General features: G+C 64.0%; 43 protein-coding genes and 1 pseudogene (1 of these 44 running past the window's edge). 34 read left to right on the top strand and 10 right to left on the bottom strand.

The genetic code is table 11. From position 1 onward, the window contains the following. The 17 genes from PHAMO_RS07770 to PHAMO_RS07690 all read left to right on the top strand — a co-directional run. Positions 1–886: the 3' portion of an HlyD family secretion protein gene (locus tag PHAMO_RS07770; protein WP_002728108.1), read on the top strand. The gene continues 212 nt to the left of window position 1, outside the view; the window shows 886 of its 1,098 coding nt (coding positions 213–1,098); its start codon lies off the left edge, out of view; it ends in the stop codon at positions 884–886. Continuing rightward, complete coding sequence (locus PHAMO_RS07765) at positions 883–2,394, top strand: MDR family MFS transporter (protein WP_002728107.1); 1,512 nt, start codon at positions 883–885, stop codon at positions 2,392–2,394. The genes PHAMO_RS07770 and PHAMO_RS07765 overlap by 4 nt, the downstream gene beginning before the upstream one ends. A 1-nt stretch (position 2,395) precedes the next feature. Continuing rightward, entirely contained in the window at positions 2,396–3,880 is a 1,485-nt protein-coding gene (locus tag PHAMO_RS07760; protein ID WP_002728106.1) for an efflux transporter outer membrane subunit, read from the top strand. A gap of 97 nt (positions 3,881–3,977) precedes the next feature. Continuing rightward, positions 3,978–9,497, top strand: coding sequence for a non-ribosomal peptide synthetase (locus tag PHAMO_RS07755; RefSeq protein WP_002728105.1), 5,520 nt, complete (start codon positions 3,978–3,980; stop codon positions 9,495–9,497). Continuing rightward, the gene (locus PHAMO_RS07750; RefSeq protein WP_002728104.1) at positions 9,494–11,248 is read left to right on the top strand and encodes an ABC transporter ATP-binding protein; all 1,755 of its coding nucleotides are present in this window, start codon (positions 9,494–9,496) and stop codon (positions 11,246–11,248) included. Before PHAMO_RS07755 ends, PHAMO_RS07750 begins: the two co-directional genes overlap by 4 nt. Beyond that, positions 11,248–13,029, top strand: a complete 1,782-nt coding sequence (locus tag PHAMO_RS07745; protein ID WP_040566450.1) for an ABC transporter ATP-binding protein — start codon at positions 11,248–11,250, stop codon at positions 13,027–13,029. Before PHAMO_RS07750 ends, PHAMO_RS07745 begins: the two co-directional genes overlap by 1 nt. After that, complete coding sequence (locus tag PHAMO_RS07740; RefSeq protein ID WP_002728102.1) at positions 13,026–14,126, top strand: saccharopine dehydrogenase NADP-binding domain-containing protein; 1,101 nt, start codon at positions 13,026–13,028, stop codon at positions 14,124–14,126. Before PHAMO_RS07745 ends, PHAMO_RS07740 begins: the two co-directional genes overlap by 4 nt. Further along, positions 14,123–15,265 carry a class I SAM-dependent methyltransferase gene (locus PHAMO_RS07735; RefSeq protein ID WP_051002402.1) on the top strand — a complete coding sequence of 381 codons (1,143 nt, stop codon included), beginning with the start codon at positions 14,123–14,125 and terminating at the stop codon, positions 15,263–15,265. Before PHAMO_RS07740 ends, PHAMO_RS07735 begins: the two co-directional genes overlap by 4 nt. After that, a complete protein-coding gene (locus tag PHAMO_RS18470; RefSeq protein ID WP_051002401.1) occupies positions 15,262–17,109 on the top strand; it encodes a class I SAM-dependent methyltransferase in 1,848 nt (615 codons plus the stop codon). Before PHAMO_RS07735 ends, PHAMO_RS18470 begins: the two co-directional genes overlap by 4 nt. After that, a complete protein-coding gene (locus PHAMO_RS07725; protein WP_002728098.1) occupies positions 17,106–18,209 on the top strand; it encodes a Gfo/Idh/MocA family oxidoreductase in 1,104 nt (367 codons plus the stop codon). The genes PHAMO_RS18470 and PHAMO_RS07725 overlap by 4 nt, the downstream gene beginning before the upstream one ends. Positions 18,210–18,249: 40 nt before the next feature. Next, a complete protein-coding gene (locus PHAMO_RS07720; RefSeq protein ID WP_002728096.1) occupies positions 18,250–18,975 on the top strand; it encodes a VOC family protein in 726 nt (241 codons plus the stop codon). A gap of 77 nt (positions 18,976–19,052) precedes the next feature. Further along, on the top strand, positions 19,053–19,964 hold the full coding sequence (locus tag PHAMO_RS07715; RefSeq protein WP_051002400.1) for a helix-turn-helix transcriptional regulator: 912 nt from the start codon (positions 19,053–19,055) through the stop codon (positions 19,962–19,964). Between the two features lie 256 nt (positions 19,965–20,220). After that, positions 20,221–23,205 carry a salicylate synthase gene (locus tag PHAMO_RS20300; protein WP_002728092.1) on the top strand — a complete coding sequence of 995 codons (2,985 nt, stop codon included), beginning with the start codon at positions 20,221–20,223 and terminating at the stop codon, positions 23,203–23,205. Continuing rightward, positions 23,202–29,795: a non-ribosomal peptide synthetase gene (locus PHAMO_RS07705; RefSeq protein ID WP_002728090.1), complete on the top strand. Its 6,594-nt coding sequence runs from the start codon at positions 23,202–23,204 to the stop codon at positions 29,793–29,795. The genes PHAMO_RS20300 and PHAMO_RS07705 overlap by 4 nt, the downstream gene beginning before the upstream one ends. Positions 29,796–29,911: 116 nt before the next feature. After that, positions 29,912–32,023 (top strand): TonB-dependent receptor, encoded by a 2,112-nt coding sequence (locus PHAMO_RS07700; RefSeq protein ID WP_155801611.1) that lies wholly within the window; start codon positions 29,912–29,914, stop codon positions 32,021–32,023. A gap of 11 nt (positions 32,024–32,034) precedes the next feature. Further along, positions 32,035–33,285 carry an MFS transporter gene (locus PHAMO_RS07695; RefSeq protein WP_002728086.1) on the top strand — a complete coding sequence of 417 codons (1,251 nt, stop codon included), beginning with the start codon at positions 32,035–32,037 and terminating at the stop codon, positions 33,283–33,285. Beyond that, entirely contained in the window at positions 33,282–34,040 is a 759-nt protein-coding gene (locus PHAMO_RS07690; protein WP_002728084.1) for a thioesterase II family protein, read from the top strand. The genes PHAMO_RS07695 and PHAMO_RS07690 overlap by 4 nt, the downstream gene beginning before the upstream one ends. A gap of 175 nt (positions 34,041–34,215) precedes the next feature. Here the strand turns inward: PHAMO_RS07690 and PHAMO_RS18465 are convergent, their stop codons facing one another. Continuing rightward, positions 34,216–35,145: an OmpA family protein gene (locus PHAMO_RS18465; protein WP_002728082.1), complete on the bottom strand. Its 930-nt coding sequence runs from the start codon at positions 35,143–35,145 to the stop codon at positions 34,216–34,218. A 704-nt stretch (positions 35,146–35,849) separates the two neighbouring features. Then, a complete protein-coding gene (locus tag PHAMO_RS19380) occupies positions 35,850–35,999 on the bottom strand; it encodes a hypothetical protein (protein WP_155801610.1) in 150 nt (49 codons plus the stop codon). Positions 36,000–36,119: 120 nt separating this feature from the next. On the opposite strand from PHAMO_RS19380, the gene PHAMO_RS07680 reads away from it, so the two are divergent. From PHAMO_RS07680 to PHAMO_RS07660, 5 genes are all read left to right on the top strand, one after another. Continuing rightward, on the top strand, positions 36,120–36,485 hold the full coding sequence (locus PHAMO_RS07680) for a hypothetical protein (RefSeq protein ID WP_002728076.1): 366 nt from the start codon (positions 36,120–36,122) through the stop codon (positions 36,483–36,485). 2 nt (positions 36,486–36,487) lie between these two features. After that, entirely contained in the window at positions 36,488–36,856 is a 369-nt protein-coding gene (locus tag PHAMO_RS07675) for a hypothetical protein (RefSeq protein WP_002728074.1), read from the top strand. 62 nt (positions 36,857–36,918) lie between these two features. Then, the gene (locus PHAMO_RS07670) at positions 36,919–38,478 is read left to right on the top strand and encodes a DUF4384 domain-containing protein (RefSeq protein WP_002728072.1); all 1,560 of its coding nucleotides are present in this window, start codon (positions 36,919–36,921) and stop codon (positions 38,476–38,478) included. Positions 38,479–38,687: 209 nt separating this feature from the next. Continuing rightward, positions 38,688–39,095, top strand: a complete 408-nt coding sequence (locus PHAMO_RS07665; RefSeq protein WP_155801609.1) for a hypothetical protein — start codon at positions 38,688–38,690, stop codon at positions 39,093–39,095. A gap of 45 nt (positions 39,096–39,140) precedes the next feature. Continuing rightward, a complete protein-coding gene (locus PHAMO_RS07660) occupies positions 39,141–39,773 on the top strand; it encodes a hypothetical protein (protein ID WP_002728068.1) in 633 nt (210 codons plus the stop codon). A 515-nt stretch (positions 39,774–40,288) separates the two neighbouring features. Here the strand turns inward: PHAMO_RS07660 and PHAMO_RS07655 are convergent. Then, on the bottom strand, positions 40,289–40,723 hold the full coding sequence (locus tag PHAMO_RS07655; protein ID WP_051002407.1) for a hypothetical protein: 435 nt from the start codon (positions 40,721–40,723) through the stop codon (positions 40,289–40,291). 644 nt (positions 40,724–41,367) lie between these two features. Between PHAMO_RS07655 and PHAMO_RS07650 the strand changes: the two genes are divergently transcribed. The 7 genes from PHAMO_RS07650 to PHAMO_RS07620 all read left to right on the top strand — a co-directional run bounded on the left by PHAMO_RS07650 (position 41,368) and on the right by PHAMO_RS07620 (position 47,405). Beyond that, positions 41,368–41,538, top strand: a complete 171-nt coding sequence (locus tag PHAMO_RS07650; protein WP_002728064.1) for a CsbD family protein — start codon at positions 41,368–41,370, stop codon at positions 41,536–41,538. Between the two features lie 270 nt (positions 41,539–41,808). After that, positions 41,809–42,828: a lipid A deacylase LpxR family protein gene (locus tag PHAMO_RS07645; RefSeq protein WP_002728060.1), complete on the top strand. Its 1,020-nt coding sequence runs from the start codon at positions 41,809–41,811 to the stop codon at positions 42,826–42,828. Positions 42,829–43,122: 294 nt separating this feature from the next. After that, the gene (locus PHAMO_RS07640; protein ID WP_002728058.1) at positions 43,123–43,347 is read left to right on the top strand and encodes a hypothetical protein; all 225 of its coding nucleotides are present in this window, start codon (positions 43,123–43,125) and stop codon (positions 43,345–43,347) included. A gap of 32 nt (positions 43,348–43,379) precedes the next feature. Then, positions 43,380–43,973, top strand: coding sequence for a class I SAM-dependent methyltransferase (locus PHAMO_RS07635; RefSeq protein ID WP_002728056.1), 594 nt, complete (start codon positions 43,380–43,382; stop codon positions 43,971–43,973). A 329-nt stretch (positions 43,974–44,302) separates the two neighbouring features. Continuing rightward, the gene (locus PHAMO_RS07630) at positions 44,303–45,355 is read left to right on the top strand and encodes a type III polyketide synthase (RefSeq protein ID WP_040566448.1); all 1,053 of its coding nucleotides are present in this window, start codon (positions 44,303–44,305) and stop codon (positions 45,353–45,355) included. After that, on the top strand, positions 45,352–45,882 hold the full coding sequence (locus tag PHAMO_RS07625) for an isoprenylcysteine carboxyl methyltransferase family protein (RefSeq protein WP_002728052.1): 531 nt from the start codon (positions 45,352–45,354) through the stop codon (positions 45,880–45,882). The genes PHAMO_RS07630 and PHAMO_RS07625 overlap by 4 nt, the downstream gene beginning before the upstream one ends. Continuing rightward, positions 45,882–47,405: a DHA2 family efflux MFS transporter permease subunit gene (locus PHAMO_RS07620; RefSeq protein ID WP_002728050.1), complete on the top strand. Its 1,524-nt coding sequence runs from the start codon at positions 45,882–45,884 to the stop codon at positions 47,403–47,405. The genes PHAMO_RS07625 and PHAMO_RS07620 overlap by 1 nt, the downstream gene beginning before the upstream one ends. 19 nt (positions 47,406–47,424) lie before the next feature. Here the strand turns inward: PHAMO_RS07620 and PHAMO_RS19375 are convergent, their stop codons facing one another. Beyond that, entirely contained in the window at positions 47,425–47,742 is a 318-nt protein-coding gene (locus tag PHAMO_RS19375; RefSeq protein ID WP_155801608.1) for a hypothetical protein, read from the bottom strand. Positions 47,743–47,959: 217 nt separating this feature from the next. On the opposite strand from PHAMO_RS19375, the gene rfbB reads away from it, so the two are divergent. Genes rfbB through rfbA form a run of 3 tightly spaced genes read left to right on the top strand, consistent with a single transcriptional unit; the run spans position 47,960 to position 50,815 of the window. Next, positions 47,960–49,015 carry a dTDP-glucose 4,6-dehydratase gene (gene rfbB / locus PHAMO_RS07615; RefSeq protein WP_002728046.1) on the top strand — a complete coding sequence of 352 codons (1,056 nt, stop codon included), beginning with the start codon at positions 47,960–47,962 and terminating at the stop codon, positions 49,013–49,015. A 2-nt stretch (positions 49,016–49,017) separates the two neighbouring features. Next, the gene (gene rfbD, locus PHAMO_RS07610; protein ID WP_002728045.1) at positions 49,018–49,911 is read left to right on the top strand and encodes a dTDP-4-dehydrorhamnose reductase; all 894 of its coding nucleotides are present in this window, start codon (positions 49,018–49,020) and stop codon (positions 49,909–49,911) included. A gap of 16 nt (positions 49,912–49,927) precedes the next feature. Continuing rightward, the gene (gene rfbA / locus PHAMO_RS07605; RefSeq protein WP_002728042.1) at positions 49,928–50,815 is read left to right on the top strand and encodes a glucose-1-phosphate thymidylyltransferase RfbA; all 888 of its coding nucleotides are present in this window, start codon (positions 49,928–49,930) and stop codon (positions 50,813–50,815) included. A 573-nt stretch (positions 50,816–51,388) separates the two neighbouring features. Here rfbA and rfbC read toward each other — a convergent pair. Continuing rightward, complete coding sequence (gene rfbC, locus PHAMO_RS07600; RefSeq protein ID WP_235720812.1) at positions 51,389–51,961, bottom strand: dTDP-4-dehydrorhamnose 3,5-epimerase; 573 nt, start codon at positions 51,959–51,961, stop codon at positions 51,389–51,391. Between the two features lie 430 nt (positions 51,962–52,391). Between rfbC and PHAMO_RS20015 the strand changes: the two genes are divergently transcribed. Then, entirely contained in the window at positions 52,392–52,577 is a 186-nt protein-coding gene (locus PHAMO_RS20015; RefSeq protein ID WP_002728032.1) for a helix-turn-helix domain-containing protein, read from the top strand. A gap of 67 nt (positions 52,578–52,644) precedes the next feature. Here the strand turns inward: PHAMO_RS20015 and PHAMO_RS20390 are convergent. The 5 genes and pseudogenes from PHAMO_RS20390 to PHAMO_RS07575 all read right to left on the bottom strand — a co-directional run. After that, positions 52,645–52,788: pseudogene (locus PHAMO_RS20390) on the bottom strand (type II toxin-antitoxin system TacA family antitoxin); the annotation flags it as partial. 21 nt (positions 52,789–52,809) lie between these two features. Beyond that, a complete protein-coding gene (locus PHAMO_RS07590; RefSeq protein ID WP_155801607.1) occupies positions 52,810–53,010 on the bottom strand; it encodes a hypothetical protein in 201 nt (66 codons plus the stop codon). Between the two features lie 110 nt (positions 53,011–53,120). Further along, positions 53,121–54,197, bottom strand: coding sequence for a glycosyltransferase (locus tag PHAMO_RS07585; protein ID WP_002728027.1), 1,077 nt, complete (start codon positions 54,195–54,197; stop codon positions 53,121–53,123). A gap of 15 nt (positions 54,198–54,212) precedes the next feature. Further along, positions 54,213–55,091 (bottom strand): FecR family protein, encoded by an 879-nt coding sequence (locus tag PHAMO_RS07580; RefSeq protein ID WP_002728025.1) that lies wholly within the window; start codon positions 55,089–55,091, stop codon positions 54,213–54,215. 47 nt (positions 55,092–55,138) lie between these two features. Beyond that, a complete protein-coding gene (locus PHAMO_RS07575; protein WP_002728023.1) occupies positions 55,139–56,518 on the bottom strand; it encodes a tetratricopeptide repeat protein in 1,380 nt (459 codons plus the stop codon). 219 nt (positions 56,519–56,737) lie between these two features. Between PHAMO_RS07575 and PHAMO_RS07570 the strand changes: the two genes are divergently transcribed. Beyond that, on the top strand, positions 56,738–57,671 hold a 934-nt coding region (locus PHAMO_RS07570; RefSeq protein ID WP_040566445.1), incomplete at its 3' end, for a tetratricopeptide repeat protein.

Here is a 57,671-nt window from a genome sequence, read left to right as displayed (position 1 = left end):
CAACCAGGACGTCCAGTACGGTGACCCGCTGGTGCGGATCGACGCCCGCGACTACCGCGCCCAGGCAGCCCAGGCCGAAGCCGAGATCGGGATGGCCCGCGCCCAGGCCGATAGCACACGGGCTCAGATCCGCGAGCAGCAGGCGGCAATCGCCCAGGCCCGAGCACGGCTCGACGCGGCCCAGGAAAGCGCCCGCTTTGCCGAGGCCGAGGCGGTGCGCTACGAACCCCTGGTCGCCTCCGGGGCGGAAACCCGGCAGCAACTAGCGCGACTGCGCACCGAGGCGCGTCAGGCCAACGCCGAGTTGGCTGGCCACCACGCCGCGCTGGCCAGCGCCGAACGACGGGTAACCGCACTGGAGGCCGGTGTCGCTCAGGCCGAGGCCCAGGCCCGCGCCGCCGAGGCACGGCTGCGTGTGGCCACAATCAACGTCGAGGCCAGCCTTATTACCGCCAGCACTGATGGCCGAATCGGCAACCTCACCGTTCGCACCGGCCAATACGCCCAGACCGGCCAGCGGATGATGGCGGTGGTGCCGCTCGGCCGGTTGTATGTCGAGGCCAACTTCAAGGAAACCCAGGTCGGCCTGATGCGGATCGGCCAGCCGGTGCGGATCGAAGTCGATGCTCTACCCAACGTCGAGATCGTCGGCCGGGTGACCAGCATTTCTCCCGGCACCGGGGCACAATTCTCGCTGCTGCCACCCCAGAACGCGACCGGCAATTTCACCAAGATCGTCCAGCGGGTCCCGGTGCGGATAGCGATCGAGGCCGCAGCCTCGGTGCAGGCCCTGCTGGTGCCCGGACTGTCAGTCGAGGCCGAGGTCGATACCCGATCGGCCCGCGACGAACTAACCCGGCTGGCCCAGGCGGGCGGAGTGCGATGAACACCCCGGAGCGGGCCGCGCCCGGTGCCTGGCTGGCCGTAATCGCCGGCACGTTGGGAGCCTTCATGGCCACCCTCGATATCTCAATCGTCAACGCCGCCCTGCCGACGATCCAGGGCGAGATCGGTGCCAGCGCCACCGAGGGCACCTGGATCAGCACCGCCTATCTGGTCGCCGAGATCATCATCATCCCGCTCAGCGCCTGGCTGGTCCGCCTGCTCGGGCTGCGCACCTTCCTGCTGCTGGTGGCGGGGCTGTTCACCGCCTTCTCGATCCTGTGCGGTTTATCCACCTCGCTCGAAATGATGATCCTCGGCCGCAGCGGCCAGGGTCTCAGCGGCGGAGCGATGATCCCCACAGCAATGACCATCATCGCCACCCGCTTGCCGCGGCACCAGCAGATGATGGGCAATGCCCTGTTCGGTATGACCGCAATCCTCGGCCCGGTGCTGGGGCCTCTGGTCGGCGGTGCCTTGACCGAGGCGACCAGTTGGCGCCACGCCTTCTTCATCAATCTGCCGATCGGCCTCGCTCTGGGCGCGCTACTTCTAGCCGGGCTGCGGCACGAACGGGCCAATCCCAACCTGATCCGCGAGGCCGACTGGCTCGGCATCATCGGCATGACCCTCGGCCTCGGCTGCCTGACGGTTGTTCTGGAAGAGGGGCAGCGCGAGCAATGGTTTGATTCGCCCCTTATCCTCCGCCTCGCCCTGGCCTCCGGCCTCGGCTTTCTGCTGCTACTGGCCGGGCAGAAGCTGGCGGCCCGGCCGGTAATCCGGCTGAACCTGCTGCTCGATCGTCAGTTCGGCAGCGTGGTGATGATGGGCATCTTGCTCGGGATGGTGTTGTACGGAACCTCCTACCTGATCCCCCAGTTTCTGGCGGCCATTGCCGATTACAACGCCCTACAGGCAGGGCAGATCGTGCTACTGGGCGGGGTGCCCTCCTTGGTGCTGATGCCGCTGACACCGCTGCTGATGCGCAGGCTTGACGTCCGGCTGGCGGTCGGGTTCGGCCTGCTGACGATGGCGGTTAGTTGCTGGCTGGAAACCACCATGACGATCGATTCGGTCGGCTCTGATTTTGCGCTGTCGCAGTTGCTGCGCGGAGTCGGGCAGGTGCTGGCGATCCTGTTCCTTAATCAAGCGGCGATGAGTTCGGTCCCGCCCGAACAGGCCGGCGACGCTTCCGGCCTGTTCAATGCCGCCCGCAACATAGGGGGATCGGTCGCCCTTGCCGGTATCGCCACCCTCCAGGACCAGCGCTTCTGGCTACACAGCCGCCACATCGAGGAAATGGTGTCGGCCAATGCCGAGTCTACCGCCGCCGCCCTCGATCAGTGGGGACAGGGCGATCCCGTCTTAGGTCTGTTCTCTTTGGCCGGCCAAATCCACAAACAGGCATTGGTGATGACCTACAACGATCTGTTCTGGCTGCTGGGCAGCGGCGTCGCCGCCGTGGCCCTGCTGGCGCTGTTCCTGCGTCCCCTGCGCTCCGCGGCGGACTGAGATGACTGATCCACGTCGCCTCGTCTGGCTGGCTCTGGCACTGTGCCTGCCCGGCTGTCTGCTCGGGCCGGACTATGCCGGACCGCCCCCCGTTTTGACCACGGCCACCGGCTTCGCCCGCGCCACTCCGGCCGAGATGGTGCCGCCACCACCACTGACGCGCTGGTGGGAGCTGTTGGCTGACCCACAGCTCGACTCGCTGATGATGCGAGCGCTGGCCATCAACCCCGATCTGGCCGCGACAGTGGCGCGGACCCGTGCGGCACGGGCGGTTCTAGCCGCCCGCACCGCCGACCTGCGCCCAACGGTTGGCACCCAGGCGCTGTACCTGCATGGTCATACGTCCGGGGTCGATTTCGGCGCGATCCGCGACGGTGACAGCGACAAAGACGGGAAGAGCGATTTCGATTATTACAGCCTCGGCTTCAATGCCAATTGGGAGGTCGATTTGTTCGGCCGTCAGCGCCGGGGCGTCGAAGCCGCCACCGCGCAGATCGAGGCGACAGAGGCCAGCCTGGACGATGCCCGGCTGTCGTTATCGGCCGACCTGACGCGGACCTATGTCGCCCTGCGCGACCGTCAGCGGCGGCTGGCCCTGGCGCGGGAGAGCGAGGCCCTTCGCCGCCAAGGGTTCGACCTGCTGCGGCAACGCTACAATCAGGGCATCGCCAGCGAGGTGGAGATCGAGCGCCAGCGGATGCGGATCGAAGAACCACGCATTCGCGCCGCCCAGTTGGAAGCGGAAATAGCAGCACGGCTAGACGCGCTGGCGGTGCTGATAGGAGAAGCCCCAGGCGCACTTGATACCGAACTGGCTTCGCCCACCTCGCCGCCGCTACCTCCGACGACGGTGACGGTGGGAGACCCGGCCACGTTGCTGCGGCGGCGGCCGGATATCCGCGCCGCCGAACGGACGCTGGCGGCCGATACCGCCATGATCGGCATCGCAGCCGCCGCGCGCTTCCCCAAGCTCACCCTGCTCGGTACCCTCGGCGTCGGCGGCACCGACCTGTCCAGCCTGGGTCAACTCGACGATCCGATGCTCTTCGCCTTGCCGCGCATCGAATGGGCTCTATTCGATTTTGGCCGGGCTGAGGCCAAACAGGCCCAGGCCGAAGCTCTGCGCGACGAGACCGAAGCCCGCTATCGCGGCGTGGTGCTAGCCGCCCTGCGCGATGCCGAAGACGCCCTGGCTCTCTTCCAGGCCAGCCGCGAGCGGGTAGCCGGTCAGGCTCGTACCCTGGCGGCAGCCGAACGCGCGGTGAGCCTGCTCCGGCAGCGCGAACAGGGGGGCACCGCTAACACTCTCCAGCGTCTCGACGCCGAGGACCAGCGGGTGACGGCTGCCGCCGCCCTATCCGAAGCCGAGGCTGACCTGACCCGCGATTACGCCGCTTTGCAGACAGCCCTTGGGCTGGGGTGGACAGAGCCCGCTCCAAACAGCGACCATCCAGGAAGGAAAAATACCGATACGGTTAAAGACTAGCACCGTTTCGGCGAGAGAGCTGGACGGAACGGGCCTTATGCTCGCACAGAATTGATAATCAGTCTCGTTCGCACATTGTCGCGGGAGCCCTATCGTCATGAATGTCGCCAAGCTGGTCGGTGAACTGGAAACCTTGGGAGTGGATCTATGGGCCGAGGATGGGCGGCTCCAGTTCCGCGCCCCTAAGGGGCTGTTGACCGAAGAGCGCATGGCATTACTGCGCAGCCATAAGGGGCAAATTCTCGCCCTGCTATCGGCCGATCGCGACGTCACCGTAATCTCCGATCCAGCGGGACGGCACCAACCCTTCCCCCTGACCGAGGTGCAGACCGCCTATCTACTCGGCCGCCAGGATCCATTCGGTCATGGCGGCGTCGCCTGCCACGGCTATCTAGAGGCGATCTATTCCGCCGTCGCCCCCGAACGGCTCGAAGCAGCCTGGAACCAGTTGATCGCCCGCCACGATATGCTACGCGCGGTGATCGCGGCCGACGGTCATCAGCGGGTTCTGGCCGAGGTGCCGACCTATCGTCTCACCGTCAGCGACCAGCGTGGCGTCGCCGCCAGCGCTCTGGCCGGGGATCTGACAGCGACCCGTGCGGCGATGGATCATCGGCTCTATCCAACCGAGGTCTGGCCGCTGTTCGAGTTGCGGCTGACCCGCACCGACGATGGCGACATCCTGCATGTCTCGCTCGACGCGCTGATCGCCGACTGGGCCAGCGCAGGCATCCTGTTCACCGAGTTGACTCTAATTCTCGACGACCGGGGTGATGAATTGCCGCAGATCGAGATCGGCTTCCGCGATTATTTGCTGGCCGAACGACGGCTGCGCGACTCCACCCGCTTTCGCCGCGATCGCCGCTACTGGCTGGAGCGGCTGGACGACCTGCCCCCCGCGCCAGATCTGCCGCGCGCCACGCTCACCGTCCCCGGCCCCGCCCGCTTCGTCCGTCATCACGCTCGCCTGTCGGAGGCGACATGGAATTCGCTGCGCCAGCACGCTGCCGCGCGTGGGCTGACCGCCTCGATCCCGGTGCTGGCCGCCTATGCCGCCGTGCTGCAACGATGGAGCCGACGGCAACGCTTCAGCCTTAACCTGACCCTGCTCAACCGCTTCCCGCTCCATCCCCAAGTTAACGCCTTGGTCGGCGATTTCACCTCGGTAAGCCTGCTGGCCGTCGAAGCGACGGCAGGACGCCGCTTCGCCGAACAGGCGGCACGGCTTGGGGAACGGCTGTTCGACGATCTCGACCACCGCCTGTTTTCCGGGATCGAGGTGATGCGCGAGATGGCCCGTAGGCGCGGCCGCGAGGCAGCCCTGATGCCGGTGGTGTTCACCAGCGCGATCGGACTCGGCGCCCGGTCTGAAAGCGGGCCGCGCTTCGGCCACGGCCTGACCCAGACACCGCAGGTGGTACTCGATTGCCAGGTGCGCGACGACGCCGACGGTCTGGAAATCAATTGGGACGTCCGCCAGGGCGTGTTCCCGGCGGGCATGATCGAGGACATGTTCGCCGCCCTCGGCGATCTACTCGCCGCCTTGGCCGCCGGGGGTGAGGCGTGGGACGCAATCGAGCCGGTGTCGTTGCCGAGCTGGCAGGCAGCGGAACGAGTCCAGGTCAATGCCACCGCCGCACCGCTGCCGGATGGAATGCTGCATCACGGCGTGCTCGCCCAGGCCGTCCATTCCCCCGAGGCAACGGCGGTAATCGCCCCAGGCGGGGATCTGAGCTATGGCGCGCTGGTGCGGCGAGCCGCCGGAGTGGCGGAGGTGCTCCGCGCCAAGGGCTGTGTCCCCGGCAGGCCGGTAGCGATCGTGATGGCCAAAGGAGTCGAACAGGTGGTGGCGGCGGTCGGGGTTCTGTTGGCCGGAGCCGCCTATCTTCCGGTCGAGGCCAGCCAGCCGCGCCAGCGCCGCGACCGGATGCTCGCGAATGCCGGAGTCCAGTTGGTACTGACCCAATCCTGGCTCGATGTCGCCGAGACACTGCCGGCCGACATCGCGGCGGTGGCGGTCGATACGCTCGTTCCCGCCGCCGCCGCGCCACCCCCGGCCGATGCTGGCGATCCTGATCGGCTGGCCTACGTGATCTATACATCAGGTTCGACCGGGGAGCCGAAGGGGGTGATGGTCTCCCATCGAGCCGCACTCAACACCATCGCCGACGTCAATCGCCGCTTTGGCGTCACAGGGGCCGACCGGATGCTCGGACTGGCCCAGTTGAGCTTCGATCTATCGGTCTACGACCTTTTCGGCGTGTTGGGCCAGGGTGCAACCCTGGTGCTGCCCGATCCGGACCGGCGGGCCGATCCCTCGCATTGGGCCGAACTGATCGCCCGCCACGGGGTGACGCTGTGGAATTCGGTACCAGCGCAGATACAGATGCTGACCTCCTACCTGGAAAGCGAGCCGCTTTCCCTGCCCTCGCTGCGGTTGGCGCTGCTGTCGGGCGATTGGATTCCCGTCACCCTGCCCGACCAGATCCGCCGCCTCATCCCCGACCTGACCCTGATCGGACTGGGCGGCGCCACCGAAGCGGCGATCTGGTCGAACTATCACCCGATCACGACAGTCGATCCGACCTGGACCAGCGTTCCCTATGGCCTGCCGCTAGCCAACCAGGGCTTCCGGATTCTAGACGAAGCGCTGCGCGATGCCCCGGTCTGGGTAACGGGGTCACTGTGTATCAGCGGCCAAGGCCTCGCCAGCGGCTATTGGAACGATCCGGTGCTGACCGCCGAACGCTTCTTCCGCCACCCCGTCGATGGCCAGTTGCTGTACCGCACCGGCGATCTCGGCCGCTACCGGCCGGGCGGGGTGCTCGAATTTCTCGGCCGCGAGGACGGCCAGGTCAAGATCCGCGGACATCGGGTCGAGGTGGGCGAGGTCGAAGCCGCGCTTCTGACCCATCCCGCCGTAGCAGCGACAGCGGTTGTGGCAACTGGAGGAGGAAGCACCGAACGCAGCCTGCTTGGCTTCGTTGAGCCAGCGCGGCGACGGCCCGGCGAGGCCGAGGCGGAACGGCAGGACTGGCTGCGGCTCACTCCGGTGGTACGCCGCTTCGCCGAGGACCAGATGCGCGGGATCGAACCGGCCCGGCTGGCCGATTATTTCGCCGCCCTGCGGGAGGCAGCGCTGACCACCATGATGGCGGCCTTCATCGCACGCGGGCTGTTCTCTAGCCCCGATGCCAGCCATGACGTCGAGGAGATCCTGACCAGAACCGGCGTCGCCCCCCGCCATCATTGGCTGGCGCGGCGCTGGCTCGGCCTGCTGGCCGAGGCAGGATGGTTGACATGCGATCCAACGGACGGACGCCATATCCGCCGCCACGCCCCGGTTGACGCGGAAACAGTCGCTATAGCCTGGACACGGGTGGAACAGGTGGGCGAGAACAACGGGCTGTGTACTCCTGCCTTCGTCGCCTATCACCGCGCCCACGCCGAACGCCTGCACGCCTTGCTGTCCGGCGAGCAGACCCCGTTCGATCTGCTGTTCCCCGAAGGCCGTCAGGAAGTCGCCCTGGCGCTGTACCGCGACGATGTCATCTCGCGCCACGACAATCAGGCGGTGGCGGCGCTGGTCAACCGCATCGCGGCACGCCATCCGCGCGGCACCCCGCTACGCTTGCTTGAGTTCGGGGCTGGCACCGGCGCCACCACCCAAGCGGTGATCCCGGTGCTGGAAGGATATGACGCAGAGTACCTGTTCACCGATATCACCCCGTTCTTCCTGGCCGAGGCGCGTGACCAGTTCCGCACCCATCCCTGGGTGCGGTTCGGCCGGGTCGATCTCGACGGCGACCTGCCGACCCAGGGGATCGCCCCTCATTCGGCCGATATCGTTCTGTGCGCCGGGATGCTCAACAGCACCACCGACAGCGCTGCTGCGCTGCAACGGATCGCCACGACCATCGCCCCAGGCGGCTGGCTGATCCTGACCGAGCCAGTGGCCGACCTGCCGCACATCCTGCTGACCCAGGGCTTCATGATGGAACCGGCCGATGGCGACCACTCCCATGGCGGCACCAAGTTCCTCTCGCTCGAACAATGGCGGGAGCTGATCTCCGCTGCCGGGGGCGACCTGTTGCTGGCATTGCCCGAGGAGGAGTCTCCACTGGCTGCGTGCGGAATGCGGATGCTGGCGGCGCGCTTCAAGGTCGAGCGAGAGCGGATCAGCGGTACCGAACTGGCCTCGTCCCTGGCGGCGCGGCTGCCAGCGCACATGGTGCCAGCCCATTTCCAGCCACTCGACCGCCTACCGCTAACCGGCAACGGCAAGATCGACCGTGCCGCCCTTGCGGGCTGGAGTCCGGCGGCTGCGCTCGATCCAGGCACCGCCGAGGCCGAAGCTGGCAACGAGGACCCGCTCACCGCCAAGCTGTGCGCGTTGTGGGCCGAAGCGCTGGGCGGGGGGCGGCTGGAACCGGACGACAATATCTACGATCATGGAGCGGATTCGCTAATCCTTGCCCGTGTGGCCGGACGGCTGCGTGAAGAGGTGGCAGAGGCCCAGGGCTTCGCCTACGACACCCTGCTGCGCCAGATGCTGAACGAGCCGACCGTTGCCGCCCTGGCCCGAGCCTTGCGCTCACCCACTCCCGAGCAGCGGACCAAGGCGGCTGATCCGGCCGAAGCGGTTACGGCCGCGCCAGCGACAGTCGGAAGCAACGCGCTGCTGCTGCCGTTCGGCGGCGGCGAGGGTATCGCCCGAGTGATGTTCCATGCCGCGCTGGGGACGATGGATTACTTCCAGCATCTCGGCCGGAGCATGGCTGCGCAGGAAATCGGGCCGGTCATCGGGGTCGCCGTCGCCGATAGCGAACGCTATCTGGCGCACGCCCCAGCCGAATTAATTGAACGGGTGGCGGATGATTACGCCGCACGGCTGGTCGAGGCCGGTCATACCCGCTTCCAGTTGGTCGGCTATTGCCTGGGCGGTCTACTGGCGACCGAGGTAGGCCGCCGGCTGCTGGAGCGTGGGCTGGAGGTACGCGACCTGACCCTAGTCGATAGCATCCCGATGTTCATCGACACCGACGAAGAACTGGCGTTCGAAGCCATCTTCGTCCCCAACCTCAACCTTGACCCGGTCGCGGCGGTATTCGGCCCCGAGGTTGCCGCCGCCGACGTTTACCGCGCGATTGAGATACTGATGACCCGCCACAACCGGCGGATTCCGGCCGGGGCGATGGGCAGGCTCGACGGTGATCCTGGGCTGGCTGCGGTAGCGGCTGCGGCGCGGAGACAGGCGGCGCGGCCGCAGGACGAGCGCCTCGCCGCCTATGCCCAGGCGATGACCACTCAGGCCGGGGTGCCGGTCGGGCCGGAATTGGTGCCTGCGCTGTTCCGGGTGTGCAGGCACAGCATGCAGGCCGCCCGGTTCGAGCCACCACCCTATCTCGGCGACATGACCTATCTGCGTTGCGAGGAACAGCAATCCTTCGGCATCACCGCCGGGGTTGGACATCTGGCGGTGCCGTTCTGGGAGCGGGTCTGCGTCGGCGCTTTCCGGGTAATCGACGTGCCCGGCAACCATTTCAGCGTGGTCGAACCACCGCATGTCCGGGTGGTAACCGACCATCTCGCCGCCGCGCTGCGGGGAACGTCGTGAGCGGCGGGGCAGAGCATCCGCTGCGAGCGCTGCGGCAGCCGGTTCTGGGAACGATCCGGCTCGGCACCGGGCTAGGCGGGCTGGGGGCACTGACCAGTTTGGTGCCGTTCATCGGTATCGTCGAATTGGGTCGGGCGCTGCTGCGGCCGGAGCCAGCCGGGGCAACCGAACTGCTCACGATCGCCGCCGTGGTGGTGGCCGGGCTGGTCTTCGGCTGGACCTGTACCGGCGGCGGACTGTGGCTGACCCACATCGCCGACCACCGCCTCCAGGCGATCCTGCGACAGGCGCTGGTGCGCAAGCTGGGACAGGTTCCGCTCGGCTGGTATTCCGACCAGACATCGGGAGCGATCCGCAAGGCGGTGCAGAGCGATCTCGACGACCTGCATCATCTGGTGGCCCATCATTATGTCGAACTGGCTGGGGCAATCCTCCTCCCGGCGGGCGGGCTAGCCTACCTGCTGTGGCTCGACGCACGGCTGGCCCTGCTGGCGGTCGCTTCGCTGCCAGTCTACCTCGCCGCCTATGCCTGGATGATGCGCGACTTTGCCGACAAGATGAACCAACTCGACGCCAGCTTCGTCCGAGTCAGCGCGGCAATTGTCGAATTCGTCCACGGCATCGCGGTGGTTAAGGCATTCGGCCAAACCGGCCGAGCCCATCAGGGCTATCAACGCGCGGTCCAGGATTTCAGCGAACGCTATGCGGGCTGGGTGCAGCCATTGCTACGGGTGGAGGCGGTCAGTTCGATGGCGCTGTCGCCCCCGGTGATTCTGCTGGTCAGCCTGGGCGGCGGGGCGGCGATGATCGCCCAGGGCTGGATCGAGCCGATCGACCTGCTGGCCGAGGCGCTGGTGGCGGTAGCCCTGCCGCAGACGATCCTGGTGCTAAACCAAAGCCTGACTGCCGAACGCAAGGCGGCAGCGGCAGCGGCGCGGATCGCCGATCTGCTCGCCACCCCGGAACTGCCGCTCTGTTCCGCCCCACGCCAGCCGGACGGGGGCGAGATCCGGTTCGAATCGGTATCGTTCCGCTACGACGGATCGCGGGCGGTGCTGTCGGACGTCACCCTGCGCTGTCGGCCGGGCACTGTCACTGCCCTGGTCGGGCCGTCGGGTGCGGGCAAATCGACCCTGGCCAAGCTGGTGCCGCGCTTTTACGACGTGACGGAGGGCGCGGTACGGGTCGGCGGTGTCGATGTGCGCGAAATCGCCCCGGACCGCCTGTACCGCCAAGTCGGTTTCGTGTTGCAGGACGCGCAACTGGTGCATGGAACGGTGGCGGACAATCTCCGCCTCGGTCGGCCCGAGGCCAGCGACGCGGAGATGATTGCGGCGGCGCAGGCGGCTCGGATCCACGAGCGGATCCTCGCCCTGCCCCATGGCTATCAATCGATGGTGGGGGAGGAGGCAGTATTCTCCGGTGGCGAGGCCCAGCGCGTGTCGATCGCCCGCACCCTGCTGGCCGATACCCCGGTGCTGATCCTCGACGAGGCGACCGCCCACGCCGACCCGGAGTCCGAGGCGCGGATCCAAGACGCGCTATCGACGGTAGCGCGTGGCCGCACCGTGCTGGTGATTGCCCACCGGCTGGCCACCATCTGCGGGGCCGACCGGATCGTGGTGCTCGAAGCTGGCCGGATCGTCGAACAAGGCAACCATGCCGAACTGCTGGCGGCGGATGGGCTGTATGCCCGGATGTGGCGCTCGGGCGCCGAGGCTGACGCCACCGTGATCGGAGAGACGCCGTGATGCTGCGGGATCTGTCGAAAATTCTCGGACCAGAGCAGGCCGGAGCATTACGGCGCTATCTGATTTGGCTCGTTACCTACGCGGTGCTGGAAGGGGTAGCAATAGCCCTGCTGGTCCCGGTGTTGATGGCGCTGCTATCGCCCGATCCGGCGCGGGCGACGCCGTGGCTGCTGGGCTTGGCCGGGGCGACGGCAGTGTACTGCATCGCCCGCTACCAGCAGACAATGCAGGGCTTCGCCTTAGCGCTGGTGGTGCTGACCAGCCTGCACCGCCGACTGGGCGACCATGTTGCCACTCTGCCGCTCGGCTGGTTTTCCTCGGAGAAGGTCGGCCGGTTGGCTCAGAGCGCCACCGGCGGAACCATGATGGTCACCAACGTGTTCGCCCACCTGCTGACTCCGGTGGCGAGCGGGATACTGACACCAATGACGATCGCGCTGGCTATGCTGCTGTTCGACTGGCGACTGGGACTGGCCACCCTGGCCTGCGGGCCGGTAATCTTCATCGCCCACAGTTGGTCATCGCGCTGGATCGGCCGTACCGAGGAGACGGTCGATGCCGCCGCCGCCGAGGCTGGCAACCGCGTGGTCGAATTCGCCCGCACTCAGCACGTGCTGCGCGCCTTCGGCAGAGCCAGCGAGGGTTATCCCCCGCTCGACGCCGCGATCGCCGCCCAACAAGCGGCAGGCGGCTCGATGCTGCGCAACACCTTCCCGCGCCTGCTGGTCGGGGGGCTGTCGGTCCATCTCGCGTTCCTCGCATTGATCACGACCGGACTCGGGCTGGCGCTGGCCGGTGCGATCGACCCGATCGAACTGGTGGCACTGCTGGCGCTGGCGGCACGCTTCGCCGGGCCGCTGGCCGAGGTAGCGGGACGCAGCGGCCTGCTGCGGATGGCGGCGAACGACCTGCGCAGACTGGCCGAGATCTTCGATCAGCCGCCCCTGCCGCAGCCGACCGCACCGGTGGCAATCACCAGCCCCGGCACGATCACGTTCGAGCGGGTGACGTTTGGCTACCGCCCGGAAGAACCGGTGCTACGCGACCTGTCCTTCACGGTGCCCGCGCGGACGATGACGGCGATCGTCGGCCACTCGGGCTCTGGCAAGACCACCATCACCCGGCTGATCATGCGCTTCTTCGACGTCGAATCCGGCGTGGTGCGGGTGGGCGGGGCCGACGTGCGCGCCTTGTCGAGCGAAACCCTGATGGCTCACCTAGCTCCGGTGATGCAGGACGTCTATCTGTTTGACGACACGTTGGAGGCTAACATCCGGCTCGGCCGACCCGAGGCCAGCGATACGGAGGTGCAGGAGGCGGCACGGCTGGCCGGGGTGGAGGAGATCGTCGCCCGGCTACCACGCGGCTGGGAAACCCCGGTAGGCGAGGCTGGCTCGTTGCTGTCGGGCGGAGAGCGACAGCGGGTGGCGGTGGCACGGGCGGTGCTGAAGAATGCCCCGATCGTGCTGCTCGACGAAGCCACCGCAGCGCTCGATCCGGAGAACGAATGCTACATCCAGGCGACGATCGAACGGCTGCGGCAACGCGCCACCGTACTGGTGATCGCCCATCGCCTGCCGACAATCGCCGCCGCCGACCAGATCTTGGTGATCGAAGACGGAAAGGTGGCCGAGGTGGGGCAACACCGCGACCTGCTGGCCCGCGCGGGCAGCTACGCAGCGTTCTGGCAGGAACGCAGCCGCGCCCATGGCTGGCGGCTGATACCTGGAACGGACGCAGCCCCGGACACCCCTCGCCCCGTCGATGAGGTACCGGCATGATCGGGGTAGTGGGCGGCTATGGCGATGTTGGCGCGGTGGCGGCACATCATCTGGCCGGGCTGGGGCTGGGCCAGTTGCGGATCGGCGGACGCGACATCGCGGCAGCGGCAAGGCTGGCGGAGAGTCTGAGCGGGGCCGAGGCAGCCCAAGTGGATGCTGGCGACGAGGCCGAACTCGACCGCTTCGCCGCAAACTGCCGGATCGTGCTGAACTGCGCCGGGCCGGGGCGGACGATCGGCGACCGGGTGGCACGAGCGGCACGGCGAGCCGGTGCAGATTACGTCGATGTCGGCGGTGACGAGGCGCTAGCGGCCCGGCTCGACCCCACCGCCCTACGGCGCGAAGGCCGGGTCGCGGTCCTGTCGGCAGGAGTGCAGCCGGGCCTGACCGGCCTGCTGCCGCGCTGGGCGGCGCGGCGCGGTTGGAGCCGGATCGACGGTTTGACCAGTTACTTCGGCCTGCGCGACGTCTTCACCACCGTCGCCGCGATGGATTATCTCCAGGCGGTGACGGAAGGGGCTGGCCGGTCGGGGCTGGTATGGCGCAACGGCTGCCATCCCGCAACCACCGTTTGGCAGAGGAACGCAGTGGTGCCGCTGTTCCCGACTCCGTCCACCTCGCTCGCCTACCTGACTCCAGAGGCGGAACGACTGGCACGCTGGCTGCGGCTGGAGCGAGGCACCTGGTATTCTGTGCTATGCGGCCCGCGCATCACCGGCGCCCTCGCCCAGGCTCCCGGACTGGCTCCGGAGGCAGGCGCCCGGCTGCTGCGCGAGGCCAGCCAGTTCGACCTGAGCGGACAGCCCCGCTTCGTGTTGCATCTGCTGCAACTCGACGGCCTGTGCCAGGGGCGGCAGGCAACCCGCACCACTGTGCTGCGCGGCAGCGGCAATGCAGCGCTGACCGGGGTGATGGCGGCGCTGACCGTCGCAGCCGTCGCCCGCGATGCGGTTCCGCCTGGCAGCCATTTCGCAGCCGAGATCCTCGATCCCGACGCGACGATCGACCGGCTGGTGTTGAGCGGAGCGGTGGATTTCCTGACCGAAACCGACGGCCCGATCTCTGCCCTGGCAGACTGCGAGGAGTGCACATTGTGAGAGAGCCAGACGATCTGGCCGCGATCGCCGATCAGGCCGCCTCGGCGGCTCTGGCGGCACGCGGGGCCACGGCGGAAACAATCGCCGCCCTGCCCGACTGGCTGGAGCAGGTCGAACGGATCAGCTTGAGTGCGATCGCCGCCTTGCTCGCCAGTAGTGGTGCACTGCCTGCCGAGGGACCGCCCCGCCGGGCCGAGGCAATCGCCGCCGGTCTGGGCGCGGCATCCCGCCACGGCTGGCTGGTGCACCGCTGGCTGGCCGCGCTGATCCGGCGTGGCTGGCTCAGTCGGAGCGCAGAAGGTGGCCTGGGCTGGATCGCTCCGCCAGCACACTTCGGCATAGACCCGGCCGGGCTGGACCCGGCCTATCACGCACTGGGCTTCCCCCCCACGATGGCAACGGCGCACCGAGCGGCACTGGAATGCCTGGGTGCGCTGGTACGCGACGACATCACCCTGCAACACCTGCTGTTCCGCGATGGTGACGTGCTGGCCGCACTGGCCGCTTATCAGGATAATCTGTTCACAGCAGCCCTCAACGCCGCAGCAGCAGCCCTGGCCGCCCGACTCCCTCGATCTCGCCTACTCGAACTTGGTGGCGGGGCTGGCCTGACCACTGCCGCGGCACTACGGGCCTTGGCAGGCTCGGCTGCCAGCTACCGTTTCACCGACGTGTCGCGCTTGTTCACCGTAGCGGCGGAACGACGTTTCGCTGGCACGCCGGGGCTGATCTGCACCCCGCTCAACATCGACGAGGACTTTACTGCCCAGGGCGTTGCCCCCGACTCGGTCGATATCGTGCTGGCTGGCAACGTCCTGCACAACGCCCGCGACCTAGGGGCGACCCTGGGCTGGATACACCGCAGCCTGACCCCGGACGGCTGGCTGATCTTGACCGATTCGATCCGCGAAACCGACGCGATCCTGACCTCGATGCAATTCCTGTTGTCGCCTCCGCAGGGTGGACCACCCCCAGGCGGCCGCGACCGGCGCCCATGCGGCCAAGCCTTCCTCGACGCGACCGGCTGGGCCGACCAACTGGCCGCCGCCGACTTCACCCTGTGTCTCGCCCGACCCGATCCGGCCTCGCCACTGGCCACCGCCGGGCAATGTCTCCTCCTCGCCCAGAGTTCCCGATGACCTCCCTCCCCCTATCCCTGCCCGACCAGATCCTGACAGCGCTCCGCCAAATGGGCTCACGTCCTGCTTTGTCTTCGGGCGAACGGAACTGGAGCGGTGCCGACCTCGCCGCGTTGTGCGACAGCGCCACCGCCCGGCTGGACTCCCACCCCGGCGACAGCCTGCCGTGGCCGCCTCCCGCCGCCGACGATCCGACCCTGCTGCCGACACGGCTAGCGGCTTTGCGTCTCGGCCTGACCCCGGACGAGATCTCCTCCGTCACGAACGAAGGAGGACGTCGGAGTGTCTGTTCCCTGGACGGGTCCGGGCGGCAGCAGAACGACGAGGCAACTGCAATCCGCTATCTGAGCGACCATTTTCCACCCGGCAGCCGACTGACAGTGCTTGCCCCGCTGGGTGGATTGGGGAGTGATGCAGCGCTGGCCTGCTGGCGCAGCGGCGGCCACGTCCTCCACCAGCCGGGAGCTGACTCCTCGCCCGGCCGGGCGCTGCGACAGCTTGAACAGAACCCGACCGAAGTGGCAGCGCTATCTGCCCCACTGCTGCGCGCCCTATCGCACCATCCGGCGCTGGCATTGGCCGATTTCGGACCGCTGCGGCACATCCTACACGACGCAGGAACCTTGAGTGCGACCGAGACCGCACCCTGGCGCAACCGCGACATCACCCTGATCGGCCCGCCCCTCGCCACCTCGACGACGGATTGGCTGGCTGAAGCCGAAGCGGCGGTCGAGACAGATATGGCCGAATTCGACTTCGCCGCCGCCGTGACCACGGTGGAGCGACTGGGCTATACGGCCCTGCTGTCGATGCTAAACGCGCTGCAACGGCGCGGTCTGTTCACCCAGCCCGAGGCGCGCCACGACACGGCCGAGATCCTGCTCCGGGCCGAGGTGGCAGAGGAACACCAGCCGCTGATCCGGCGCTGGCTGCGGGTGCTGGAGGAACATGGTCTGCTGCACCGCAACGGCGCGAGATGGCGGGCGGTACCAGCGGTAGCGGACTATACCGACGACGCGCTGGCGCGGGCCTGGGATGGACTGGAGCGAGACTGGCGCATCGACACCGGCGGCAGCGGCACCATCGCCTATGCGCGCAGCAACACCGAATGCCTGCCCGACCTGATGGCCGGTCAGGTGCGGGCGGTGCATCTGCTGTTCCCTGAAGGTCGCACTGATCTGGCCTGCGCTCTATACCGCGAACCCGTCGCCGCCCGCTATCAGCACCGCACGGTGGCAGCGGTGGTGAGCCGGATCGCCGCTGATTGGTCCGGCCCAGGTCCGCTGCGGCTGCTGGAGGTAGGGGCTGGCACTGGGGCGACTTCGGAAACGCTATTGCCAGCACTGGCAGCGACCGGCAGCGCGTTGGAATACTGGTTCACGGACGTATCGCGCTATTTCCTCGATCAGGCAGCGGGATGGCTAGCGGCCTATCCCTTCGTCCGACGCTGCCGGTACGACATCGACCTCCCCCCGATCACCCAGGGCCAGGCCGCCGGTTCATTCGACGTCGTGATCGCAGGCGGAGCGCTCAATGCCGCCCGCGACACCGACGCCTCGGTCGGCTGGCTGCGCGAACTGCTACGCCCAGACGGCTGGCTGGTACTAACCGAGCCGACGATCGAGGAAGTGTGGGTGATGGCCTCGCAGGCCTTCATGCTGGCCGAGGCACACGACGGCCGCCGCCACACCGACGCAACCTTCCTGTCGCTGCCGCAATGGCACGCGGTGCTGGACAGGGCCGGACTGCGCCGGGTTGCTACCCTGCCCCGGCCCGATCATCCGCTGGCGCGGCTGGGACACCTCGTCTTCCTCGCCCAGGCCGGGCAGGAGGAGCCGACATGAGCCCGGCCCGGCCTAAGCCCCGGCGGGTGGTCGTCGCGGGAACGGCATTCGGCAGGATCTATCTCGATGCCATCGCCTCGGCACCTGACGAATTCACCCTGGCCGGAATCGTGGCGCGGGGCAGTGAGGAATCGTGCCGTCACGCCACAGAACGCGGAGTGCCGCTCCACACCTCGGTCGCGGCGGTGCCCAACGACATCGACCTCGCCTGCGTGGTCGTGCGCTCGGGCGTAACGGGCGGGGCTGGGGCTGAGCTGGCCCAAGCCCTGTTGCGACGGGGCATCCCGGTGTTACAGGAACATCCAGTTCATGTCGCCGAGATCACCGCCGGACTCCAGGCGGCACGACTGGGCGACACCGCTTACGCGGTCAACACCCTGCACCCCAACCTCCGCGCCGTGCGCCAGTTCCTCGCCGCGGCCGCTCATCTGCGTCGGCATCATCCTCCGCGCTTCCTCGACGCCGCCTGCAACAGCCAGTTGGCCTATCCCCTCCTTGACATCCTTGGCCGGGCAGTGGGCGGGCTGCGGCCCTGGTCGTTTCACGATGCACCGCTACGTCCCGGCCCTGCGGCCCCATTCCTTACCCTGGCTGGCACGGTCGGCGGTGTGCCGCTGACACTACGGGTGCAGAATCAGGTCCATCCCGACGACCCCGACAACCATTCCTTCGTGCTGTACCGGGTCGCGCTCGGCTGCGACGCCGGAGTGCTGACCCTGGCCGACCTCCAGGGGCCGGTGCTGTGGACGCCCCGGCTGCATGCCCCACGCGACGCTACCGGCCGACTGCGGATGAACGGTCCCGGCACCGAGCGGCTGGCGGTGGCCAGCACCTCGATTCTAGGCGGGGAAACGCCTGCCAGCTTTCACCAGATGTTCGCCCAGACTTGGCCGGAAGCGGTGCTGGTCGCATTGCGCGGGCTGGCGCGGGCCGTCGATGATCCGGCGGCGCGGCAGCGGGAAGTGTCGTGGGCGCTCGACGTGTCGATGGCCTGGCGCGACCTCACCGGACGGATCGGCCTACCTGAGATCATCCGCCCGACCGAACCGATGCCACTGGCGCTCGATGAACTGGAAGCGGCAGTCCGAGCGGTCGAATAGAGACCACGCGACGATCGTGGACATTGGAAGGAAACGAAGAATGCGGTGCAGTCATGTCCTAGTTTGGGTCGAGGATTTGCATCGGGCGGTGCGGGATTATCGTCATCTCGGCTTCGAGGTCGAATACGCCACCGACGCCCGCGATGCCCGTCATGCTCATGTATGGTTCCCACATGGTCCTATCCTCGAATTGCTCACCACCCCCGGCCATGCTGGTGCCTTCCGTTGGCTGATCGATCTGATCGCTGGACGCGGCGCTGGACGTCGGATGGCAGGCTGGGGCGGCAATGGCGAGGGATTCTGTGACGTGGCGGTGGTCAGCTCCTCCGCCGAGTTGGACCCAGTGCTGCGCGACCTCCGCCGCGACGGGCTGGCAGTCGGCCGGTCAGTACGCTGGGTGCGGCGGCGGCCGGACGGACAGCGCACCCGTTTCCAGTTCGCCTATCCGGTCGAACCCCGCCTGCCCTTCCTGGTCAGCCCCTATGATCCACCGCAGCATCCTACCGTCCAGACCCATCGCAATGGTGCCTGTGGGATCGCACGGGTCCGGTTGGGGGTGGCGGCAGGAGATGAGGCAGCTGTGACCCGGCTGGTCGACGACGACCCGACCTTCGCACTCGAACCAGCCGCCGTCACTGGAGTGAAAGCGGTCGAACTGGCCGGGCTGCATCACGAACTCGATCCGCTTCTGTTGCACGGGGCCGTGATCCGGCGGGCACGAGAACAATCAGCTGTTATTGCCGCGACCGCCGATTGTTCTAATTGAAAGTGATAGTGATTTGCATCTAATATCGCCCACATCAGGGCGAGGGGGATGGCTTTCGCTGAAGGGCTGCGTACAAAATGAAGCAGGATGGTTCTTCCCGGTGCGCGTCCGGGCATGGCGGTAACGACGATTACAACGGCCTATTCGAGGATGGAACCGGCCGACTACCTCGCCTCAACGCCCGCTTCGTCGAATTGAGGCCAGGCATGACAGCAGCGCTGTATCGCGGCACCGGACAGGAGGAAACCCACGCCGATCTGATCAACAACAGCCCCTATGTCCATTTCACCTGCCTGCTGAAGGACCGATCCCGTACCCAGGTCCGGGGTCGCGAGCTATCGCCCGATATCGGCGAAGGCTATGTGGTGTTCGCGCCGGGGGAACGGTTCTCGGTCGATTATGGCCCGAATTACGCCCATGTCGATCTGATGCTGCTGCCGGAAACGCTGGCGGAACTGACCGGGGACGATGGGTCCGGCCTTGACAACGAAATCAGCAGCGGCTTCGTGATGCAGGGAACCCCCCCAGGCCAGAGAATGGTCGATGCCGCGCTGCGGCTAGCCGAACATGTCGAGGCACCGCAAGGCCAGCGTCTTTATCTATATGCTGCCGCCCTCGAATTCCTCGCCGGTCATCTCGGCGGCGGCGCGCCCGACCCGATCCCGCCGCGCGAACGGCAACGGCTGATCGCGGCGCGTGCACGCCTTTTGCGCGACCTCAGCGCTGCCCCGACCATCGCCGAACTGGCGCGTGAGATCGGCCTCAACCAGCTCAAGCTGAAACAGGGCTTCAAAACCCTGTTCGGCTCAAGCATCTACGCCCTGTTCCAGCAGCACCGGATGGAATACGCCCGTCAATTGCTGCGCAGCCACAGCGTGACCGAAACCGCTCTGATGCTGGGCTACAACAACCTCAGCCATTTCAGCACCGCCTTCCGCAAGCAGTTCGGAATCCTGCCCCGCCACGAGCGCAAGGGCCTGACCAACTGACCGTGAAGGCCCTTGTGGACTCCCCCACACCCGCCAAGCCCCCCCGGCCCTTAGACTCCATTGGTCGGAGTGAGAGCCGCCTGCTTTGCCCCCCTCCCACACTGGTGAAACGCAGATAATCCCGATCCGGGCATTTTTCCGCCCGGTTTCGGGGGGGAATCTTCCGACCAAATTGATAATGAAAATCATTATCTTTTGGGGTGCCTGCCGTTCCCTCTCGAACTATTGCCCCCGCCGGTGAGCAAAGGAATCCGTGATGAAGCCCTCCTTTCATGCGTGGCCGGATCATCTGGCAGAACAGTACGAGCGGAAAGGGTATTGGCAGCCGCTAACGCTGGGACAGCATGTCCACGCCTGGGCCGCTTCCTTCTCCTCCCGCATCGCTCTGGTCGATGGGGCGCAGCGAATGTCCTATGCCGAACTCGACGCCCGGATCGACCGGCTGGCAGCCGGGTTCCACGCCCTTGGTCTCGCCGCCGGGGAACGGGTGCTGGTACAATTGCCCAACAGCATAGGCTTCGTCACCGCCTGCTTCGCCCTGTTCCGCCTCGGCGTGGTGCCGGTTCTGGCGATGCCAGCGCAGCGCACGGCCGAGATCGACGCGTTGTGCCAGTTGGCCGAGCCAGTCGCCTATCTGCTGCCTGACCGCTTCCTCGGCTTCGACTACCGGCAGATGGCCGAGCAGGTTGCCGCCCGCCATCCCGCGCTGCGCCTGCTGATCGTCGATGGCGCGCCGGGCGGAGGGCATCTGACGCTGGAGGGGATCGAGCGCCCGGCTGCGCGCGTCTTCACCGGTCCCAGCCATCGCGACGTCGCCCTGCTGCTCCAATCCGGCGGCACCACCGGCACCCCCAAGCTGATTCCTCGCACCCATGCCGATTACGCCTACGCCGCTCGTGCTTCGGCAGAAATATGCGGGATCGGCCCCGACAGCGTGACCCTGGCCGCCCTACCGCTGGCACACAATTTCCCACTATGTTGCCCTGGCCTGCTCGGCACCCTCGGCCAGGGCGGCCGAGTGGTTCTAGCCCGCACCCCCGGCTTCGACGAAGCTTTTCCACTGATCGCCATCGAAGGCGTCACCCACACCGCCCTGGTACCTGCGTTGGCCCGGCTGTGGGCGTCTGCCCGCACCTGGAACCAGGAAAATCTCTCCAGCCTAGCCCTGCTCCAGATCGGCGGTGCCCGGCTGGAGCCGACGGCCGCAGCGGATATCCGCACCGCTCTAGGATGCCCGATCCAGCAGGTGTTCGGCATGGCCGAGGGGCTACTGTGCTACACCCGGCTGGACGATCCCGACAACGTGACCCTGGCCACTCAGGGCCGCCCACTCAGCCCGGACGATGAGGTGCGGATCGTCGATACCGAGGGTCGCGAAGTGACGTCGGGTGAAACCGGCGAGTTGCTGACACGGGGGCCATACACTATCCGCGGCTATTTCCGTGCCGAGGAGGTCAACGCCACCGCCTTCACCCCGGACGGCTTTTTCCGCTCGGGCGACCTCGTCCGCCGTACCACTGATGGCAATTTGGTAGTGGAAGGCAGGGTCAAGGACCAGATCAACCGTGGCGGCGAGAAGATCGCGGCCGCCGAGATCGAACAGCATCTGCGCGCCCATCCCGCCGTGCGCGATGCGGCAGTGGTGGCGGTGCCCGACCCCCGGCTGGGTGAGCGCAGTTGCGCGGTGCTGATCGCGCCGGAAGACCCGCCCGATCTCGACCGACTGCACGCCTTCCTGCGCGATCGTGGCCTCCCTCGCCACAAATGGCCCGACCAAATCACATTCGCCCGCTCCTGGCCGCTAACCGCGATCGGCAAAATCGACAAGAAGCAATTGGCGCGGCAGGCCCTGATCCGCCAGAGCGACGAACCCCGCCCTTATCTGGAAATGGAGGTGGCGCTGGCTGGCGATCCGCTCGAACTGGCTGCGCGGATCGCCGCCAACGATCCAGCCGAGGCACTGATGATCTATGAACGCGGCGGGGAATGGTCGATCGGCGTCGGCCGCGCCGCAGAGATCCTGGCCGACGCCGACGGTGTGGTGGTGCGCAAGGGCGACGGAGTGCGGCGTTGGGATGGCCCTAACCTCGCCGCCCTGATGACCGAGGCGCTGTCTGCGCTGCCGTTCTCCGGTTGGCGCGCCTATGGCACCGCCCAGTTCGAACTGGCGCGTCGGTTCCAGGATTTGCCACTGGCTACCGATGCAGCACCGTTGCTGCATATGGTCCTACCTGAAAGCGAAATCCGCCTCAGCCAGGGACGCGCCCTGCTACGCGGCCTCGACCAGCCCACCCTCGACGCACTGACGCGCCAGTTGAAGGCGATCGAGCGGGTGGCCGCGCCCCACCGGCCCGCCGCCGCCCGGATTGAGGTCGCCGAGGTAGAGACCGCCGAAGCCGAACCCTATCGCCGCCGTGTCGCCGCCGCTGTCACCGAGATCCACCAGGGCCATTATCAGAAGGTGATCCTGTCGCGGCGGGTCGAACTGGCCACCCCACCCGACCTGATCGCCAGCTATCTGGTCGCCCGCCGGGCCAACACCCCGGCCCGTTCCTTCCTACTGCGGCGCGACGACTTCGCGGCGATCGGCTTCAGCCCGGAAACAGTGGTCGAGGTTGCCGCCGATGGCGCGGTCAGCACCCAGCCATTGGCAGGCACCCGTGCCATGGGCGGCAATCAGGCCGAGGAGGACCGGCTGCGCGCCGAATTACTTAGCGACGCCAAGGAGATTGCTGAACACGCGGTGTCGGTCAAGCTGGCCTGCGAGGAACTGAACTCGGTCTGCGTCCCCGGCTCGGTCCAGGTATGCGATTTCATGTCGGTGTGTCGGCGCGGCTCGGTCCAACATCTCGGCTCACGGGTAGCGGGACGGCTAGCGGCGGGACGCACCGCCTGGGACGCCTTCGCCGTCCTATTCCCGGCCGTCACCGCGTCCGGCATCCCTAAACGCCCGGCGATTGAGGCGATTGGCCGCCACGAACCCGGCCCGCGCGGGCTGTACAGCGGTTGCGTCATGATCGCCGATGCCGACGGTTCCCTCGACGCCGCCTTGGTGCTGCGCACTGTCTATCGGCGGGGCGAACGGGCATGGCTCCAGGCAGGAGCCGGGCTGGTCGCCCTCTCTACCCCGGAGCGGGAATTCCGTGAAACCTGCGAGAAGCTGAACAGCGTATCGCCCCATCTGATCGCCGCAGCACCGGCGGAGGAAGACGACCACGCCCTGGAAGAGGCCCGCGCATGAAACAGGATCTGCCGCTGGCGGCGTCGGCTAAGGCCGCCGCCTCGTTGTCCACCCCTGTCTCCCCCGATTGGCTGCGGCTCCAGGTCCGGCCGCTGCTATCCAATCCCGGCCGTGCGCTGGGTGACGACGACGACCTGATCGAGGCCGGGCTGGATTCGCTTCAGGTGATGCGGCTGGTCGCCAGCCTGGGCCAGGCCGGGGTGGCCGTCACCTTCTCTACCCTGATTGAGCGCCCGACACTGGCTGCGTGGTGGGCGCTGATCAGCGCCACCGCCCCGACCACGACCATGGCAGCCAATCAGGAAACCGAAGCCAACGCGGCCAACGACACGGAGGCCGGCACCCCCTTCGCCCTCACTGACGTCCAGCACGCTTATTGGATCGGCCGCCGCGACGATCAGCCGCTCGGCGGAGTCGGTTGTCACGCCTACCTAGAACTGGATGGGCACCATGTCGATCCAAACCGGCTGGCGGCGGCATGGGGGCGGGTGCGGCAGAGTCATGGCATGCTGCGCGCCCGCTTCCACGAGGATGGCAGCCAGAGCATCGGCCCACGCGATCAAGCCGTTACGCCACTGCCGGTACATGACCTGCGCGGCAACGCGCCCGAGGCAGTGGAAGCGTCCCTCGCCGCCACCCGCGACCGCCTGTCGCACCGCCGCCTCGCGGTCGAGGTCGGCGAGGTAGCCGGGCTAGAACTGAGCATGCTGCCGGACGGGGCGACCCGGATTCATTTCGACCTCGACCTGCTGGTCGCCGACGTCCACAGCTTGCATCTTCTGCTGCGCGACCTCGCCGCCGCCTATGCTCGCGATGCCGCGCCGCCAGCCCCGGCCGGATGGAGCTTCGCCGCCTATCTCGCAGACGAGGAACGACGCAAGGCGGCCCACCGTGACGCCGACCGCGCCTATTGGCAGCGGCGGCTGGCTGATTGGCCTGGTGCTCCGGCGCTACCGCTGCGACGGCAGCCGGAGGAGATCGCCCAGCCGCGCGTTCGCCGCCATCAGCACCGACTGAGTCCATCGGCCTGGGAAAACCTACGCAACCACGCCGCCTGCCACCGCCTCACCCCGGCGCTGACATTGGCTACCGCCTATGCCGAGATCCTGGCGCGCTGGAGCGCTAGCCCGCGCTTCCTGCTCAACCTGCCATTGTTCGACCGCCAGGGTGGCGATCCGGCGCTAGGGGAGGTTGTCGCCGATTTCACCAACCTGCTCCTGCTAGCGGTCGATTGCGGCGCGGAACAGACTTTCGCCGATCGTGCCCGCGCCCTCCAGGCCGGACTGCACGCCGACATCGCCCATGCGGGCTATTCCGGAGTGCGGGTGCAGCGCGACCTTGCCCGACAGCGACCGGGGGAGCGGAGCTTCGCCCCGGTGGTGTTCGCCTGCAATCTTGGCATCCCGTTGCTCGGCGACGAGGCATGTGCCGTGCTCGGTCGGCTCGGCCACATGATCTCGCAGACGCCGCAGGTGTGGCTCGACCATCAGGTTTACGAACTGGAAAGCGGGCTGCTGTTGACCTGGGACGCGGTGGAGGATCTGTTCCCCGAGGGACTGATCACAGCGATGTTCGCCGCCTATGTCGAACGAATCGAAACCCTGGCCGCCACTCCGGCAGCATGGGAGCAGTCGGTAACGACAGCGCTGCCGACAGAACAACGGGCGGTGCGGGCGGCAGTCAACGCCACCGCTGCGCCTTTGCCGCCGCGCCTGCTGCACGACCCGATATTCGCCCTGGGGCGGGAGATGCCCGAGCAGGTGGCACTGATCGAGCGACAGGGCACACTGAGTTACAGTGCGCTGACCCACCACGCCCTCCAGGTCGCCGCCCTGCTGGTGGAATGGGGGGTGCGGCCGGGCGACCCGGTGATGGTAACGATGCCGCGCGGAATCGGCCAAGTGATAGCGGTGCTGGGGGTACTGGCAGCGGGGGGCTGCTACGTCCCGATCGGGATCGGCCAACCACAGACCCGGCAGGCCCGTATCCAGCGCACCGCCGACATTCGCCACGTCCTGCTGCCGATAGACCTCGCCACCGCCGCCCAACGCCAGCCGCTCGACCAGCCGGTAGCGGTCGCGCCAGAAGCGCCAGCCTACATCATCTTCACCTCGGGCTCGACTGGCGAGCCGAAGGGGGTGGAGGTCACCCACCGCGCCGCAGCCAACACCATCGACGCCATCAACCAGCGCCATCGGATCGGCCCGGCCGACCGGGTTCTGGCGGTGTCGGCGCTCGATTTCGATCTGTCGGTTTACGACATATTCGGCCTGCTCGGAGTCGGCGGAGCGGTGGTGATGGTCGGAGAAGAGGACCGGCGTGACGCCACCGCTTGGCTCGATCTGATCCACCGCCATCGGGTAACGCTGTGGAATTCGGTTCCGGTGCTGCTCGACATGCTGCTGACGGCGGTAGAAGGGACGGAAACGGTATTGCCGCTACGGCTGGCGCTGGCCTCGGGCGATTGGGTCGGGCTCGACCTCGCCGGACGCCTCGCCGCCGCCACAGCCGACACCGGCCGACTGGTCGCGCTGGGTGGCGCAACCGAAGCGGCGATCTGGTCCAACGCCCAGGAGGTGCCAGCGACACCGCCGCGTTCGTGGCGGTCGGTCCCGTATGGCACCCCACTGGAGAACCAGTACTACCGGGTAGTCGATCCGCGCGGGCGCGATTGCCCTGACTGGGTAACGGGGGAATTGTGGATCGGCGGCACGGGCTTGGCCACCGGCTATCGCGGCGATCCGGCGCTGACGGCGCAACGCTTCGTCCAGGCCGACGGCCAGCGCTGGTACCGCACCGGCGATCTCGGCCGCTACTGGCCGGACGGAACGCTGGACTTCCTTGGCCGTGCGGACCATCAGGTCAAGATCCGGGGACACCGCATTGAATTAGGAGAAATCGAGGCTGCGTTACACTCATTACCCGAACTACGCCAGGCGGTTGCGGTGGCGGTGGGCCAACCACCGACCCTGGCCGCCCTGCTGGTGCTGAAGCCAGATGCCCCGGCCGAGGCGATAGCAACGATCCGCGCCGGTCTGGCCGAACGGCTGCCCGAGGCAATGATCCCCACCACCCTAGTGGCGCATGATGCGCTGCCGCTATCGGCTAACGGCAAGATCGACCGCGCCGCCCTCGCAGTTCTACTGACCGAGGCAGCCGCCACCCGACCCGAGGTCGGCGAACCGCCCCGCCCTGGGCGGGAACAGCGGGTCGCAACCCTGTGGTGCGAGGTGCTCGGGCTCGAACGCGTCCGGCGCAGTGACGATTTCTTCATGCTCGGTGGCGACAGCCTGCTGGCGACCCGACTAGTGGCCCGGCTGGGCCAGCATGGCCTATCGGCTGAACAACCGTTGCGGCTGCTGTTCGCCCGGCCGGTGCTGGCCGATTTCGTCACCGGCCTGAGCGAGGCTAGCCCAGTGGTAGACGCAGCCCCGCTTCTCCCCGACATTGACCACCGCGCCGAACCGTTTCCGCTGACCGAGGTGCAGCAGGCATACCTGACCGGACGGGAGTCCGGCCTACCGTTGGCGTGCGGCACCACCTACGCGCTGGAATTCGACGGGGAGACAGTCGATCTGGACCGGATCGCGACAGCCTGGACTCGGCTGGTCGAACACCACGAGATGCTGCGCGCGGTGCTGACCAGCGACGGGCGGCAACGAATCCGCTCCGAATCCCCGCCGGTGACGGTCACGTGCGAGGAACTGCCCGGAGCCGACGCCGCAGCCGCCAGCCAGCACTTGCGGGCACGGTGGGATCAATGGGCGGCCGAACGCGGCGACGGGCCACCCTTCGACCTGCACGCGATCAGCTATGGTCTCGAGCGCTGCCGCTTCGGTATCGCCATCGATTACATGCTGCTCGACGGTTTCAGCGTCAAGCTGTTGTTGGGCGAGTTGATGATGCTGATGCGCGATCCCGCCATCGTCCTGCCGCCGCTTGGCCTATCCTTCCGCGATTATGTCCTCCAGGCCAGCCCCGCCGCCGGGGAGGTGGCACGCGCCCAGGCCTATTGGCGCGCCCGGCTCGACGATCTGCCACCATCCCCGGCCCTGCCGCTCGCAGCCGACCCCTCCACTCTCGCCCCGGTGCGGTTCCACCGCCATGAAACCCGGCTATCGGCCGAACGCTGGCAGGAGGTGCGGACGCGGGCGCGTGAACATGGCCTGACCCCATCGGGGCTGCTGCTGACGGTCTATGCCGCCACCCTGGCCCATTGGAGCGGAGGCGAGGCGCTGACCCTCAACCTCACCCTGTTCGACCGCCGCGACGTTCACCCCGATATCCACCGGGTACTGGGCGATTTCACCACGCTGGCCCCGGTAGCGGTCCATCCTCGTTCGGGCGACAGCCTGCTGACCTTGGCGCGGCGACTGCGCGACGAACTGGCCGAGGTGCTGGAGCATCGCGCCGTCTCCTCGATCTGGGTCCAGCGCGAGCGTGGCTGCCGCTTAGGCCGGGCTGCCGCCTTGCCGGTGGTGTTCACCAGCACGCTCGGTCTCGCCGACGAGGTGCTGCGCGACCCGCCAACCGGCTTCCCCGCTTTGGCGGCAGGAGGCTTCTCCGAAACCCCGCAGGTGTGGCTTGATCATCAGGTTTACGAACTAGACGGCGACCTGCGGCTGACCTGGGATGTGGTGGAGGGGCTGTTCCCCCCCGGCCTGCTCGACGAACTGGTCGCGGCACAGCACCGCTGGCTGGAAGAGCTGGCTGTCGATCCGGCGGCGTGGCAACGGCCCGATCCCGATCCGCTACCGACCAGGCAGCGGACACGACGCGAAGCCCACGTTGAGACCCGTGCCGCCCCAGCCGGACGCGGGCTGCATCAGGCATTCTTTGATCTGGCTCGGGCCAGACCGGAACGGCCAGCGCTGTTCGACGATGGACACGAGATCTGCTATGGCGAACTCGCCGGGCGCGCCCTGCGGCTGGCGGCCGTATTGCGCGCCGAAGGAGTGGAACGCGGCGAGCCGGTAGCGGTGTCGCTGCCGCGCGGCGCCGATCAGGTCGTGGCCGTACTGGGAGTACTGGCGGCCGGGGGCTGCTATGTCCCGATCGGCCCCGATCAGCCATCGGCACGGCGACAGCGCATCCTGACTACCGCCGGTATCCGCCAGATCGTCACCGCTGCCACTGTCGCCAGCAGCGCTGACCGCGTTCCACTCGAGCGGCCGGTACTCGGCAACGGCGAGGAGAGCGCTTACATCATCTTCACCTCTGGCTCGACCGGCGAGCCGAAAGGGGTGGAGATCACCCACCGCGCCGCGCTCAATACCATCGATGCAGTCACCCGCCAGCACGGCATCGGCGCCGACGACCGGGTGCTGGCGGTATCGGCGCTCGATTTTGACCTGTCGGTCTACGACATCTTCGGCCTGCTCGGTGTCGGCGGCGCGGTAGTCGTAGTGCCAGAGGATGACCGGCGCGAGGCAACGGCTTGGTTGGAATTGATCCGCCGTCACCGCGTCACGGTGTGGAACAGCGTGCCGGTCCTGCTCGACATGCTGCTGACGGCAGCCGAACGCGCGGTCGAGCCGTTACCGCTGCGGGTGGCACTACTGTCGGGCGACTGGATCGGGCTAGACCTGCCACCACGGCTGACGGCCGCCACCGCCGGTTCCGGCCGATTCACTGCGCTCGGCGGCGCGACAGAGGCGGCGATCTGGTCCAACCAATTCGAGGTAGAGGGTGAGGCACCTGCCGGATGGACCTCGATCCCCTATGGCGTCCCCCTACCCAACCAAGCCTACCGAGTGGTCAACGCACTCGGGCAGGATTGCCCCGATTGGGTGCCGGGTGAATTGTGGATTGGCGGGGCCGGGCTGGCGGTCGGCTATCGCGGTGCCCCGGCGTTAACCTCCGAGCGTTTCGTCACCCAGGCCGGTCGGCGCTGGTACCGCACCGGCGATCTCGGTCGTTTCCGCCCCAGCGGGCTGCTTGAATTCCTTGGCCGTCGCGACCACCAGATCAAGCTGCGCGGCCACCGCATCGAACTGGGCGAGATCGAGGCGGCATTGCATTCCCTGCCTAACGTCCGCCACGCCGTCGCGGTCCTGCTCGACACGCCCCACGCACTAGCAGCGGCGGTGGTGTTCGATCCCGGTATGGCCAGCGTCAATGAAATCGAGGCTCGGCTGCGGTCTGGTCTAGCCGACCGCCTGCCCGAATACATGATCCCCTCCCGTCTCGAAGCGATAGATCGGCTACCGCTTTCAGCCAACGGCAAGGTTGATCGTGCCGCTGTGCAGGCTTGGTTCACGGCTAGTGCCCGTCCGACCGCGGCATCCGCCCCGCGCGGCCAATTCGAAACCGCACTGGCTGCGGTCTGGGCCGAGATCCTCGACCAGCCGCACGTCGGCCGCGATGACGATTTCTTCCTTCTCGGCGGCGACAGCCTCCGCGCCACCCGTATCGTCGAGCGGCTGTGTCGCGACGGCCTGACACCCACGCCTGCACCGCTGCGGCTGTTGTTCGCCAACCCGACTTTGGCCGGATTCGCCGCAGGCCTGAGCGAACATCTCGCCCATGGTCGCCCCACGGCCACCCCCAGGGCGGAAGCGGCAGAAACATTTGAAATGGGCGCGATCTGAACCCTCGGCGGGCCTGTCCCGTCACCCCGCACTACAATTAAAAGAAGAGTTAACGTCAATGTCGGTGCAAGACCATGCAGTTTAACCACGGTTCCACTCGGGCGCGATTCAGCGCGATGACCCTGTCGCTCGCCCTGTCGGCACAGCTTCCCCTCCCCTCCTTGGCATGGGCCGAGCAGGCCGAGAGTACGGCAATCGGCGAGGACGGCACGGCGGTGGCGCTACCGGCAGTGACGGTGACCGCCCGGCGCGGTGAGGAAAAAGCCAAGGACATTCCGTTTGGACTCAGCGTGATCAACGGAGATACGGTCGAGACCGGGCGGATGCAGAACGTGGACGAGGCGCTGCACAACGTCACCGGGGTCAGCATCAACTCGTCGGGTGGCCCCAACGATTACAACGTCCGCATCCGCGGCGTCGGCTCACTCTATCAGATGAACATGGACGACAATTCGGTTGTGCTGAACGTCGATGGCGTCTCGATGTCGTCGCGCAACCTGTCGCTCGGCACGCTCGACGTTGATCAGGTCGAGGTGCTGAAGGGACCGCAGGGTACCCTGTTCGGCCGCGGCAGCGAGGCTGGCGCGATCAACATCACCACCCGCAAGCCGACCCGAGTGATGGAAGGCTATGTCCGGGGCGAGATCGGCCAGCAGATGCAGAATCTGGAGGAAGGGGCGATCAGCGGCCCAATCAGTGATAGCCTCGCCGCCCGCCTCGCCGTCCGCCGTACTGGCGCCGATTACTGGGTAGATAACGCCCAGGACGGCAAGCCGCTGACCCAGATGACCGATCTCGCCTTTCGCGGCAGTCTGCTGTGGGATGCGGGCACCGGCACCGACGCCCTACTGACGGCGGAAGGGGAACGCAGCACCGGCGGCATCAACGTCATGATGTTGCGCCCCTACGGCGACCATCCGGCTCTCGACATCTCCCCTGACGTCTTCGACGAGAACCGCAAGAGCAACGGCCGCTACTCGCTCGAGGTCAACCACGATCTGAGCGCCAGTAGGCTGACCTCGGTGACGGCTGCGACCACCACCAATTTCATCGGCTGGAAGGCCTACGATCGGGACCTGACCAAGGCGATGTTCGGCTTCCCGATGGAGATGCTGGTACGCGATTCCGCGTTCGAACAGGCCTACAGCCAGGAACTGCGTCTGACCTCACTGCCCGGAGCCGAAGTGTTCTGGGTCTCCGGCCTCAATGTCAGCCATTCCAACCGCTCGTTCGACAGCGCCTATGTCTCGCAGGGTGCACGCAACGCCAAACGTCGTTTCACCACCGACAGCGCAGGCATGTTCGGTGAAGTGACCTATCCACTCACTGATGCACTGAAGGTGACAGGCGGCCTGCGCCATTCGTGGGACTGGAAGGGCTACGACGCCGATTATGTCACTGCGGCCGGGGTACACAGCAACGACCAGCGCGGTGTCTATGCGAATTACATGACCGGACGGGTCGGCTTGTCCTATGCGGTGACGGCGGACACCAATCTCTACGGCACGGTGTCGCGCGGCTACAAATCCTCGGGCTTCAACGATTACGCCAGCCAGATCGCCGACAGCGTACCCTACAAATCGGCAACGGTGCAGTCCTATGAACTTGGCTTCAAATCCGAGCCTGCCCGCCAGCCCTTTACCCTGAATAGCGCGCTGTTCCTCACCCGGGTCAAGAACGACCACATGATGAGCTACGACAGCACTTCCTTCGTCACCTCGGTACTGAACGCCGACACCGAGAGTAAGGGCGCAGAACTGGAAGGGTCGTGGCGTTTCGGCAACGGCTACACCCTATCGGGCGGCGTCGCCTACACCTACGCCGAGATCACCTCCAACGCGGCCGGGGTCAGCGGCGGCGACGTCTCGTCCGGCAGCAGAGTCCCCGACGTACCGCGCTGGAGCGGCAATATGGCCCTAGCCTATGTCGAGGACCTGCCCGACTTCCTCGGTTTGCCCGAGCCGGGCATCAACGCGCGGATCAGCTACCGGGTGGCTGGCAGCAGACCAGCCGACGTGCAAAACCATTTCAACCTTGCCCCCTACGGCAAGCTCGACCTCCATCTCGGCCTGATGATCGCCAGCGCCGAAATCTATGCCTGGGGCGACAACCTGCTCAACGACCGCTACGACCTCTATGGCTACGGGGATTCATCTTATCCCGGCATGACCTATGGCAACCTTGCCCGCGGCCGCACCCTCGGTCTCGGCACCAGCTACAAGTTCTGAGGAGAGCGAGCATGGAGCGCAAGACCGCACCGGCGACGTGGTGGCTGCTGACCAGCCTCTACACCACCCAATATCTAGGGCTAGGCTTCCTGGTGGTTGCCCTAGTGGCGATCCTGCGCGACCAGGGTGCCAGCCTCGACCAGATCGGCCTGATCTACATGCTCGGGCTGGTCTGGCCGCTGAAATTCCTGTGGGCTCCGTTGGTGGACCGTATCCGGTTCGGCCGCTGGGGACATTACCGGGTCTGGCTGCTGCTGACCCAAACCGGGCTGGCACTGACCTTGGCGACAATGGGCCGGTTCGACGTCATCGACGATTTCTGGACCATCTATCTGCTCGGACTAGCGGTGGCGGTGCTGTCGGCCTCGCAGGACATCGCCGTCGATGGCTTGGCCTGCCGATTGCTGGCACCGTCCGATCGCGGCTTCGGCAACGGCATCCAGATCGCCGGCAACCTGTTCGGCAACATGCTGGGCGGCGGCGTGGTGTTGATTACCTATCCCTATCTCGGCTGGCAGGGCAGCCTGCTGCTACTCGCCGCAGGCACCTCGGTCTCGCTGCTACAATTGCTGTGGTACCGCGAGCCGCCCTGGGCCCTCGTCCCCAACCTCGGGGCCAATCTGTTCCGCTCCGTCGCCACCTTCTGGCATCAGCCGGGCGGGCGGCTGTGGCTGCTGCTTCTGCTGCTTTATCCGATCGGCAGCAGTCTGGCCTACGCCCTGATCATCCCGATCCTGGTCGATGCTGGCTGGGAGATGGACCGGATCGGCTTCGCCGTCAACGTGCTCGGCTCGCTGGCCGGAATGGCAGCGGCGATGGCCACCGGCTGGCTACTGCCCCGGCTGGGCCGACGGCGCGGAATGATCTGGGCCGCCCTGCTGCAAATCCTCGGTATCGCAGCTCTCGCCCTGCCGGTATTCGGCCTGACCGGAACGGTTAGCGTCACCACCGCCGTCCTGCTGTATTTCCTGCTCTACAATCCGGCGGCTACGGTACTGTCCACCCTGATGATGGACCATGCATCGCCCGACCGCCCGGCCACCGATTACACAGTCCAGTATAGCCTGAACATGCTATTCGCGATGGCAACGATGTCGGGCGCCGCCGCTTTAGCCGGCCAGATCGGCTATGGCGGGGTACTCGGGCTGGCGGTGCTGGCCGGGCTGCTGGCGGCACTACTATCGCTGCGCTATCGGCCTGACGGCGGCACGACGACGATCACCGCCCCGGTATCGGCAGCAGCGGTGGGAGAGGCCCGGTGAACGCCGAACAGCGGCGGGGATGGCTGCGCCGCCCCCGTCCCGCCCCCGAACCGGCGATACGGCTGCTCTGCCTACCTCATGCCGGCGGCACCCCAGGCCTGTTCCGAGCCTGGCCGCCGCTGCTGCCGCCACTGATCGAACCGGTGCTGGTTTGTTTGCCCGGCCGAGAGAATCGTCTGAGCGAGCCGCTTCCGGACGACATCCCCGCCCTGGTCGCCGCCTTGGCCGAGGCGGTGGAACCGCTGCTCGACCGCCCCTGGGCCTTATTTGGCCACAGCATGGGTGCGGCAGTGGGGTTCGAACTGGCCCTGACCCTGCGGCGACGGCCGTGCCAGATGTTCCTGTCGGCGCGTGAACCGCCCCAGTATCATCATGGCGGCGGTCTACACCAACTCGATGACGATCGCCTCTGTGCCGAACTGCTTCGCCTCGGCGGGACGCCGCCGGGTCTACTCCAAGCTCCCGAGGTGCGGGCGATGGTGCTGCCGGCAGTACGGCACGATTACCGTCTGATCGAAACCTATCATGCCCGCCCGGCCAGCCGATTCGACGGCCCGCTCACCGTGTTCCTTGGTCGCGATGATCCTGATCTGCCCCTCCAGGAGGCGCTGGGCTGGCGGGAATGGACCTCGGGACCATTCGCCCTCCAAATGTTCGAAGGAGGGCATTTCTATCTAGCTGACCAACCTTCGGTGGTGGTCGCCGCGATCGCCTCCATCCTGGCCAACGGCCCCAGGAATGGAGACAAACCCTGATTATTGGAGGGGGCCACCGCCCCTCGCAATCTCTCCCTCGGACCTATGGAGAGCCTATTCCACGCCCTAGAATCGGGCCAACAATCACCTCGTCAGCGCCATTTCGGCCGGTCAATGCTGGTTTCCGAAAGTGTCCAGGTGATTCTTTGGGCGCGAACAGTCACGTTACCCGTGTCTAATGATTTATTTTCTGAGCGGAAGGTGGCGGCGACCCGGATATTTCCACCGGTTTGCCCTTCTCCTGTTGTGGGGGAGGGGCTTCCGATAATGTCGGGTTGATCCGGGAGAACTCGACGCGTCGGTTGGCCGGGTTGCGCGGATCGGAGGGCACCAGCGGACGGAACGACCCTTCGCCCTCCACCTCGAAACGGTCGGGGGAAATGCCCTTCTGCCCGACCAGATAGTTACGAACCGATTCCGCACGGCGCTGCGACAAGAGAAGATTAACGTCAGCCGCTCCAGAAAGATCGGTATGGCCCGAAATCTGTAGCCGCAGATCGGATTGCAACTTCATTGCCGCCGCGACGCTATCAATAAAGCGCTGCGCCTGCGGCGAAATCTCGGTCGAATTGACCGCAAAAGTCAGTGGGAAGGCGACGGTCGGACGTGGTGCCGCGGCCGGTCGCCGACGCGAGGTGTCCTCCCGGGCTTGCGGTCGCATCGCTGCGGAGGTGGCCTGCTCCGCCGGCGGCTGACTGCCCGGAAAGACGAGAGAACGGGTCTTGGCCGTCGGCTGGCTAGGGGCAAAGCTGCGCGTCTGGGGCACCTGCTGAAGGCCGAGGCTGCCCAGGAACTCGCCGGGGGTTGGCGGCTCCTGATACAGGATGGTGTCCTCGGCTTGCGCACCGGGAGAGAGGATCGCCAAGACGACGGCGACAGCGCTCCCACACAAGGCAAGTCGGGTCCGACTCATGACGGTTCCCCATACGGTCGAGATCAAATGAAAACGCACCTCGATTCCCGGAACGAGGCGATGAATTCCAGGCATCCCGATATCGTCGCCGGGCCTGACCTTTTCATGGCTGGCGGAACAGAGGGCGGCGTCGGAGGGAATGGCCGACAGGGCCGATCCAGAAAAGAAATTCTTCCGATCTAAAATACGCATCTGGAAATGATCCTAATAGAAAAACGAATCACGGGGATGCTTCGGTCTACGCGAATCTAAACTTTACAAGTAAAGCAAAATAAAAAGCTTGGCACCACAAAATCAACAGCAAACTTTTGTTAATCATTTTAAGGCCAGACATTAAGAGTTTCAAGCGCCTTGTGACGATGCAACGAAACGCAACTCCTCTATCGAATGTCGCCCTCAGATCATAATATCGATGTCGTTGTTTTATAGGGAAAGCCCCCATCTGCACCCCCCTTTTGAGTTCCCGGAAGGAAGGCCGAGCGGCGAAGTCCGCGCCTATTCGGCATCGCTCCGGTTGTTTGGATCGCGGAGAACACCCCGTCGATGGTCTCGGCAGATAGCTTCAGTCCCGGACATTCCCATGTCTTCGTTTGACGTCGCGCCAAAGGGGAACCTCAACCCACTGAATCCACTCAACTCTTCATCGAGTTTTCCTGAAGACACCCCATCAACCTTATGGCGTTGAATTTTGATCATATGATCTTGACAGTCGCATAAAAACGACTTTAAATTATTTATCTATATTTTTTGTATGTCAATAGTGGTGAAAAATGATGTTTTGCCGTTTTATGGGAAGCAGACTCCTAGCAAAACACTGTCTGGCAGCAGTTCTGATGCTGTCCCTCACCGCGCTACCAGCGATGGCACAGCAAGACAGGGCGAGTGGAGCGTCCCCGTCAATCCAGGGCGATGTCAACATCACTGTCAAAACCGGAGACATCACCACCAAAACAACCGGTGGTGATGGCGCTCGCGCAACCAATTGCATCGGGGCAGTTACGTCTGGCTCGATCAAAGGCAACGTCTCGATCGTCGTGAATGGCCAACAGCGTTCCGCCAACGAGGGGTGCATCACTTCTGAATCCCCCTCAAGTTCAACAGAGCGTTAAGAGCAATGTGATTGGAATTAACTTTCTTTCTGTGCGACCCTTTTTTGGAGAGAAAATGTGATCAAGATTTCCGTCTTTACTTTCGTCGCTCTCGTTGCCTGCTCGTCTTTCGCCTCTGCGCAAAGCGCGTCTGGCAGCTTCGGCAACAGTCTGGTCAAGGGCGAAGGCCACGCCACCGCCAGCGGTCCGAACCTTTCCGGTAAGTTCGATTCCAAGGTTCAGGCCAAGGACGTCACCGCCACCGCCAAGGGCGACGGTGCCGTGGCCCGCAACGTGATCGGCTCCGCCACCGACGGCAACGCCACGGATTTCCATAGCGATGTCGATGTTGGCAACGTCAGCGCCAATGCCGAGGGCAGCAAGGCCTGCGCTGAAAACATCATCGGCTCGATGGGCAGCAGCGCATGCACGGGTAGCCGGTAATCATGGCGCTCCCGTCTCTCGGCCTCTCGACGCGGGCGGGATGGTGGGTCCTGTGGGGGGTGGTCGGCGTGGCGCTCGCCTCCCCCTGCAACCAGGGGCTGGCCCAGAGCACCGGCGGTCTCTCCGTCAGTGGGACGAACACCCAGATGAACGATATGGAGTCTCGCGCCCTGTTGCAGGTCGGGCGTCAGGGCGGCAACCTGTTACCCCAGGACACCCTTGCCGACTGCAAGGACGGTGCGGCCCAGGTCGGCCGGACCAAGGAGAAGGAGTTCATCAAGGTTCCAACCTCGCTGATGGATGAGCTGAAGGAAAAGGAAGCCACAAGCACCGTTGTGATCGGCAACGTCATTGCCGTCGGGTGTAAGTAATCTGTGATTTTTCATTGCGACGCAGCGCATTAGACCACGAGTAGCAATATTAAGGACGGCTGATGATCGTGAGAACCAGGGGGGCCGTTGTCTGCGCCATCGTCGGCGCGGTGTCGTTGGGCGGCTGCATGACTGATCCCAAGAATACGTCGACCATCATGCAGCCGCGGACCCCGGTGGCCAAAACCTTGACCAACCTCAATCAGGCCAAAAACTGCATGGATCAACTTTTTCTTGATGGTGCGCGGCGGGGAATTCCGATCACCAGCGAAAAAATTGAGGATGCAACCGGGACAGTCAAGGTCAGCACGGTTGACATGACCATCAACGCCATCTCGGATATGAGCAAACGTAGCGAGGCTTTCAGCTACTTCCATATCGAGGGCCAGGGCAGTCAGATCGGCAACATCCAGAACGCGCTCGTCCCACTGAAATCGAACCCGAGCAAGATTCCCCCAGTTTACATCCGGGGATCGGTCTCCCAGGCCGACAATAGTATCGTCCGCGACAGCGCCTCGGGCTCGTTCACCGTTCCTTTCGCCTCGATCGGTGGCGGCAAGGACCAGAGCTTCGATACGATCAGCATCGATCTGCAACTGGTTGATATCTCGACCCGAACCGTTAAGACCGGGATCACCACCAGCAACACCATCACCGTCGTGTCCGAAAGCGAATCGGAATCCGCGCGCGGACTGATCCAAAATGGCGCTTTCGGCGCCGCCCTGTCGGTTTCCCTGGCCTCGTCGAAGCGAGAGGGCCGGGGGCAGGCGGTGCGAACCCTGCTGGAATACAGCCTGATCGAATTGCTTGGAAAATATACCCACGTTCCCTATCATCGCTGTCTCGAACTGCCCTCGACCGACCCGGCCTCAATGCAGTCGGCCCAGGCTTATTACGATGGCCTGTCCGCCGAAGCCCGGACCAGGGCGGTCCAGACCGCCCTGAATGCCACACGTGAGTATGCCGGTCCCGTTGACGGGGTGATGCGCGAGGCGTTGCAACTGGCAGTCAGCGCGGCCAAGCTGAAACGTGGTCTTAATGCTGACGGGCGGATCGATTTTCAGCTTTTTAACGCTCTGTATAACGAAAATGTCCTGCCCAACGAGATCGTCAACGCCAAGCCGGCGAATCCGGCGGAGGCCCCGCCTGCCTCGGCCCCGACGCCCCCTTCAGGGCGCGATCCGTTCGGTCTGACGCTCACCCTGACCCGGCCGGTTTCCGCGCTCGGCGATGTGGTGTCTGTCCGCGCCTCGGTCGATTCCCCATCGAATCTTTACTGCTATTACGAATATCACGAGCAGGGCAGCATTCGGGTCACGCGGATTTTTCCCAGCCAATTCCAGCGCGACAATCATCTGGTCCCTGGACGGAGCGTCCTGATCCCGGCACAGAACAGTTTCCAGATCGTGCTCAACGACACGGCTCCCGAATCGATCGCCTGCGTGGCAACCACCATCGATTATCGCGGGGCCAATGCGCTTCCCTTCCTGAAGGAACCGGATCTCACCCCGATCAACACGCCGCCCGACTTCAACGGATTGCCCTACGTCATTTACAAACATCAGCAAGTCGATTCGGTGCAGACGACGGTTAAAAAGATCACGTTCCAGGCCAATGGGTGAGAGCGATGATCCTTCGGCGAAGCCTGTTGACACTCATGGCCGGCCTCGCGCCCATGCTCCTTTCCCTCCCCCGCGCCCAGGCGGAGGGAAGTAAACCTCTCCCCGCTGCCGTTAACGAGGGGGGGCACCCGCCCAGGGTCGAGGCGACCCAATCGCCGCCCACTACGGATCCCCCCGCGCAGAAGACCGTATCGCCGTCCGGTGCCCCGGTGATCGTCCTGCAATCCGACCGCGTCCCTGTCTCCCCCCTTCCCGGCCTCGATTCGTCGCTGCGTCCCAATCCGATCCTTGTTCCGCCAAGCGTCCTGCTCAGAGCAACCGGCAACCCGGTGGGGCACCCCACGGCTCCATCTGTCGTGGTGGTCACGAAGGAGGCTCCGTCACCGTTTCTCGGACCGGCGGAAAGCGCCGCCGATCGCGCGATCGATCGCAACCAGAACGCCTTGCTGCTCGAAAAGCTACGGAAAGAGAACCGGTTCGTCGATCACGACAGGCCGGCCGTCATGGTGGTGCCGCTGTTCGATCGCAGCCAAGCCTATGCCGGGAGCGCAGCCGACGCCGAAATCGACAGAATTCAAAGAACACAATTCATAGACCGATACCTATATAGGTATTGATTTTTCGTATGTTTCATTAAAATCCGATCCGGATCGATAGATATCATGTGGCTCCGTGTCCTCTTTCTCTTGTTTGCCTCGGCCATGATCGCTCTGGGACTGGAACAGTCGTTCTTCCCGCCATCGGCCTGGGCTCAGTCCTCGGCCGGCCTGTCGGTAAAAGTTGAGGGCGACGTCAGCAGCGTGGCCGCGGGTTCGGGGGCAGCCAGCACCAGAATCGGCTCCACAACCAGTGGAAAGGGGACCTCGACAACCAATGTCATGGGAAACGTCACGAATTACTCGACCCACGGATCGAGTGTGACCGAGATCGGCACCCAGGATCGCGGCGGAACCACCGTGATCCGCGGCGATGCGACCAACGTCAATTCAGAATTGCGAGTGAACGGAAACAGCTTCATTGGCGGCAACGTCACCGTCACCAATGGTTCTCGGGCCGATATCGGCGGCTGCGGTTCGGTCTATGTCTCCGGCGATGTGGTCGTGCCGAACGGCAATCTGGAAGTTGGGTGCGGATGCGCCGGTCGACGCAACGGGCAATGCTGCATCGAATTCCATCAAGGTTTTTGTGTCTTGCAGATCGTGCCTCCCAGTGAGGATGGGTGCCCGCCCGGATTTATCTTATCCAGTGGTCTGTGTCGGTTGTTCTCGGATTTCGAACATAAATTCGGCAAATAGCGGTCAAAATCTGACACAAGAGCCCCACTGTGGTTTCCCTCGGCTCGCCGGATGTACGAGTCTGAGGAATGCGTGAAGGAATCCTCGTCGGAGTAAGTGCCGCCGACCGCAATCGCCTGGAGGCGGTTGTAAATGCTGGTGTTGCCGTCGCTGCACGGACTGGCGCTACAGCAGACCAGGAGAGTTCCGCTTAACACCGATCTCGAAACCGCAGGGCTGGCCCGACGTGATCACCGTCTTCCTGCGCTCGCTCACGGAGAATTGGGACGGACAGCTTATTGCCGTCATTGTTTCGCCAGCAAAGGAACACCACCCGCTCCAAAATCCCCTCCGCATTAACAAATGGCAGCCATCCTGGCGGCCTGGACGCGGCAGGCATCGCGAGCCATTTCGAGCAATTCTTAGGGTTCGACTCTCCTTCCGCCCTCATCCCACCGATCCGAACACCGCCCCGATCGCTGCGGTCACCGCCATCGCCAGAGCTCCCCAGAGCAGGACACGGATCGCACCGACACTCAACGGTCCCGGCCGTTGCCGGGATGGTCGTTGCCCATCGGGCCGCGAGGCTCCTGTTCGTGCGAATCGCGGCGCTCATGCGGCGGATCGCGATGCCCGTCGCGCGAGCGCCGGACATAGTTCTGATTGTACCAGTTTTCCTGCACGAAATAGACCCGTTCACCGCAGGCATCATAACGGCGGCAGTTTTTCCGCCAGTTCCTGGCGTGGCCCGACGGCACATGCAGATAGATCGGCGCGCGGTCCATCGTGATTGGCCCGATCGATTTCGGCCGGGAATAGATCAGTCGCGGCGGCGGAGAGTCGCCGAGTTCAAGGCGACCGTAGGAAACGGGCTGGTCAATGGTCAGCGTGCCCCCCTGCCCAGCGGCGAGGTTCGGGAGGGTGGTGACGATCAGCGTGGCAAGGATGGTTGGGATCAGAGATCGGCTCACGCTGGCTCTCCTGATGGGATCGAAACGGAATGTGGCGTCCGGCCGCGGGATCAAGGCCGAGCGGATTGCCAGCGTTATCAGCATGGAAACACGCCTAGACTCTTGTCTGGATCCTCCAATGCATGCCCCTTTCTGCCATCAGCGGCGGTATCGAAGGCCTTCGACGGCGAGCGTTTCCATCGCTCATGGAGCATGTTCTGTCCCTGGAACTGGTTAACTTAGCCGTCATGGGAAGCTACGACTGAAGCATCGGAATTTCCCCACGCCGTCAAATCAAAATTACGAACCGCCTCCAAAGGCAAACGAAAGAAATAATGCAAAACGTATCATCAATGTATTTTTAAAAAGATAAAAATATCATGGGTATATTCCGATCATACAATGATGATTGCTCGATGGTTTAATATAGAAACATAAATAAAACGAGATGGTTCCAATTTTTTCCAAGGGATTCCCGACACGCGGCCTTCGGTGCCGATACATCTGCCCCCCTCCAGAACCGTTCACTCTAGGACACGATTTCAAGTAAAGGCCCGCCCCTCTGGACTCCAGCGGGCGGACCACACCATCGGGTAGCGGGCCACGAGGATTCGCCGCCCGACCCGCCCTTTCAGGGGGCGTCATCCGTCGAAGAGGCTAGAGACATGAACAAGGATCGTATCGTCGGGTCAGCCAAGCAGATCAAAGGCGCGATAGAGGAAACCACCGGCAAAGTGTTCGGCGACAGCAAACTCACCGCCGAGGGCAAGAGCGACAAAGCCGAGGGCAAAATCCAGAACGCCATCGGCGGCGTGAAGGACACGCTAAAGAAATAGGGGCGTGGCTCGGCCGGACGACATTTCCGGTCGGGTTGCCCTGCTCACCGAGCCCCCTTGAGGTGCGCGAAAAGCAGATCCTGCTCCGTGATGCCACCAAAGAATCGCTGAAAAGCCTGCCCGAGTTCAAGTATTCGGACTGAGACTTCTCCGGGGAGCGGGCTCTTCTGCCCCCCGGAGCATCTACTCCGTCTCGGTATTTTCCGAATCTGGCGCTCGGGGTTTATTCGCCCACAGATTGGCGATCCGGTTTGAAAGGTGCCTGCTGTCATGCTCACGAGATCGATCTTCGTCGCGGTGGCGGCGCTTTCGGTGGCTGCTGGCGCGGCCCAGGCCGACGATGCCCACCGGTTCGGCCTGCTTGAGGAGAACGATTCTCTCTACACCAGTTACGACAGGCATTACACTCAGGGGCTCCGCCTCTCCTACCTTTCCCCCGACCTCGCCGCGCGCGGCAGCTTGAACGCGCCGTTCGACCTCGTTGGCGGCCTTCTCCCGATCTTCTCGGACGCCGGGTCGGCGGCACGACCGCGCCGCATCGCGGTGTTCCTGGGCCAGAGCATCTTCACGCCGCAAAATACCGCAGTCGCCGCCGCCGACTCGCGTGACCGACCCTATGCCGGTTGGGCCTATCTCGGCGCCAGCCTGCTCCAGGAAAGCAATCGCGGCATGCTCGAGAACCTCGAGTTTGGCATCGGCCTCGTCGGTCCGGGGGCGCTCGGCAAGATGGCGCAGAACGATTTCCACCAGTTCATCGGTGCTGACACGGCCAAGGGCTGGAGCGGCCAGTTGCACAACGAGCCGGGGGTGATGCTGACCTACGAGCGGCTCTGGCGGCTTCCGCTGGTCGAGGTTGCAGGCCTCGGCGTCGATATTGTGCCCCAACTCGGCGCCACCATCGGCAACGTATTTACCTACGGCGCCGGCGGTGCCCTGATCCGATTCGGCCGCAACCTCCAGGCCGATTACGGCCCGGCGCGGATCCGGCCGGCGCTGTCCGGCTCGGACTATTTCGACAGCGCCCATCTCGACGGCGACCTCGGCTTCTACGCCTTCGCCGGTGTCCAGGGCCGCGTCGTCGGGCACAATATTTTCCTCGACGGCAACACTTTCCGGGACAGTCCCAACGTCGAGAGGAAGATCTTCGTCGGCGATCTCCAGGCCGGCGTCTCGGTGTTCTGGTCGAATGCCGTGCAGATGATTTTCAGCGCCGTCCACCGCACCAGCGAGTTCGATGGCCAGCGTTCACCCGACGTGATCGGTACCGCCTCAGTCGCCTTTTCGCTGTGATCGTCGTCCCGTCGGTCCTCCCTTGCCCCCCTCCAAGCGTCTCGTGACCACAATCCCAGTGACCGAAACCGCTCATCGGGACTGCGACGTTCCTTCCGCGAGTAAAACCTGGGCCGATCTTGTCGGCATTTCTGTTTTTTCGCTGCATGTTTGGAGTGTTCGGCGCGATCCAGGGCCGTATCCGACGCGGGCGTTCTAAAATCACGTCTGACTAAATTCAACCTTAGGGCGCTTTTGATCGTTTTCTTGGCACCCATCCCGGTGGTCGAGAAAAGGGAATATGGAGAGCCGCAAATGAGTAAAGTGATGCTTGCCGGGGCGATTCTGGTTCTTCTTGGCGTGCTGGGCCTCGCCATTCCGTATTTCACGACCAGCAACACCAAGGATGTGGCCACATTGGGCGATTTGAAACTGCAAACCACTGAAAGTACGTCGCATTTCATCCCTCCCGCAGCGGCCGGAGGCTTGCTGAGTCTCGGTGTGGTATTGCTCGTCGTCGGGTTCTTCAAAAAGACTTGATGCGGCCTTTAGTCGGCATGTGGTGATCTCGAATGAACAACATTGCGATGCTCGACGTGCTGCTCTTCTTGCGCGCCTTGATCTTCCATCCGTTTCGCGTCGCCGCGATCGCACCTTCAGGGACAGCATTGGCCGAACTGATCACGCGTGAAATCTCGTCGACCTGTGGGGCGGTCCTCGAACTCGGTCCCGGAACAGGCGTCTTCACGCGCGCGCTGCTGACGCGGGGGGTGCGAGAGGAAGATATGACGTTGGTCGAGAACGACGCCGATTTCAGTGAACTTCTCAAGAAAAGGTTCCCGAAGGCACGGCTTCTTCCGATCGATGCGGCACGGCTTGACCGGACTCATTTGTTCGCAGGTGTGCCGATCGGCGCCGTCATCAGCGGACTTCCGCTCCTGTCCATGGCGCCAAAACATGTCCTCGCCATTCTCGCCAGAGCATTTGACGTCCTCCGTCATTGCGGAGCGTTCTATCAGTTTACCTACGGTCCGCGCTGTCCAATTTCACGGAGGGTGCTTGATCGGTTGGGCCTCAAGGCGATGTATGTCGGCCGCGTCTACCTCAATATTCCACCGGCGGCAGTCTATCGGATTACCAAGCGCACCCCCTTCCAAACACATTGACGAATGGCTCGTCGGCCTGGTCAGCGATGCGGCCTCGAAAGGTCGTGCATTATGGTGGTGGAGACCAAGACGGAAGCGACAACTTTGATTGCGCGGGATGTCAGCCAGACTGTGGCTGGCGACGACGTGAGATCGAACAAAGGTCTTGCGATCGTCTGAAACGCCGCAGACCTGATCATTAAGTAATTTCCGATTCTTCCACGCTTACCAAGCATTCTTGTATTTATTAAAAAGCCAATCTCTTTGGCCGAAGAATACGGATCGGCTCCGACCATCGGTCGCGCATGGGCCGACGAAAAATAGAAACAAGCCCTATTTAGGGGACATCAATGCCCCAACAAGCCAGTCTTGTATCCATTGCGACAGCAGTTCCACCGTACTGCATCGAGCAAGACGATGTTGCCGTCGCTGCACGGCGCGTTTTTGCAGGAAATATCGGAGATTACGAACACTTGGCGCGGGTCTTCAAAAGCTCGGGAATACGCCAACGCCATGCCGTGCGGCCACTGGACTGGTATTTCGAACCATTGGGCTGGCCGGAACGGACCGAAGCCTACCTCGACGGCGGATGCCAACTGTTTTTCGACGTGGCGACCAAGGCGCTTGACGCTGCCAACATCGATGCTGCCGAGGTCGACACGGTGGTCACGGTCTCGTCGACAGGCATAGCCACCCCCAGCCTCGAAGCTCGCGTCGCCAGTCGCATCGGCTTTCGCGCTGATATCGACCGCGTCCCCGTCTTCGGCCTTGGCTGTGCCGGTGGAGTCTCCGGGCTTTCCATTGCATCCCGCCTTGCCGAATCCCGTCCTGGCACTGTCGTCTTGCTGGTCGTCGTCGAATTTTGTTCATTAGCATTCCGCCCCGACACCTTGACCAAGGCCAATATCGTCGCGACCGCCTTGTTCGGCGACGGCGCGGCAGCATGTGTCTTGCGTGCTGGCGAGCCGGGCATCGCCGAAGTCGAAATGAGTGGTCAACACCTTTGGCCGGACACGCTCGACATCATGGGGTGGTCCGTTGACCCCCAGGGCCTGGGGGTGATTTTCGACCGCGCCATCCCCCCCTTCGCCGAAACGCACATGGCTCCGGCCGTTGCCGGTATTCTCGATCGTGTCGGCTTAACAATAAACGATATCGATCGAATTGCATTCCATCCGGGCGGCACCAAAGTCCTCAGCGCCTTAGAGCGGGCCTTTGACCTGGGACAGGGGGCTTTGGACCACGAGCGGGCGATCTTGACCGACTATGGCAACATGTCCGCTCCAACGGCTCTTTTCGTGCTGGAGCGAGTCATACAATCAGGGCCGCCGTCCCGCGTCTTGTTGACTGCGATGGGGCCGGGTTTCACCGCGACCTGTGTCTCCCTCCGGAGCGCCACATGACGCCGGCAGCCCTGCTGCTCGTCATCGTTACAGCGGAACGTTTGGGCGAACTTTGGCTGGCTCGCCGCAATACCGCAGCCTTGCTGGCACGAGGGGCATACGAGGTCGCCCCAGGTCATTACCCAATGATCGTCCTGCTCCATGCCTCCTGGCTGGCTGGGCTATGGCTTTTCGGCCAGACCAATCCGCTCAATCCGTATTGGGTCTCAATCTTCATCGTCCTACAGGCGCTGCGCTTCTGGGTTTTGGGAACGCTTGGACGGCGCTGGACAACCCGGATCATCGTTCTGCCTGGGGCCCCTTTGGTCAGGAACGGTCCCTATCGGTTTATTGCTCATCCCAATTATCTCGTCGTCGTGGGCGAGGTCGCAGTTCTCCCCCTTTGCCTCGATTTGCCTTGGTTTGCGCTGGTATTTTCAGTCGCTAACGCAACGATTCTAGCCATCCGCATCCGGGCTGAGAACGAGGCTCTTGGCCGATTGCGTGGCAACCCTGAAGAGATGAACCGTATCCCTCGGGGATTGTGATGTTTTTCACCTGGATCGGCTTTGCCATGATGTGCATCGGCATGTTTATGGCGATCCTTGATGTCCAGGTTGTGGCGACGTCGCTTCCGACGATCCAAAATGCGCTTGCCATCCCGCCAGAGCAAATGAGTTGGGTACAGACCGCCTATCTCATTGCCGAAGTGATCGCCATCCCGTTGACCGGCTTCCTTACGCGTCTGTTAAGCATGCGGTGGCTGTTCGTCATATCCATCGTGGCCTTCACATTGACGTCGTTAGGATGCGCCGCAAGCACCAGCTTCGGCGAGTTGATTTCCTTTCGTATTCTGCAAGGATTCTCGGGAGGAACGCTGATCCCGGCCGTTTTTTCGGCGGTCTTCCTGCTCTTTCCGGCTGAGCGCCAGACTATCGCCACTATGCTCGCCGGGGTTTTGGCGGTACTGGCGCCGACGGTCGGGCCGATCGTCGGGGGATGGATCACCGACACCTATTCCTGGCACTGGCTATTCCTGATCAACATCATTCCCGGCATTCTGTCGGCGATTGTCGCCAGTGCCTTATTGCCGAAATCGCCCATGTGCCTCCACGAGGCCCGCACGCTCGACTTCCAATCGCTGGTCCTGATCGCGATGGCCTTGGCGACGCTGGAACTCGCGCTCAAGGAAGCGCCACAGCGCGGATGGACGTCTGGCCTTGTAATCGGACTACTGACCCTCAGTGTCGCGAGCATAACAGGCTTTATCCGTCGCACCCTCCGTGCCTCCCACCCGATCATTAACTTTGGCTGTTTCGCCGACCGCAACTTCACAATCGGCTGCATTTTGAGCTTTGTTCTGGGGATAGGTTTGTTCGGATCGGTGTATCTGATGCCGGTCTTTCTTGCCTTCGTCAGAAATCACGACGCGCTGGAGATCGGGGCGATCATGCTGGTTACGGGCTTGGCGCAACTCTCGATCGCTCCGGTCGCCGTTATACTGGAGCAACGCATCGATGCCCGTCTGCTGACGGCATGCGGCTTTGCACTTTTTGCCACCGGCCTGGGTCTGAGCGCCTTTCAAACCCCGCAAACCGACTTCGACGGTATGCTCTGGCCGCAGGTTATTCGTGGCCTCGCCATCATGTTTTGCCTTCTGCCGCCCACTCGCCTGGCGCTCGGCTGCCTGGAAAAAAGCCAGGTGCCGGATGCCAGCGGTCTGTTCAATCTGATGCGGAACCTTGGGGGAGCGATTGGTCTCGCCCTGATCGACACCGTCATTTACAGCCGCTCGGCCATTCACGGAGTTGAGATCACGGCCCGTCTGCAAGCCGGAGACATTGCCACAGCCAAATTTGTTGGTATTCCACTGGCCCTCTTTGCCACGCGCTCGACCGTCACGATCGATTCCGAAATGAAGGCGGCTCTCCAAGTGCTCGTCGAAAATGCAGCGCTGACGGCAGCCATTAATGATGCTTGGGCGATGATTGCGCTCTTGACAGTCGGCGCCTTGATCTGCATCCCTTTTGCCAAGTTTCTGCGCGCGATTCCCTCAGGAACGTTATTATAGAAATTTTTAGCTATAACAGTCAGCTTGAGATGGTTATATATTTAATATTATAGTTTTTCCATTGGAAGCGCCAAAGACCGACTTGCCCGAACACCTGCCCCGTCCAAAGATTCTCCAGATTTTGGGGCCAAGGCTGATTACCGGGGCCTCCGACGACGATCCCAGCGGCATCGCCACCTATTCGCAGGTGGATCACCCCGACCGCCGTGAGTCCGGCGCGATTCCGCAGCCCCAGCGCCGAGGCACGACCGGCGCTAGACAACATCTGGCGCGCCACAAAAGAGAACCCCTCATGCCGCACGATGGATTGTGCATTATCACAGGAAAGCGGTGTCATGAGTCCGCCTGAAGTCGGAATCTGGCGCAACCGCGATACGCGGTAGCGCAGTATCAGGCTTCACGCCAAAAAATGTTGCTTCGCCTTTTCCGGAGGGCTAATGCAGTTGGTGGGCCTGAGGCTGGCGAAAATTTTGGCGCATCTCTGTCCACCTCAAAAAGATTGCCTATCGCCAGGCACGATGCATCTCTAAAGAGATGAATTTGGTAGGAGGCGGATGAAGAAAATATTTGTGACCGGCGGAGCCGGATTTATTGGTTCGGCGGTTGTACGTCAACTGATCAAAGCGGGAAACAAGGTTGTCAATGTGGATGCATTGACTTATGCGGCCAACCTCGACAACATCCATGACGTGGCCAACCACCCCGGTTATCGACTTGAAGTAGCAGACATCTGCGATGCCGCAAAGGTGAGCCATCTGTTCGCCTGCCATGCTCCCGATGCTGTCATTCACTTGGCTGCGGAAAGTCATGTTGACCGCTCGATCGATGGCCCAGGCGCCTTTATTCGCACCAATCTGCTGGGCACTTTCGTCATGCTGGATGCCGCCCGGCATTATTGGAACGACCTAACGCCGGACCGTCGGGAGGCATTTCGTTTCCTTCATGTCTCCACCGACGAGGTCTATGGGTCCCTCGGGCCCACCGGTCTGTTCACCGAGGATACGCCCTATCGGCCTAATTCGCCCTATTCCGCGTCCAAAGCCGGCTCGGACCACTTGGCACGCGCATGGTTCGAAACCTATAGCTTTCCTGTCCTTATCACTAATTGCACCAACAATTATGGCCCCCGTCAGTTTCCCGAGAAGTTGATCCCGCTCATGATCCTGAAGGGATTGCGCGGTGAAGCGCTTCCCGTTTACGGCTCCGGCGAGAACGTCCGCGATTGGCTGTATGTCGAGGATCATGCGCACGCCCTGAGACTCGTTCTGGACCGTGGGCGGCCAGGCCGCACCTACAATATCGGCGGCAAGTGCGATTTGCGGAACATCGACGTGGTGCGGCATCTCTGTGTGCTGCTCGATGAGATAGTTCCCATGGCCGACGGTCGCAGGCATGGCGAATTGATTGCCTTCGTCGCCGATCGCCCCGGTCATGATGCGCGCTACGCGATGGATGTTTCCCGCATCGAACAGGAACTGGGGTGGTCTCCAAAGGAGAGCTTCGAAACCGGCTTGCGCCGTACCGTGGAATGGTATCTTGCCAATCCTCGCTGGCTGGAGCGGGTGGTGACCGGTACCTACCGCGGCGAACGTTTGGGGTTGGGTGCCTGACCGTGCGGGTCTTAGTCACTGGCGTCGATGGGCAGGTGGGAGGGGCCGTGATGGCCGCCCAGCCGGTTGCTGGCTGTCATTTGATCCCCGCCAATCGCACCCGGCTCAATCTGTGTGACGAGCAGTCCATTCGAGAGGCCATGGCGGAATGCCGCCCGGATGTGGTGTTGAACTGCGCCGCCTACACGGCCGTTGATCGAGCGGAAAACGAAACCGACCTCGCCCATGCCATCAATGCACAAGGACCAGCCGTACTTGCCGAATTGTGCGGGAAGCGGGGAATAGTTCTTCTGCATCTGTCGACCGACTATGTATTCGACGGCACGAAAGCGTCGGCCTACCTCCCGGACGACCCGGTCAGCCCGCTGGGGGTTTACGGGGCGACGAAAGAGGCGGGCGAACGAGCCGTTCGCGCAGCCTGCCCGCAGCACTTCCTCCTGCGGACCTCCTGGGTGTATGCGTCCAGGGGCCATAATTTCGTCCGCACCATGCTCCGACTTGGCCGCGAGCGCGACCTGCTCAAGGTGGTTGCCGACCAGCGCGGCAGCCCGACGGCGGCGATGGACCTTGCGTCGGCGCTTGCCTCCCTGCTGCAACGGCTGGCTGAGGGCGAGACGTTGCCCCCAGGAACGTGGCATATAACCAACGCTGGCAGCACGACTTGGCATGGTTTCGCCGAGGCGATTTTCGAGTTGGCTACGCCAATGTTGGGGCGGCACCCCAAGATCGTCCCCATCACCACTGCAGAATACCCCACACCCGCGCGGCGTCCGGCCAATTCCGTCCTGGATTGTTCGTCTACCAAGGCCGGCTTGGGAATTAGCCTGCGGCACTGGCGTGACGCTTTGGCCGACGTCGTCGCAGATATCGTCAACCAAGCGCCGCCAGGGCCGTGAACAGAAGGAGCGGGGATTGAAAGGTATCATTCTGGCAGGTGGGTCCGGCACGCGACTTTATCCGGTCACCCGTGCGACCAGCAAACAATTGTTGCCAATCTATGACAAGCCAATGGTGTATTTTCCGCTTGCGACCCTGATGCTGACAGGTATTCGCGATATCCTCATCATCACCACCCCAGAGGACCATTCCGCCTTTATTCGCCTGCTCGGCGACGGTTCTGACTGGGGCATCAACCTGTCCTATGCCACACAGGAACGTCCCGACGGGATTGCCCAGGCTCTCATCATTGGCGCAGAATTCATCGACCGGGACCGGGTCGCCTTAATCCTCGGAGACAACATATTCCATGGCCACGGACTGACCTCCGTACTCGCCAACGCCGCAAATAGCCCAGGAGCGACCGTATTCGCCTATCGGGTCGACGACCCCGAGCGTTATGGCGTGGTTGCATTTGATGGCAGCGGTCGCGCGACGGAAATCGTCGAGAAGCCCCTTGCCCCGAAGTCCCATTGGGCGGTGACCGGGCTCTATTTCTACGACGCCGACGTCATCGAAATAGCCAGATCATTGAAGCCGTCGCCCCGCGGCGAGCTGGAAATCAGCGATGTGAACGCGGCGTACCTCAATTCGGGCCGCCTTCAGGTCGAACGGCTGGGCCGGGGCTACGCCTGGCTGGATACGGGCACTCACGACAGCCTGTTGGAGGCTGCGGGTTTCGTGCGAGCGATCCAGCGGCGTCAGGGGCAGCAGGTTGCCTGTGTCGATGAAATCGCCTATCGCATGGGCTTCATCAAGGCAGCCGACCTCACCCGCCTTGCCGAGCGTATGGGAAAGACCCAGGTTGCGGAGTATTTGCGAGCAATTCTCAAGGATGACGAAGCCGCTCTCGCTGTCGGCTGAGCGGCCGCATACATGGGGCGAGCGCGGCACGCAGTGACTTACGGTCCGCCTTCATGAAAGGCGGCCGTGGCGTAACCTGGTTGGGGTTTTCGCAAGGCACGCCCTCCCTCCGGCCCATCCATGCGGCCTGACATGTGTGCCGGAGGAACCCTATGACGCGCTGACCGCGCCGCCGGGAACGCCAGAGGAAGAGGGGGCACGCGGCGATGTCATGTTCCGCGACGTCTTCTGAGGCATGTCGGCATCGAATTTGGGTTGGACACTGGTTAATTCGGGTTCTGCGCTTGCGGCGTTTTGCAGCAACCTTCATCGACCGTATTCTTTCATCAGTGGAGCGTAATACCGCCCGGCCAATGAAATGACTTCTTTGGCACCTGGGTGGAGACAGAGGATTTTGATCCGTTGTGCATCGACGACAAGGGCATTCCAGGCATCACAGCGTGGTCGTCGAGAGACAGAGTCTCGGCGAATTCGGCTCCGGTGGTGGGCTCGACGGCCGCGAAGACGGCAATTCCTTAATGGCTCCATATGCCCATAATCGCTATAGGGCACTCGCCAATTAAGAAGAAGTCGCTATAGCGCAGCCCGCCAAGTGAACAAAGGCGAGATATCGCGCAGAAAGGGCAATGCTGCATCCTTCTCCGACAGGACAGCTCCACTGGGGGGAAGAGGCCAATCGACGGCGATGTCAGGGTCGTTCCAACGAATTCCGAGGTCATTTTCCTTGGAATAATGATTTGAGACCTTATAGGCAACGATTGTATCGGGTTCCAAGGTGACGAAACCATGGGCAAAGCCGATGGGAACGAGCAATTGCTGCCTGTTTTTGGCGGATAATTCGGCCGCCACCCAGCGGCCGAAGCTCGGTGACCCCTGACGGATGTCTACGGCCACATCCAAAATGGTGCCGGCTAGTACACGGATAAGTTTATCTTGAGCGCAGGGAGGCGACTGGAAATGTAGCCCGCGTACCGTCCCGGTCGAGACGGACAGGCTCTGATTATCCTGAACGAAATCAAGGTCGATTCCCGACGCCGCCGCGAACGCACGCCTATTCCAGGTCTCCATAAAATATCCCCTCGCGTCGTTGAAGACGCGAGGACGAATAACCTTGACCTCTGGGATGGTCATAGCAACGATATCCACGACTACTCGCCATTTAATTGAAAATCTGGCGAGCATTATGAGGTGGGGGACCGAAGACGGCAATCGCGAATGGCACCTGCTCCTAGGGAGACCTGATTCCCCCGGAACTGGCGGGGTGAGCAAATTGCGCTGGGGGGACTCGAAGGACGCGGTAAGCGCGGCGGAGCGCGGGTTATTTATTTCTTCCACAATTCCACCGTGCCTCTCTTCGTCTTGACGGCCCATGCCAAGAACGAGCAGGCGGATTTGAGCCAGGAAGACCGCAACGATTTACGGCGGCTGACCAAGCTGCTGGTGGACAGCTACGAGAGGAAAACGCGATGAGCAGCGTGGCCGACAGCATCCGCCGAGGCCTGGAAGAGGCCCTGGCCTACGCCAAGGGCGGACCAAGGAAGCCGGCTATGGCGTTCACATCCCGGCCTGAGTCGATGTGCGGGCGATCCGGGACAAGCTCGACCTGACCCAGGAGCAGTTCGCCGGGCGCTTCGGCTTCAGCGTCAACACCCTGCGCCATTGGGAGCAAGGACGGCGCCAGCCGGAAGGCCCCACCCGCGCCTATCTGCTGGTGATCGACCGGGCGCTGGAGGCGGTGCAAAACGCGCTCCGGATCGGCTGATCCGCTGGGGAGCGTTCCCACACGCAACAACATCTCCGACGATTCCGCCGCCGATCGGATTGACCAGGGCGTCGAAGAAAACGGCCCGGTCCCGGTCAGACAAGACGAGCGTCTCATGCTCGGCAATCGTCCGCCGGGCGGCGTCTGTGAGTGCCGTTATGAAGAAATCCGTCAGCTTGCGCCGTTCAAGTTGCGCCGCCCGTTCGATCAACTCGGCGGAAACCAGGGCGGTTTAGGAGTGGACCGGTGATGATATCGGCAGCTGGGCATACCCGGTCGCCTCGAACATCCAGCGCAGCGTTTCATGTAAAGGAATTTCGAGAACCTCGCCTACTGTCGCAACCAGTCGCTCATCGCAGCCCACCAGGATTTTGACCTCATTGGCGCGAACCTGCGCGGGATTGATCCCAACCTTGAAGGGATGTCCGATCACTGACTCAACCATATCGAGCAGTTGACGCAGGCTGTGTGCCCGGCCGAATATGTGCTGCCCAGGCCCTTCGCTTGGGGCGCGGACGATCCGACCATGACCGCGCCGGCACGTCAGAGCGGAAAAGACGCCCCGGCGCCAGCGGACGGGGACCCACTTTTCCGGCCGAGGGCATGCAGGCCGAGATGCATCAAAGCATCGTCAAGAGCCCGCATCGTATCCAGCGTCACGGTCCGGGCGTTGTCCCTGGCCGCGTCCGAGGTGGCCTGCCAGACCGTGATGTCGAAGTAAAGCCGGCGGAGCGCCAAGCTCCATTGTTCCGGCGGCGCCTCAAGGTCGAGCACGATTCCGCCGCCGCCGACCGTGGCGGGCAAGGCCCCGCGATTGCTGGCGAGTACGGGGAGGCCGTTGATCTGGGCCTCGATCACCGTGCGACCATAGGCCTCTTCCCAGACGCTTGGCATCAACACGAAACGCGCCTCGGCATAGACTCGGCTCATGTCGGCCGCCGCCGGACGCCATTCGACATTCGGGCAACGGCAGAACCGTTGTTCCAGCCAACCGCGCCATGATGCCCCGGCTGTCCAGCTTTCGACTGCGAGAAAGGGCACATCGGGATTGGCGCGGGCCAGAGTCTCCAGACGCTCCAGACCTTTTTCAGGAACCGGATTGACGAAAAGAACCCTATCCCCGCTGGACGGCGCCTGATAGCGGTGCGGCAGGACAACCGGCGGCAGGACATGGCACCCGATCCCGAACAGCGCCAGCCACCGCGCGGCCGTAAAGGACGAATTGGCGAAATAAAGGATGTCGGGATGATTCGGCAGGACGCCGCCCACCCGGTGCCCCTCCACATTGTGCAGATAAACCGCGGTGGGGATGTGCGTCTCAAGCGCAACCGCGAGCAGGTCCGCCAGCCGATGGCTGCTCTGAACCACAATCACTGCCGGATCGAGCAACCCGGCCACCAGCGGCAGAGCGGAGGCCGGGGCCGACGCGCGGACCACCAGATAGCCGAGACTGCGGTCGTAACTGATCCCGGCCTCGTCCGTGGTGTCCATCCGGCCGCACAGCACCGTGACGCCCACCCCTTTCTCCATCAGCGCCAGACAGAGTTCATCGGTGGTGCTCTGAAGTCCTCCACGCGTCTCGGGATGATGCGGATAGGACGAACACAGCAGAATGTGCATAGATGATGCCGAAGCTTACGAGGTCGCCACCGGCGGGGTGGTCCGGACCGCGTTGACGGGTGGCGCGCCGTCGCTGCCGGCGGCGACACCGGGCCGACTGCTGCCCATCGCCGCCCCGACCAGGGCCGAACCGGGATTGCCCAGACGGTCCTGCGCCGGCGAGGCCTCGCCGGGAGGACGGTCGCTGGTGGCAATCAGCGGTGCCGACGGAGTGGGCGCCGGGGTCGATTGCGGGCCGGAGGCAGAATCCCCCCGCCCGCTCTCGAAACTCCGGGTCAGGCTGGAAAGCTGCTGCGGGGGCATGACCTGGGGCGCCTGCACCCCGTTCTGCGTGCTCGTGAGGCTAAATCCCGGCCGTAGCAGGGTTTCTGTCTGGCCATTCTGGTCCGTAAGCCGCATCTGCTGACCGAACAGGAAAGTCGCCACCGTGCCGGGCCCCTGGCTCTCGACGATGCTGATGCCGCCGAGAATACCAACCGTGCCCCCCGCTGTGCGAACCTCGGTCTCGTTGACCTTGCTGTTCATCCCCCCGACCACGCGCACGCTGCCCCCGTGCAGGGTCATACCGATCTTGCCGCTGCGGGTGGCGGCGTCGTGGGAGAAAAGGTCCACGGTCAGTCGGGAATCCGGGCCGAGGGTGACGGAAGACTGGTCGAGAAACAGGACATGAATGATGCCATTGGGGCCGGTGCGAAGCTCTTCCCCGGCCTGGACGGCATCCCCCAGGACCACCGCCGCCACATCGGTCGGGCCGCCGCCAAGCACGCGGGTTGACGCCACCGCTCCGGTGACCACCCCGGCCGTCTGTCCCTCGGCCATTGCCGGCGCAGCGGTCGCGGCCGTCGTCAACGCCACTGCGGCGAAAAGCCAGTCTTTCGGATCTGCCGGTGCCATCTTTTCACTCCACTCCGTCCCGGTTCAGACCGGGACGTCCCGTATCGTCAAAAGTTCAAAACCAAACTGCTTGAGACCATGATATTGTCATAACAATAATTCGGCAGATTGGAATCCGACACGGTGTAGTCAACACCAAGAAGAAGGGAGAGGGCATCGGTCATCGGCACAACCTGACTGGCTCCCACGCGCCATTCCACATCCTTGCGGGTCGTGGCGGGATCGACCACGGGGTCCGCCCCCTGATAATACCGCAGCACCGGACCACCATAAACGCTGGATGTCCAAAGCCTTTCATCCCAACGAACCGGATTTCCGTAGCTCAGGCCGTAGCCGACCCTGGCCTCGACACTCCGATACTCGAAGTAGGAACGGTCGGCTTGATGGTCGCGCAAGGTAAAATTGGCCGAGACGATGTTGAGCGGCGCGACTTCCTGGACGGCCTTCAGTTGCACGGATTGCTCATACCCACTTTGGGCGCCGGATTCGGAGATGTCGGCACGGTCGGCATACACGGTGCGACGGATATCGTAGGTCATCCCCAAAAGAGTCGCCCCGCCGTTCAGCGTATAGGCAAGATCCAGACCGCCGCCAGCGGCGGCCATGTATTGGTTGCCGCTCAACAGCAATTCGGAAACCCCGAGATAAGGGCGGATGGTCAGATCGGGCAGATCGAGCGGAGATGGCTTGAAACGGACACCGGAGGTGGCGGTGAGCACCACCAAGTCCTGGGGATCGGTCTTCACTTTGTCGGCGTTGTAGCCTTCGGCATTGCCATAGCGATTGGCAAACACCGCGCCATTGGAGACAATCGCCGCGCTGTTCTGGGTCTCAAGGTCCCATTCGTGGGCGGCGGCGGCGCTCATGAACACATCAACGTCGCTCTTCCGGCGCGATTGCTCCGGGATGGGCACGCGGATTCCGCCGTAACTCAGATTTCCAGCCGACGAAGCCGCCGTCGGATTACTTTGTCCGCGCAGGCCGATCGAGACCGCGCCGTTCAGCATCCCACCCGGAGCATTGCGCCGCTTAACATTGTTCAGAAGCGTCTCTGCGTCGCGGCGCAATGGTCCTGAAACACGCGGATCGGCCAGCGCCGAGGTCAGATAACTCTCCGCCATTGCATAAGAGGCGACGCGATAATACAGCATACCGAGCTCAACCCGGATGGACGGATCCGCCGCCGGATCAAGCAGAAGCCGCTCCAAGGTGGCGATGGCGCCTTCGAAATTACCACCTTCAACCTGTAGACTGGCATAACGCCGTCCGACCTGAAGATTGGCCGGATTGCCGAGAACGTCTCCAAAGGCTTGGTCGATCTGAGCGGAAATATTGGGCCTAGCCGCTTCTTGCGCCTGGACAGGAGCAGACCCGAGACAGAGCCCCGTCAACAGTGCGGAACAAAGAAGAGGAATGCGCGGGCTCACTCAGCTACTCCTCTAACCGACGATCCGCCGATTCTGTCGGGCTTCTTGTCGAACCACGACACGTTTGATTTAACTATTTTCAGATAGATAGCTTATCCAAGACTTCCTGCTGCGGAGTCAAGGGTATAATGTCATAAAGTAGGAAACCCCACCTGACCGCAACCTTGAGATGTGCCCGCGAGATCTCCCGCCCTAATTTTCGAGGATTCCCCCTTTCTGATGGCCAAGACGCCCTCCTCCCCCCTTGTTGCAAGCCTTGAAGCCGGTGACTGGGACGCCCTTCGCGTGGCCCTCCCTCAGGTCGAAATTGCGGTTTCCCCTCTCTGTCGGGCATTGGCTGATGGCCAGTGGGATCAGGGCGCCTCGCTTCAAACCGGGGCATTTCTGCCGACCTATGCCCTGAGCAGAAACGTGACCAATTCCGCCGCCGTCGTTGCCCGGCTGTGCAAGTTGGCCCGAAGCGCCCGGACAGCCCGACAGGATGCCGCGGCGTTGGAACTCTACCGTGCGGCGCTGGCCTTCAACCCCAGATGCGTTGAGGCCTTGCTGGCGCTCGCCTGGGACGGCTATGCCCGGAACGATGTTTCCTCCGCCCTGGAGCATGCCGGGCGCGCCGTCCAGGAGGCGCCGGACAGCGCCGAGGCCGCCGCCACGCTCGGCTGGTTGCAGTGGGAAGCGGGCAACGGCGACGCCGCGGCCCTGACCCTCGGCGCGGTGGTCGAACATCATCCGCAGCACGCGGCCGCCCATTGGTATCTCGGCCATATCTACAGTCGTAGGGGACGTCATGCCGAGGCGGAGCGCCTGTTGCGCCATGCTCTTGCTCTGGTGCCCGGGCACAGCGAGATCGCCGCCAGCCTCGCCTGGGTTCTGGCAGAACGCGGACGCCTGGACGAGGCCCTCGATCTGGCCCATCAAACCGCCCAGCGCCATCCCACGCCGCGCCGTCTGGCTGACCTTGGCCAATTGCTGACGCAGAAGGGGGAAAACGAGGCGGCGCTAATTCTGCTTCAGCAGGCGGCCACACAGGAGCCGGAGGATCGGACGGTGCAATGTGGGCTGGCCACCGTGCTCAGCCGGCTTGGCCGCAGCCGGGACGCCTTGACCCTGCTCGAAACCGCCTTGGCCGCCGCCCCCGATGACCGCCAGTTGC

Origin of the sequence: Magnetospirillum molischianum DSM 120 (assembly GCF_000294655.1) — a bacterium.
Lineage (GTDB): Bacteria > Pseudomonadota > Alphaproteobacteria > Rhodospirillales > Magnetospirillaceae > Phaeospirillum > Phaeospirillum molischianum.
Note: the sequence above shows the minus strand (reverse complement) of the source record. Positions and strands in the feature narration are given on the sequence as shown.

Excerpts from the sequence above, each read along its gene's own strand:
- PHAMO_RS07625 (WP_002728052.1), top strand. The coding sequence starts at position 45,352 with ATGACGCCGGCAGCCCTGCTGCTCGTCATCGTTACAGCGGAACGTTTG.
- PHAMO_RS20300 (WP_002728092.1), top strand. The coding sequence starts at position 20,221 with ATGAAGCCCTCCTTTCATGCGTGGCCGGATCATCTGGCAGAACAGTAC.
- PHAMO_RS07700 (WP_155801611.1), top strand. The coding sequence starts at position 29,912 with ATGACCCTGTCGCTCGCCCTGTCGGCACAGCTTCCCCTCCCCTCCTTG.
- PHAMO_RS07695 (WP_002728086.1), top strand. The coding sequence starts at position 32,035 with ATGGAGCGCAAGACCGCACCGGCGACGTGGTGGCTGCTGACCAGCCTC.
- PHAMO_RS07720 (WP_002728096.1), top strand. The coding sequence starts at position 18,250 with ATGCGGTGCAGTCATGTCCTAGTTTGGGTCGAGGATTTGCATCGGGCG.
- PHAMO_RS19375 (WP_155801608.1), bottom strand. The coding sequence starts at position 47,742 with ATGACACCGCTTTCCTGTGATAATGCACAATCCATCGTGCGGCATGAG.
- PHAMO_RS07640 (WP_002728058.1), top strand. The coding sequence starts at position 43,123 with ATGAGTAAAGTGATGCTTGCCGGGGCGATTCTGGTTCTTCTTGGCGTG.
- PHAMO_RS07675 (WP_002728074.1), top strand. The coding sequence starts at position 36,488 with ATGGCGCTCCCGTCTCTCGGCCTCTCGACGCGGGCGGGATGGTGGGTC.
- PHAMO_RS07740 (WP_002728102.1), top strand. The coding sequence starts at position 13,026 with ATGATCGGGGTAGTGGGCGGCTATGGCGATGTTGGCGCGGTGGCGGCA.
- PHAMO_RS07620 (WP_002728050.1), top strand. The coding sequence starts at position 45,882 with ATGTTTTTCACCTGGATCGGCTTTGCCATGATGTGCATCGGCATGTTT.
- PHAMO_RS07715 (WP_051002400.1), top strand. The coding sequence starts at position 19,053 with ATGAAGCAGGATGGTTCTTCCCGGTGCGCGTCCGGGCATGGCGGTAAC.
- PHAMO_RS07765 (WP_002728107.1), top strand. The coding sequence starts at position 883 with ATGAACACCCCGGAGCGGGCCGCGCCCGGTGCCTGGCTGGCCGTAATC.
- PHAMO_RS07580 (WP_002728025.1), bottom strand. The coding sequence starts at position 55,091 with ATGGCACCGGCAGATCCGAAAGACTGGCTTTTCGCCGCAGTGGCGTTG.
- PHAMO_RS07630 (WP_040566448.1), top strand. The coding sequence starts at position 44,303 with ATGCCCCAACAAGCCAGTCTTGTATCCATTGCGACAGCAGTTCCACCG.
- PHAMO_RS07760 (WP_002728106.1), top strand. The coding sequence starts at position 2,396 with ATGACTGATCCACGTCGCCTCGTCTGGCTGGCTCTGGCACTGTGCCTG.
- PHAMO_RS07755 (WP_002728105.1), top strand. The coding sequence starts at position 3,978 with ATGAATGTCGCCAAGCTGGTCGGTGAACTGGAAACCTTGGGAGTGGAT.
- rfbB (WP_002728046.1), top strand. The coding sequence starts at position 47,960 with ATGAAGAAAATATTTGTGACCGGCGGAGCCGGATTTATTGGTTCGGCG.
- PHAMO_RS07650 (WP_002728064.1), top strand. The coding sequence starts at position 41,368 with ATGAACAAGGATCGTATCGTCGGGTCAGCCAAGCAGATCAAAGGCGCG.
- PHAMO_RS07585 (WP_002728027.1), bottom strand. The coding sequence starts at position 54,197 with ATGCACATTCTGCTGTGTTCGTCCTATCCGCATCATCCCGAGACGCGT.
- PHAMO_RS07670 (WP_002728072.1), top strand. The coding sequence starts at position 36,919 with ATGATCGTGAGAACCAGGGGGGCCGTTGTCTGCGCCATCGTCGGCGCG.
- PHAMO_RS07745 (WP_040566450.1), top strand. The coding sequence starts at position 11,248 with ATGCTGCGGGATCTGTCGAAAATTCTCGGACCAGAGCAGGCCGGAGCA.
- PHAMO_RS07705 (WP_002728090.1), top strand. The coding sequence starts at position 23,202 with ATGAAACAGGATCTGCCGCTGGCGGCGTCGGCTAAGGCCGCCGCCTCG.
- PHAMO_RS18470 (WP_051002401.1), top strand. The coding sequence starts at position 15,262 with ATGACCTCCCTCCCCCTATCCCTGCCCGACCAGATCCTGACAGCGCTC.
- PHAMO_RS07635 (WP_002728056.1), top strand. The coding sequence starts at position 43,380 with ATGAACAACATTGCGATGCTCGACGTGCTGCTCTTCTTGCGCGCCTTG.
- PHAMO_RS07660 (WP_002728068.1), top strand. The coding sequence starts at position 39,141 with ATGTGGCTCCGTGTCCTCTTTCTCTTGTTTGCCTCGGCCATGATCGCT.
- PHAMO_RS18465 (WP_002728082.1), bottom strand. The coding sequence starts at position 35,145 with ATGCGTATTTTAGATCGGAAGAATTTCTTTTCTGGATCGGCCCTGTCG.
- PHAMO_RS07645 (WP_002728060.1), top strand. The coding sequence starts at position 41,809 with ATGCTCACGAGATCGATCTTCGTCGCGGTGGCGGCGCTTTCGGTGGCT.
- PHAMO_RS07725 (WP_002728098.1), top strand. The coding sequence starts at position 17,106 with ATGAGCCCGGCCCGGCCTAAGCCCCGGCGGGTGGTCGTCGCGGGAACG.